The organism is Myxococcus sp. XM-1-1-1 (assembly GCF_020037095.1).
GTDB classification, from domain to species: Bacteria; Myxococcota; Myxococcia; order Myxococcales; family Myxococcaceae; genus Myxococcus; species Myxococcus fulvus.
In genome coordinates this window covers 1-57,671 of sequence record NZ_JAIQDH010000011.1, presented here as the reverse complement: position 1 = coordinate 57,671, position 57,671 = coordinate 1, and the positions used below count along the sequence as shown (strand labels likewise).

Here is a 57,671-nt window from a genome sequence, read left to right as displayed (position 1 = left end):
CTTCTCGGCCTGGGCGTCGAGCGAGAGCTCGAGCTGCGCGCTCAGTGCCTCCTGGATGGCCTCCTTCTGCTCGCGGAGAATCTGAGTCAGCGCCTTGGCTTCGGATGCGCCGCGCGCCGCCAGCTTCTTGCGAGCCCCCTGCTCTCGCGCCGAGGCCTGTTCCTCGATGGCGGGCCAGAGCTTCGAGAAGTCGGACTCGGCACTGGCCAGCAGGCGTTTCTGGACGGCCTTCGGTATCGAGGAGAGCGCGGGCGCTTCCGCCAGCGTGGTCTCCAGTTGGTCGATGACCTTGCGGTCCGCCTCATCGGCGAAGGGCTTCAGGTGCCCTCGGCCGCCGCCGTCCAGCCACCTGGCTGAGACAGAGACCACCTCGTCATGGAGCCGCGCGGCGCCCTCGCCGAAAAGAGACAACCGGCCGAAGACGATGACGCGAGCCACGGCGTCGCGTTGGGTCTGGACCACGGTGACACGGCTGAGGTCGTTCGCGGAGAACCCCTGGGCCAGGAACCGCTGGAGCACCCGCTGGACGAGCGGATGGGACAGGTGCAGGTGGACGAGCTTGCTGGAGACGCCCGGAGGTGCCTCGAAGACGACGGGAGACAGGGGGCGCTTGCGCCACTCCCAGGGTGCCTCGTCGTGCGCCCGGCGCGGACGAATGGAATCCAGGGTCGTGCTCCAAGAAGCGGGAAGCGCGGGGACCCTCCAGGCCTCCAGCGTCCGGCCCTCTTCCGTGAGGGTCTCCCGCTCCAACCGGCCCGCACCGGCCAGCTCGAACCCCACGTCCAGCGCATCGCGCAGCAGGACGGAATTGAAGTCCATCACCTTGCCGCTGCGCTCGCGGAGCTCTCCAATCGCATCCAATTCCTTGCGCAGGGACTGGAGCGTGCGCTGGGACTCCAGTTCCCGCTTCGTCACCTCCGTGCGAGTCGAGGTCGCGGCGCGGGAGACGCGCTCCAGCGTGCCCTTCGAGATGCCCGAGGCGAGGGCATCGTGCATCTGGTCCATCAGCACACAGCCCAGGCTGCCCAGCTCGCGAGTAATGGTCTCCACCTTGCGAGCGAGGGTGTCGAGCACCGCATCCTCGGCACGCTGGGCGTAGACGAAGTAGCCGCAGCGCACGATGGGAGCGGGTTGCAAGGCACGGTCGATGCGGCCGTTGCGCTGCTCCATGCGTGAGGGATTCCACGGGACGTCGATGTGGAAGAGGTCCGCGCAGTGGCCTTGCAGGTTGATGCCTTCGCGCGCGGCGTCGGTCGCGAGGAGGACCCGCACGGGGAACTCCTCCATCGAGCCGTTGAAGGCGGCCTGCACCTCCGCGCGCTTCACGTCATCGATGCCACCAGTCAGCGTGAGGATGCGCTCATCCCCCCGGTGGGTCCCCTCGAAGGCGGCGGTGAGCTGCTCCTTGAGATAACGGAGCGTGTCGCCATACTCGGTAAAGAGGATGACCCGACGGGGCTTCCACGGAGCGCCCTTGGTGAGCGGACATTGGTGCTCGCGAATCCAGTGGAGCAGGGCCCGCAGCTTCGCGTCCCGGGCCGAGCGGTGCCGGGCGCTCAGCTGGAGCATGTCCTCCAGGAGCTTGCGAGCCTGGGCGTTGGTCGACAGAGGCTGACTGTGCTCGCGGATGGTCTCCGCGAACGACAGCTCGAGTGCATCGTCCGTCTCGCCGTGCTCCTCGGACTCGGGAGCCGTGTCGCCAGTGAGCGCTCCGCCGTCGGGAACCCGCGTCCCCGAGCCGAAGGCCGCCGCGTGGACGGAGAGGGTACGGTGGAATGCCTCGATGCTGGAGAGGAGGCGCTTCTGGAGGTTGATGAAGACCAGGCGCCCCTGCTTCGTGCCGGGCGCCATGAGTTCCGTGTAGCGCGCCAGCTTCTGGGACAGCTCCAGTTCCGGGGCGGAGGCTTCGCCCAGGTCGACACGCTCCTCGACGGTCTTTCCGTCCGGGGCGAGCCACTCGGCGTGCCAGCGCCCCGAGTCATGCGTCAGGCGCACGCCCACCACGTGTCGCTCGGGGTAGCGCTGTGAGCTGCCCAGGGCGCGAAGGTCACCCTTGAGCCGGCGCACCATGACGGGAGCCAGCTGTGATTCGCGGACGCGGGTGCCACGGGTGAAGCGCTGTGGGTCCAACATCTCCAGCAGCGCGGAGAAGCTGTTGGAGTGGCCGTTGTGGGGCGTGGCGGAGAGGAAGAGCCGGTGCTCGAAGCGCTCCGCCAGGGAGCGGATGCTACGAGTGGTCTCCGTGTCGATGGCGTACCGGCTGGCCGAGGCGGGCGCGACGACGTGTGCCTCGTCGAGCACCAGCAAGGACTTGTGGTGTCCCTTCTCCTCCAGGAGGGTCTTCAGCGGCTCGAAGCACTCGCTGCGCCGCAGGGTCTGGTACGACACGATGAAGCGAGAGTGCGTGGCCCAGACGGGGACCTGGAAGCCGCGCTCCTGACGGCGGCGGGAGACGAACTCGCTGTTGAAGATTTCGAAGCGCAGGCCGAAGCGTTTCTCCATTTCATCGCGCCACTGGAGCGTCACCGACGCCGGGCAGACGATGAGGACACGGTCCACGCGCTGGCGGAGGATGAGTTCCTGCAACACCAGCCCCGCCTCGATGGTCTTCCCGAGCCCCACGTCATCGGCGATGAAGAGATTCACCCGAGGCAGCTCGAGCGCCTTCTTGAGAGGCGTGAGCTGATGATTCATCAAGTGGATGCCCGCCCGGAACGGCGCTTGGAAGAGCCGGGCATCGGTGGCGGTGACGGAGCTCCACTTGAGCGCATGCAGATACGCGGCGAAGTGACGCGGCTCGTCGAAGCGCGCGGGAGGTCCCAGTCCACCCTGGTGCGGTCGGATGACCCGAGCAGCGAGTTCACGTTCCCACAAGACAGACAGGGGACGTCCCTGTGCGTCATCATCGAGACACGTGAGCCGGACGAGGGTGTGTTGCTCCCGGACATCCGAAGGAGCGATGACCTCGTCGACCAAATACTGACGGTGGCGGACCTGCGCGATATCACCCGCGCACGGCATGGGAGCGATTGGCACGGGAGATACATGCCGCTACAGGCATGTGGTGAGCCATCACCCTCCGGTGGTAGAGCCATCACTCCCCGGTGGTATGTAACGGCGTCATCCAGCCACATACACTGAGAGCGCCGATACGTTTATCCACGCAGCACAGAGCCCTTCGTAGTCCGCAGCGAAGGTGGAAGAGAAGAAGGAACGGACGCCGTGAGTGGTTTAGGCCGGGCTGCGGCACTGGCGGGGCAATGACCCGCCTCCACACCACGCTCCCGTGCGAGGCCCGCTGCGCGGCGGCGACAACTCTCCTAACACAGGGGGGAATGTCCAAGGTTCTCTGACAGGCCGAGGGCCTGCGCGCAGCGCAGGGGCCAGGACGCGCGCCGCACCTCGAGGTGTACGACGCGCATGGGGATTACTCCTTTGGTGGGAGCGCGCGGTACTGGCTGCGAGACGCCAGAGAGCTCCGGCTCATCATCGACCAACTGCGCGGCGTGCTCTCGCGACAGGGGGGCTGGCGGTTGCGGATGCTGCGCGGAGACTATGCGGAGAGCCCCCGGTACTGACCGAGAAGGCACTTCACATCCGGCGTCCAGGTGTGGTTGGCTCACCCAATTCCGCCGGTTCGGCCACCGGTTCGGGGTGGCGCAAGAAATACTGCACACCCGAACAGTCCTCTCCTCCGAAAACGCTTCGCTCAACACACTGGACTTGCGCGCTCACAAATGGGCACGTATGTGATTGTGACACGGTCCCGTGCAGGCCAGGGATTAGGGCGTCGGCGCGATCAGCCGCGCCCGGCCACGGTGCGCACAGTTTCGTGGAGAGGGAGTGCCTTTCCCTCGCATCAGTGCCTCTTCCCGCCGCTGGAGGTCCCCATGACGTGCAACCGCAGTCCCGCTCCGCTAGTGCCCTTCCTGTTTGAGGGCACTGCTCCTGTTCGAGTCGTCCTCGAAGACGATGGTGAGCCCTGGTTTGTCGCTACGGACGTGTGCGCGATACTCGGAATCATCAAACACCGAGCTGCCATTGCTCGACTGGAGGATGATGAAGAGCGTCTAGTGGTAGTGGACACGCCTAGAGGCCCCCAGGAAATCACGGCCATCAGCGAGTCGGGCGTCTACGCTCTCGTACCAAGCGGACGAAAGCCAGGGGCAGCGCGGTTCCGCAGCTGGCTTCGGAAGGAAGTGCTTCCTTCCATTCGCAAGACGGGCTCCAACTCCGTGGCAGGTGCTACGAAGGTCCCAGACCTTCCAGCACTCCTGACCATGTCACGGTCAACTCTCTTCCGCCTCTGCGCAGATCTGACCGACAAGGTTGAGGAGCAGGGCAAGCACATTGCCGCACAGGCCCCAGCCGTGAAGTTCTACGAGGAGTTCGCCGACTCTGAGGGTGATTTCTGTCTTCTGGATGCCGCAACATACCTGCGCATCCGCCCCAGGGATTTCTACGGCGCACTCGAAGAGGAAAGCTTCTGCTTCCGGCGCCCGTCTAAGGCGGGCCGGCAAAAGAAGCGGCTTATCGCCCACTCCAAGTACGTTGACCGTGGCCTCTTCCGAAATCACGCCACGCTTGTGACTCTGCATCAGCAGCGCGGCATCACTAAAAGGAAGTTCGGTCAGACGCTCGTCACCGGGAAGGGCATCGAATGGCTCTCTATCCGGCTCGCCCACCTAATTACACCAAAGCCGTCCTCACCGATTCGACCAACCCAACTTTCTCTCCTCGAGTTTACAGCGCCTAACGAAAGTCAGGGATGGGCTGGTCGCAGGGAAGGACCATCTCCAGGTTGAGGGGCATGGCCCGCGAACTCGTCCCTGACGCCTTCTGGCAGCGAGTGGCTCCCTTGCTGCCTCCGCCTCGTCCCAAGAAGAAGCTGGGGCGTCCTCGAGCGGACGACAGAGCGGCGCTGGAAGCCATCGTCTTTGTGCTCCGCAGTGGAATCCCCTGGGAGATGCTGCCCCGCAAGCAGTTCGGCCTGTCGGGCATGACGGCCTGGCGCCGGCTTGAGGAATGGACCCGAGCTGGGGTGTGGGAACGCCTCCAGGAGCGGTTGCTCTACGAGTTGGGCCTGCGCGGCAAGGTCGACTTCTCCCGGGCCTCCATCGACTCCGCGTCCGTCCGGGCGTCAAAAAGGGGGCCCTCACAGGCCCAAACCCGACGGATAGAGCGAAGGCGGGTAGCAAGCATCATCTTCTCGTAGAAGCCCACGGCCTGCCGCTCACCGAATCGGTGACTGCAGCCAATGTGCATGACACCCACGAACTCTTCCCGCTCCTCGACTCCGTGCCCGCAGTGAGGATGCCGGCAGGCCAGCGCCGGCTCCGTCCGGGGAAGCTACATGGTGACAAGGCCTACGCATCGAGGAGGAACCGGCGTGGGCTGCGCCTGCGCGGCATTGCTCCTCGCATTGCGCGTCCGGGCGTTGAATCCAAGGAGCGACCGGGACGCTACCGCTGGGTGGTGGAGCGCACCCTGGCCTGGAAGAACCAGCTCCGCCGACTTCGAGTCCGCGACGAACTCAGGGACGACGTCCACTTCGGCTTCCTCGTCCTCGGCTGCATCATGCTGCTACGCCGCCTCTGCTCTGACATTTGTTAGGGGCTGCAAGCGCTCGTAGTGGCAGCGGTCCCGGGGCTTGGCCGCGTTGAGGCACGTCACCACGAGGCCGGGATTGTTCAGCTTGCGGCCCACGCGGCTGGACGCCTGGATGTACTCGCTGGTCGTCTTGGGCTGTCCCGCCACGACCATGAGCCCCAACCGGTCGATGTCCACGCCGACGGAGAGCATGTTGCTGGCGAGCACGACGTCGATGCTCTGGGGCTGGCCGTGTGTGAGCTCCAGGCGGCTCTTCGAGGCCTTGATGTCGGAGGTCTTCTCCCGGCTGGTGAGCTCAATGGGCTCGCCTCGGATAGTCCTGCCCCGGTACCAGGGATGCTCGGCGAGCGTTGATGCAGTCGAGGCAATCGGCCTGATTACGACCAACCTGGTTTCTCAACAATCCGGTGCGGTACAGGGCCAACAACCCGTTGAGCAGGGGCACCAGGCATCCACTCACAGTCAGGCGAGGACAGCCGTCTCCATCGAGGGGTTCATGCCCGCGAGAAGCGGCGGTGTCTCCCGGAGGTCCGGCTGGGTAGACTCCAAGGCATGAACCCCACCAGCGTCACGTCCGTGTCCATTGGGTCCAAATGGGTCGAGGCCGGAGCAAGTGATGGTCCCGTCTGGACGGTGGTCGACTTCGACAGGGATGCCGGCGAGAGGTACGCCAGCAGTTACGTCCAGACCTTCTATTTGGAGGGCCCTGGAGGCGCGTCGCGGATAGTCGCCTCGGGTGAGTTCGTCCTCACCTATCAGCGGGCACCATCTCCCGCCACCAAGCCATAGTTCTCGCCACCTGTTGCTCGCCGCGGGCGCGGTGCCGAACTGGCGGGGCGTGCTGCGCGTGCGCCAGGACATGGGCGCCTGGGGGGCTTGAGGTGGTGCGGAAGGGGAGGTCCAACCCGGCCCCGTGCCCCGAGGCCACGCTCGGGCTGGTCTGGCGTGACGAGCTGATCAAGGACCTGGAGCAGCTCGGCCTGCGGCCGCGCCGGCAGCACGACGCACGGCGGACCTTCATCAACTGCGCACTGGAGGACAGCGCAAGGAAAGAGCAGTTGCGCTGGGTCACCCACGGCCCCGATGGAGACATCGTGGACGCCTACACGTCACCCTCATGGCAGGTGCTGCGCAGCAGGTCTCCCTGCTGCGCTACCGGTGAGCGTCAAGGTAGCTGCCACATACACTCGCACCGGCTTCGGCGAATGGCGGCAGCTCCTTCACGGCCGTAGCGCGGCGACACTGGGCCTCAGAGTTCGGCGAACCCGGTCGGGGCGAGTTCGGCCAACCAACAAGCCCCTCCAGATGAGCCTGCTGCACATATTCGCCTGACCAATACAAAGACAGTGATCACCACCTATCTGGAAACGCCCCAATGTCCGTAAGCAACTTCAACAGGCTTATCATGTCCGGTATAGGCTCGGCCTTGGTTGGGGCAAACACAACGGCGTTCCTATCTACTCGAAATGGGCAAGCTCCAGAAGGAAGCCATTGGCCTGCATTCGTGTGAGCACATCACGCAGCTTTGGTGAGATGAGCAGCCGGGGCTCGGGCCGCAGTTCGCCTCGCCTGTCGCCGAACATCTTGTCCGTGAGGCAGATGTCGCTGCCATCATGACTGGCGTGCTCAACGTACAGTTCGGAGAGCTGGTTGAGCCCGGCGAGGTGACCCTTCGGGCATCGGTGCTCGTTACGCGCGTCGAGGTCGAACGGGTTGTTGCCTGCGACCGTCCTGCTCGTCAGCTTCAGCGGCCTTGAGGTGACGACAAGTTGGGAGAGTTCGGAGGGCTGCGGCCCTTTGCGTCCTTGATGGAGGACGGGGCGAAACTCCGCTCCAAGAAGGCCATGCTCCTGGAAGGCAGCCACGAACCTCGGCGACACGACGACTTCTCCCGCGATGGTCTGGGCGATATCCTTGTTCTTAGGGACGCGGCGGGTGTTGAGGATGAGCGGGGTCTTCATCGGTGCCCCCGCGCCGCAGTGCTGGCAAGCGACTGCGTCATCATACTCGGTGCCACACATGGAGCCTGGCGGCTCGAAATACGCCCGGATGACCAGGTTCAGTAGTTCTGCGGACTGAAGCTCATCCTCCGTGTATCGGCGATGAATGCTCCACCCCAGAAAGAAAGACGTTCCCTTCTGGTTGAAACTACGCTCAATCCGACCAATCGCCTGGACCCGTTGGTCTGCAATAGGGAGCACCACCTTGCGCGTACTCTCATCCAGTCGGACGCCGAGCCCGGGCTCCAGGAGCCTCGCCGCATGACGCTCTGGGATTCGGAACTCGATGGTCTCACGCATGGCTACGGTTCGATGCCGATGAGCTGGGGAATCGGGTACTGCGAATAGACCTCTATCATGATGTCTTGCAGCCTCTGCTGCTCAGGCCTCCTGCCCTGGCCATATTCCCATTTCCTGCGGAACGCCTGGGTGATTGCCTTGTGGTATGCGGTGGGTAACCGATACGTCTGGCCGTTTGCCGGGCCTCCCAGATACATCGGAATCAAGTGGTGGTTTTCATACCCCAGGCTGTTGGGGTACGTCGCCTGCGCTTCCTTGAGCCGCTGCTGGTAGAGCTGCCGCGCCCGGAGAACTACCGCGAGGTTTGCGTTCCGCTGAGCCCGAGTCTGGACCTGCGCGGATGATGGCCTCGGATTCATCAGCAGCGGAGGACGGCGCATGGGCTCGGCACCAAGCCTCTCCTGCACCAGTCCCATGGCGACCGCGCCTTCAGGAGAATTCGTCGCCACGGCCCAGATGAGCGACTCCCCCGCCTAGACAGAAGAAGGCTCCGGGACATGTCCACACTGCGCAGTGGGTGGCCAGGTTCCCGGTGCAGCACCATGAGCGCGGCCAGCTCATTCGGATTCCGCTGGAGGCCGCAGGAAAAACAAAACCCCGTGGCACCTTGCTGGCGCCACGGGGTTCGTTCTTCTCAGTGGAGGCGGCGGGAATCGAACCCGCGTCCGAAAGCCTTCCGCTCTTCGACCCTACGTGCGTAGTCCGTGATTTGCTACGTCCCCAAGACTCCCACGGACGGGATTCCTGGAGCCGGTCCTGGATAGGTCTCGCCACCTCGGGTCCAGGCACCCTCGGCAGCCAGCCCGCATTATGACGGTCGATCCCAACCCCACGGGCCGAGAGCTGGGGGACCGCGCACTAAGAGCTGTTTTTAGGCAGCCAGCGCGAGCTCAACGTTGTCGTTGGCTTTTGTGTCTTTGCCGGGTTGGATTTACGAGCTACCTGACAAGCTCGGCACGCGTCTCGAACTTCCTTGCCCCCGTCGAAACCAGGTCGCCCCCGGTAGTTGACTGCTTGCTCCACTGGCGGTCACCACGTCGACCGCGTCTTCTCCACATTAACCGCTGAAGCGCCCTCGTCAATCCTCCTGAGCGTCCACCAGCCCACGTTCCCGCACGCGGACGGACACTCACCCTCGAAGTCGCTTCCCCTCCCGCCGCACCCGCGTAGGGTCGCCCCCTCGCTCGGCCTGCGCCCTACCCGCGCCGCCCGAGCCCTCGAGGACACCGCATGAGACGACTCCTACCCCTCCTCCTCCTGCTCCTGGGCACCGCGCTCCCCGCGCTCGCGCAGCCCCAGGCCGCCTCCCAGGCGTTCCCCTACACCCTCAAGACGGAGAAGCTCGCCAACGGCCTCACCGTCGTGCGCGTGCCCTACCCGTCCCAGGGAATCGTCTCGTACGTCACCGTCGTCCGCGTCGGCTCGCGCAACGAGGTGGAGGCCGGCAAGACGGGCTTCGCCCACTTCTTCGAGCACATGATGTTCAAGGGGACGAAGCGTCACCCCGAAGGCGAGCGCGAGCGCATCCTCGGCACCTTCGGCTTCGACGACAACGCCTTCACCACCGACGACATCACCCTCTACTACTCGTACGGCCCCAGCGCCGGCCTGCCCTTCCTCATCGACATCGAGGCGGACCGCTTCCGAAACCTCGAGTACTCCGAGCCGTCCTTCCGCACCGAGGCCCTCGCCGTGCTCGGCGAGTACCACAAGAACGCCGCCGCCCCGTACCTCAAGATGGAGGAGGCCCTCAACGCCGCCGCCTTCACCAAGCACACGTACCGCCACACCACGCTCGGCTTCTACGACGACATCAAGGCCATGCCGGAGGCCTACCAGTACAGCCGCGACTTCTTCGAGCGCTGGTACACCCCCGACAACACGATGCTCTTCATCGTCGGTGACTTCGACGATGACCAGGTCATGAAGCTCGTGCGCGAGCACTACGGCCCGTGGGACCGCAAGACGGCCTCCATCCAGGTCCCCAAGGAGCCGCCCCAGACGCAGCCGCGCACCGCCCACGTCGACTGGCCCCAGCCCACCCAGCCGCGCCTGGTCCTCGCGTGGCACACGCCCGCGGCCTCCGCCAACACCTCCGACTCCGCGCTCCAGACGGTGCTCGTCGCCTACCTCGTCGGCCCCACCAGCCCCGCCTACAAGCAGCTCGTCCTCGACAAGCAGCTCGTCGAGGCCATCGGCAGCGACTACGTGGAGCACCGAGACCCGCACCTGTTCTCGCTCACCGCCACGCTCAAGAACGAGAAGGACTACGACCGCGTGCGCCTCGCCCTGCTCCAGGAGGTCAGCCGGCTCGCCGCGGGCAAGGTCGACGCCGCGCGCGTCAAGGCCATCCAGGACAACGCCCGCTACGGCGCGCTCATGGCGCTCCAGACGCCGCGCGACGTGGGCATCCAGCTGGGCTGGTACGCCGGCATCCTCGGCACGCCCGATGGCCTCCAGCGCCAGCTCGCCAACCTGGCCAAGGTGACGCCCGCGCAGCTCTCCGAGTTCGCCAAGCGCCACCTCAAGGCCACCAACCTCACCCTGCTCAGCCTCACCCCCAAGGTCTCCGACGCCGGAGGGACGAAGTGATGAAGACTCCTCGCCTGTTGTCCCTCGTCGCCCTCGCGTCCCTCGTCGGCTGCGCGTCCACGCCCAAGCCCTCACCCGTGCCGGAGGCGCCTCAGCCCACCACCGAGGCCCCCGCGCCCGAGGCCCCCGCCCAGGCGGCGAGCACGCCTCCCACCGAGGTCCCCGCGGTTCCGCTCCAGCAGCCCAAGCCCCTGGAGCTGGTCGTCCTCGCGCGCCCTGGCACGCCCATCGTCACGTTCCGGCTGGTGTTCCACTCGGGCTCCATCGACGACCCGAAGGGCAAGGAGGGCCTCACCGCGCTCACCGCCACGCTGATGGCCGAGGGCGGCACGCAGAAGCTCACCTCCGCGCAGCTGCTCGAGTCGCTCTTCCCCATGGCCGCCGAGCTGGACGTCGCCACGGACAAGGAGTTCACCACCTTCTCCGGCCGCGTCCACAAGGACTTCCTGCCGCGCTATCTGGAGCTCTTCACCGACGTGCTGCTCGCGCCGCGCCTGGACCCGGCGGAGCTGGAGCGCCTGCGCGCCAACGCCATCAGCGACGTGGAGAACGGCCTGCGCAGCGCCAATGACGAGGGGCTCGGCAAGGTCGCCCTCGACGCGCTCCTCTACGAGGGCCACCCCTACGCCCACTACACCGGCGGCACCGTCCAGGGACTCAAGGCGATCACCCTCGACGACGTGAAGGCCCACGCCCAGCGCGTCTTCACCCAGGACCGGCTCGTCGTCGGCCTGGCCGGCGCGGTGGACGATGCGCTCAAGGACTCGCTCCTGTCGCGTCTTGGGGGCCTGCCCGCCTCGGGTGCGCCGCGCGTGACGCTGCCCACCGTGCCCTCCACCGCCGGGCGCGCGGTCATCATCCAGAAGCAGACGCTCTCCACCGCGGTCAGCATGGGCTACGTCAATCCCGTGCGCCGCGGCGACGCGGACTTCTTCCCGCTCGCCTTCGCGCTGTCGCACCTGGGGGAGCACCGTCAGTCCATCGGCCTGCTCTTCACCGAGCTGCGTGAGAAGCGCGGCCTCAACTACGGCGACTACGCCTACGCCGAGCACTTCATCGAGGACCCGGGCACGACCTACAACCGCACCAACATCGCGCGCACGCAGCAGGACCTCACCGTGTGGCTGCGCCCGGTGGAGCCCGCCAACGGCATGTTCGCCACGCGCGGCGCCGTCTTCTACCTGGAGCAGCTGGTCAACGAGCCCATCCCCCAGGAGCGCTTCGACCTGATGCGCGGCTTCCTCCAGGGCTACTCGCGCCTGTGGGAGCAGACGGACCCGCGCAGGCTCGGCTACGCCATCGACTCGCTGTTCTACGGGACGCCGAACTACCTGGAGCAGTACCGCCAGGCCCTCACGAAGATGACGCCCCAGTCCGTGCAGGAGGTGCTGCGCCGCCGGCTGCACCCCAGCGCGCTGTCCTTCGCGTTCGTCACCCAGGATGCGCAGGGGCTCGCCGACGCGCTGCGCACAAGCCCGCCGTCCCCCATCACCTACGCGTCCGACAAGTCGCCCGAGCTTCTGGAAGTGGACAAGTCCATCGTCCCCTTCAAGCTCCCCGTCCGAGCGGACGCCGTCACCATCGTTCCCGCGCAGTCATTCATGGAGAAGTAGCGCGAGGCTGTATTTCGGCCCGAGGGGTGGGTCATTTGTTTCCGCCCCTCGGGAGCCGATGGTATGAGCTGCCATCATGCGAGGCACCAGCTCCGGCCCTTTCTCCTGGTGGCGGCCCCTGCGCAGCTCCGTCGCCCGACTCGCCCTGCTCGGCCTCGTTCTGGCCTCGGTAGCGGCCCACGCTCAAACAGACCCCTTCACGCGCGGCTTCGACGCCGTGCCCAACAAGCCGACCACCGCGCAGAACAGCGGCATCGCGCTCGAGGGCACCTACGGCGGTGAGCCCGTGGGTAGCTTCCGCGGCGCGCTGCTGTTCGACTTCAACTGGCGAATCCTCGCCCTGAAGCTCGGCGACGAGAAGCTCGGCGACCTGCTGCCGTACCGGCTCGATGCGCACCTGCTGTTCGCCTATCAGCTCCACGAGCGGTTGGAGATTGGCGTCGACCTGCCCGTCACCCTCCTGCAGGGCGACAACTTCAAGCTGCTGCGGGACGCGCTCGACGCGCCGAACTTCCCGGGCGCGGCGGGCGTCAGCCGCACCACGCTCGGGGACATCCGCGTGGTGCCTCGCGTGCACCTGTTGGACCGCGAGAAGTTCCCGGTGGGCCTGTCGCTCATCGCGGAGGTCCGCGCGCCCACCGGCTCCGCGGACAGCTTCACGGGTGAGCGCGGCTTCCTGTTCGCGCCGCGCCTGGCGGTGGAGCAGCGCTTCGAGGTGCTGCCCATCCCCATCCGCGTCGTCGGCAACGCGGGCGTGCGGATCCGCAAGGAGGCCCAGTACCTCAACCTGCTCGTGGATGACGAGCTGACGCTCGGCGGTGGTGTCATCGCGGAGCTGCCGAACATGGGCCGCTTCACGGACGTGCAGGCCACGGCCGAGATGCACATCGCCACGCCGCTGGTGCGCCCGTTCAACTTCGACCAGTCCGACACGCTCAAGACGCCGTGGGAGGTGCTCGTGGGCGCCCGCACGAAGGTCTGGGGCAACTGGGGGCTGGAGCTGAACGTGGGGCGCGGCATCAACCTCACCACGGGCTACGGGCGCGAGGCGCTGCGCGTGATGTTCGGGCTGCGCTACGACCAGAGCTTCGTGGACTCGGATGGAGACAACGTGCCCGACAACCGGGACCGCTGCCCCAACGAGCCCGAGGACAAGGACGGGTTCATGGACAGCGATGGCTGCCCGGACCCGGACAACGACGACGACGGCATCGTGGACGGCGAGGACAGCTGCCCCAACGTGAAGGGGACGAAGGAGCTCAAGGGCTGCCCCGAGGTGGACACCGACGGCGACGGAATCACCGACCAGTTCGACAAGTGTCCGGACAAGCCCGGCCCGAAGGACTACGACGGCTGCCCGGACACGGACGGCGACGAGGTGCCCGACAACGAGGACGACTGCCCCGACATGTTCGGCCCGCCGGAGAACAACGGCTGCCCGTTCGACTCGCCGCCGTACGTGTTCGTCGAGTCGGACCGCATCCGCATCAAGGGCAACGTGCTGTTCGAGACGGGCTCGGCCGTCATCCAGAAGCGCTCGTATCCGCTGCTGGACGAGGTGGCCACGGTCCTGCGGAAGAATCCCACGCTCGGGCCGGTGCTCATCGAAGGGCACACGGACAACCGCGGCTCGCGGCAGCTCAACATGGGCTTGTCGGACAAGCGGGCTCGCTCGGTGCTCGAGTACCTGGTGGGCAAGGGCATCGACCGCAAGCGCTTGAGCTCGGAGGGCTTCGGCTTCGACCGGCCCATCTCGACGAACGACACCGCGCTGGGTCGCGCGAAGAACCGCCGCGTCGACTTCCGCCTCATCCGCTCCGAGGTGGAGACCGAGGGTCGGGAGACCGTCGTCCCCGCGGGACAGCAGCCTCCGGCGGGCAAGGAGGCTCCGGCGACGAAGCCTCCCGAGGGTGGCGCGAAGAGCGCGCCCGCGACTCCGCCGGCGACGAAGACTCCTGACAGTGCGGCGAAGAGTGCGCCTGCTCCGGCGACGAAGCCTCCTGAGAGTTCTTCGAAGCCTGCGCCCGCGACGGCTCCTGCGGCGAAGACGGCGCCGGCTGCGGCTCCGCCTGCGACGAAGCCTCCCGAGGATGCTTCGAAGACGGCTCCGGCGACCAAGGCACCGGAGAGCACCCCGAAGCCGGCGACTCCAGGGAAGTAACCCGCCTCACTCGCGGCGCCGCGAGACCTCAGCGTCTCGCGGTGCGCCGCGTGTTCAGGGACGTTGCTCGATGCATCCGAGCCGGCGCATTCATCCCGTGCGCCGCAGCGCAGTCCTGCCTGCGCGTCCGCTCGCTGCTTCCGCGTGGGCGCGTTCGTCCCGAGCGCAGCAATCTTGCTTGCGCATCCGCTCGTTACATCCACGTGGGCTCGTCGTCCCGAGCGCAGCAATCTTGCTTGCGCATCCGCTCGTTACATCCACGTGGGCTCGTCGTCCCGAGCGCCGCGGTCCTGCCTACACATCCGCTCGTGGCCCCCTCATCGGCGCGTTCGTCCCGAGCATTGCGGTCCTGCTCGCGCATCCGCGTGTTGCGCGCGTGAGGCATCACGCTGAGCGCCGCGCCCCAGCCAGCGCCCGTCGAGGCATCCACGAGGGACGCCAGGCCCTCCCCCGCTACTGCTGCTTGAGCGCCCGCTCGATGCGCCGGCGCAGGGCGTCCTCGGACAGGGCGCCGCGCTGCGCGTCCGTCACCTTGCCCTCGCGGTCCAGGAAGTAGAGCGTCGGCAGCGCGTTCACTTCGAAAGCCCGCGCCATGTCGTCGTCCGCGTAGACGACGTAGGGCTTCAGGTCCGGCAGGTGACGGCGGATGAAGTTGTCCACCAGCTTCGGCGCCATGTCGCCGTCGTCACGACTCGCCGCCAGGAAGACCAGCCCCTGCGACTCGTACTCCTTCGCCAGCTTCACCAGCGCCGGCATCTCCTCGCGACACGGCGGACACCACGTCGCCCAGAAGTCCAACATCACCACCTGGCCCCGCAGCTCCTCCAGCTTCAACACGCCGCCCTCGTGGCGCTTCATCTCGAACGAGGGCGCCGCCGCGCCATCCGGCACGAGCTGCGAGCGCCGCGCCTCCAGCACGCCCAGGTACACCACCCCCGCCAGCCCCAGTCCGGCGAGCAGGGCCATGAACACCTTCGTCCCCACGCCCGTCGGCTTCATGGGCGGCGGCGCGCCGATTCCTTGCTGCGTCACGAAAATCCACTCCTGGTCAGGCGGTCATGCACCTGCCTCAACATCCAGCGCACTCCGCTCCGCGCCACCGGCCTGCGTGACACCCACCGCGCCACGTCCGGGCCGAAGCGATAGTAGCCACGGATGAACCCGCGCCCGAGCACACTCTTCCTGAGCACGTCGTCCCGGTACGCCCGGAACGCCACCAGCTCCGGCGCCCCCTCACCGAACGCCACCGTCGCCACGAAACACGAGGAGGCCGGACTCACCCACATGAGCCGCTGGTTGGTGAGGTTCACCACCACCTTCAGCTCCCGCGCCTCCGTGTACAAGAAGCCGAGCAAATCCCTGCGCGCCGCGGGGAACTCCTGTCCGCTCGCCTCCTCGAACTCGATGCGCGACGAGTTGGTGGAGCCCACCTCGTCCACCGTGAAGAAGTAGCGCTTCGAGCTGCGCCGGACCTCCACCTCCAACCCGCGCAGCTCCCCGAAGTACGCGAGGAACGGCGTGCCACACACCGGGCACACGAAGCGGTTGTACGCGTGGTTCGTCAGGAAGGCGTAGTCCCCCACCCGCTTGCACCCCGTGTTGGGGCACACCAGCTTCACGCTCGCCTGCGGCGCGGGCCGGGGGTCGTACCGCGAGCCTCCCGACGTCTTGTCGAACACCGGCGGAGGCCGTGGCGGTGACGTCACCAGGTGCCGCGTCGGATGCGCGGCGCGCTCCAGCTCCTGCGCGCGTCGCCACGCGGTCTCCGCCGCCTCCAGCCGCCCGCCCGCCGTGTGACACAGGGCCTCGCCGTGCGCGAGCAGCGCCGCCACCAGCTTCTCCAGCGCGGGCGCCATCGAGGGCTCACGCCCCGCGGCGAGCGCCTCCGCCAACACCTTCTCCATCTCCGGCAACAACGCCTGGGCGGCCTTGCGCGAAGGGTCCTCGGCCCGCCGGTACACGGGGGGCTCGGGGATGCGGGTGAACAACGCCGACGCGGACGCCCGGATACGCTCCACCACCGCGTCTCCACGTCCCACGTCCATCTGCGCCGCCCGCGTCCGGGCGGCCTGGAAGAGTTCTTCGGGCTGCAAGCCCGCGGACATTAAGTGCCGTCCGCCCCCCTGTCAGCGCGGATGACACACCCCCGGTCGGAAACTGGCCACGCACCGCCGCCTCATGTAAGACGACGTGGGAGGCTGTGAGCATGGGAGCTTTGAAGTTCATCGTCTGGACGGCTTGCGCGGTGGGGCTCGGCATCTTCCTGTCCTCGGGGCAGGTGGACGGCAGGACGCCGCTGCAGCACATGGAGCGGACCTGGAAGCGCGCCGTGAAGCCCGACACCGTTGATCGGATGAAGGAGGGGCTGGAGGACGCGTACGAGGACGCCAAGGGCGCTGTCTCGCGGTCGACGGATGCGGCCCCGCGCGAGCGGATCACCGCGGAGGACCGCGCGGCGGTCAACCGAATCATCGCCCAGAAGAAGTAGCCTGGCGGACAGGCCCGCTTCCGCGACACGACTCCCCTCCCTAGGTTGCACCCGGTGGATGGGCGGCGTCGGGGCGGAGGTGGGGCATGAACGGGGCTCCTTTCAACAGATTCGTCATTCTTGGCGCGCTCGTGTGCGCGCTGGCCACACCGGCGGAGGCCGCCGGTCGCGGCCGGCTGTGGCTCGAGGCGCAGAATCGTTCGCTGAACAACCAGCGAGCCACCCTGAGCGAGGTGGCCCGACGGGCCATGCCCTCGGTGGTCTCCATCACCACGCGGCAGCTCAATGACGAGACGCCCGCGGGCGAGGAGCCCCAGAAGGGCATCGGCTCGGGCTTCATCATCCACGCGGACGGCTACATCCTCACCAGCGCGCACGTGGTGGAGGGCGCCTCCGAGGTCATGGTCTCCGTCATGCACCCGCGCGGCTACGCGGAGGAGTACCTGGCCCGGGTGGTGGGCGAGGACAACCGCACCGACTGCGCGCTGTTGAAGATCGAGGCGCCGCGCCGGCTGCCGGTGCTCAAGCTCGCCTCCGCGTCGCACGTGCGCTCGGCGGACTGGATTGTCGTCATCGGCAATCCGTTCGGCCTGTCCCACTCGGTGACGGTGGGCGTGGTCAGCTACATGGGCCGCACGGACGTGACGCCCAACGGGCGCGACGGCGACTTCGACTACATGCAGATGGACGCCTCCATCAACCCGGGCAACTCGGGCGGCCCCGTGCTGGACCTGCACGGCGACGTGGTGGCGGTGGCCAACGCGGTGAACGTCGCGGGCCAGGGCATCGGCTTCGCCATCCCCATCGACATCGCGAAGACGGTGATTCCGCAGCTCCAGGCCCACGGGCGTGTGCGCCGGGGCTGGCTGGGCATCAGCGTGCAGGACTTCTCGCCGGAGGTGGCCGAGGAGTTCAACCTCCGCCAGGGCCCGGGCGTGGTGGTGACGGAGGTGGTGGAGGGCGGCCCGGGCGAGCGCGCCGGCCTGCACAGCGGGGATGTCATCGTCGGGCTCGACACCCGGCGCGTGAAGCGCGCGCACACGCTGCGCTGGCAGGTGGCGGCCCGGGGCGTGGGCCATGACGTGCGGCTGCGCGTCAACCGGCTGGGCAAGCCCCTGTACCTCAAGGTGAAGCTGGAGGAGATGCCGACCGAGCAGCCCGCCACCGCGCTGGCCGCCCACCGTCAGGGACGCCGGCCCGCCGGGGCCCAGTCCGTGCTGGACGACCTGCTGTCGCCCGTGCCCCGGAAGAAGGTGCAGCCGCCAGCGGCGCCGGAAGTCGAGCCGGACGGCTGGGGTTCCGAAGACGGCGCTCCGGCGCCCTGAGGCCGCCCCGAGCCCACACGGGTCTTCCCGCGTGTCCTTGCGTTCGGGTGGCATGGGCGCTAGACAGTGCGCCTTTTTCGTACCCGGCGGTTGGTCCACCCCGTGTGGCGCCGCGGTTCTCGCATCGTTTCGCAGGAGAGTTCCACAATGGCCGAGGCCACCCCGACGACCCAGAAGAAGCTCACCCACTGGCCGCGCACCGCGAAGGGCGGCGGCAAGAAGGCGTGCACCATCGAGGGCTGCAAGCGCCCCTACCGCGCCAAGAACTACTGCTTCTTCCACTTCAAGCAGTGGCGCCAGGGCGAGCTGCCCCACTCGCGCTACCGCACCTGCTCCAAGCCGGAGTGCCGCATCAAGACGTTCAAGGCCGGCCTGTGCGAGAAGCACCACGGCGAGACGTTCAAGAAGGACGCGGCGTAAGTCGTCCGCATCCGGCGCCGGGGGCGCGTGTCTCCCTCTCATGCAGGGAGCAGTCCCCCGCGCCACCGCGGCCTCGTCGTGCTGGAAGGACGTGAGCTCCGCTCCGCCTCGCACCGGGTCCGCCGCACCGAATCCCACACAGCATCCCGAAGAGGCTTCCGCCGGACACCTCGGACCTCAGGGCTCGCGTCCGCGCGCGCCGAAAGCCCGGTGTCGTGAGGTCCACGCGCGCCGCGTCACCCGGGTGCGCCCGGTGGTGTCCGTCCTCGTACACCCGCCTCTCGAGGTGCGCGCAGCGACGACGCCTGACGACGGGCGTCGAGCGCCCACATCGCGTCATGGCGAACGGTGGAGTGGCTCCGCGGTGCGGGCGGGGCGGCAGTGACCCGTCCTCGGGAAACGAGGCGGGAAGATTCCCTGGCGGGCACGTTGGGAGCACGACACCGGAGAGATGCTCCCTTGGACGCATGCCGCCGAGTTTCGCTGGTTGATCCTGAAGCAGATCGGTATATTCCCGCCCGTATGCGTCGCTGGCTCCCTGGGTTGCTCCTCTCGCTCGTCTCGGTCCTCACCGCTTGTGGCGGTGCGGGGACACCCGCGCGCGCGACGATGAGCGTCCGTCAGGCCCTGACGCATCCGCCCGAGTTCATGGAGTTCGAGTCCCCCGCCACGCGCCTGGAGATGTTCCGCGAGGTGGCGAGGCAGTCGGACCTGGAGGCCGGGCAGGCGGCGCAGGCGCTGGTGCTCTTCCCCATCAGCCAGGACGGCGAGCTGCTCGCGGCTCCGGGCTTCGACGCGCGCATGGACCTGTTCCAGGCGCCGGACGCGGGCAAGGGGCTGCAGCTGGTGCTGGAGGCCCGGGCGGGCGAGCGTTGGCCGGAAGACCGCCGCGAGAGCCTGCAGGGGCTGTCCGAGCGGGAGGCGGCGGAGCTGGTGGCCCGCACGCTGCTCGCGCACTGGGGCATCCAGCCCGAGAGTGCGGTGCAGGTGGACCGCGCGTCCGGAGCGCCCTACGCGGTCGCCTACGTGGACGGCATCCTGCGCATCAACCCGGCCTTCCTCTACCTGGCGGCGGCCTACGGTCCTGCTTCCATGCCGGCCGCGCTCCAGTAGAGTCCCGCGCCCGAAGCAGCCCCCTCTCCCTGCTGGACTTCACCTTCCCGAGGGGCGGGCCGCGAGGCGCCTTTGAATACCTCCGCACTTCACGCTCAGCTTCCCCTCACGCTCCGGCAGGTGGATCTGCCGGCGCTCGGCCAGCACTACCGCGGCAAGGTCCGTGACACGTACCGGCAGGGCGACAGCCTGGTCCTGGTGACGACGGACCGGCTCTCCGCGTTCGACCACGTGCTCACCACCATCCCCTTCAAGGGCGAGGTGCTCAACCGGCTCGCGGCCTTCTGGTTCGAGCGCACGAAGCACATCTGCCCCAACCACGTGCTGGACGTGCCGGACGCCAACGTCACCGTGGCGCGCGCCTGCACGCCCTTCACGGTGGAGGTGGTGATTCGCGGCTACCTCACCGGCAGCCTGTGGCGCGACTACGAGAAGGGCACGCACACCGCCTACGGCCTGCCCTTCCCCAAGGGCCTGCGCAAGGACGAGGCCTTCCCCACGCCCATCATCACCCCGTCCACCAAGGCCGAGTACGGCCAGCACGACGAGCCCATCTCCGAGCAGGAGATTCTCGCGCGCGGGCTCGCCAGCCCCCGTGACTGGGCGCGCATCACCGAGGCGGCGCGGGGCCTGTTCCAGGAGGGCCAGAAGTGGGCGCGCACGCGCGGCCTCATCCTCGTGGATACCAAGTACGAGTTCGGCAAGGTGGGCGACGACATCTTCGTCATCGACGAGATGCACACCCCGGACTCCAGCCGCTACTGGGTGGCGGACGAGTACGAGGCCCGCTTCGCCAAGGGCGAGGACCAGCGCATGCTGGACAAGGAGAACATCCGCCAGTGGCTCATCCGCGAGCGCGGCTTCTCCGGCCAGGGCACGCCGCCGCCCATCCCCGATGACGTCCGCGTGGAGCTGGCCACCAAGTACGTGGCCGCCTTCGAGCAGATCACCGGCACGTCGCTGACGCTCGAGCCGGGCAACGTGCACGAGCGCATCGAGCGGAACCTGCGCCAGAAGGGCTACCTCAAGTAGCCCCTCCAGCGCGCGGCCGGGAGCGACCTACTCGCTCCGGCCGAAGACGCGGCGGAAGATGTCGTCCATGTGCCGCGTGTGGTAGCCCGGGGAGAAGCAGTCGTTGATCTCCTCGGGCGTCATCATCTTCAGCAGGTCCGCGTCCGCGAGCAGCGCCTGCCGGAAGTCCACGCCCTGCTCGTAGAGCTTCATCGCGTTGCGCTGGACGATGACGTAGGCGGCCTGCCGGTCCATGCCCTTGCGCGCCAGCTCCAACAGCAGCCGCTGCGAGTTCACCACGCCGCCGAGCAGCTCCAGGTTCTTCTTCATCTGCTCTGGGTAGACGCGCAGGTCCTCCATCAGCCGCGCGAAGCGCACCAGCATGAAGTCCGCGAGGATGGTGGCGTCCGGGCCGATGACGCGCTCCACGGACGAGTGCGAGATGTCTCGCTCGTGCCACAGCGCCACGTCCTCCATGGCGCTCACCGCGTAGCCGCGGAGCAGGCGCGCCAGTCCCGTGAGGTTCTCCGAGAGGATGGGGTTGCGCTTGTGCGGCATCGCGCTGGAGCCCTTCTGCCCGGCGGTGAAGGGCTCCTCCGCCTCGCGCACCTCGGTGCGCTGCAGGTGGCGGATCTCCACCGCGAACTTCTCGATGCTCGCGCCGAGCAGCGCCAGCGCCGTGAAGAACTCCGCGTGCCGGTCACGCTGCACCACCTGGCTGGAGGCGGGGGCGTGCTTCAGGCCCAGCTTCGCGCAGACGCGCTCCTCCACGGCCGGAGGCAGGTGCGCGAAGGTGCCCACCGCGCCGGAGATCTTCCCCACGGCGATGCTCTCACGCGCGTGGAGCAGGCGCGTGCGCGCGCGGCCCAGCTCGTCGTACCAGATGGCCAGCTTGTGGCCGAACGTCACCGGCTCCGCGTGGATGCCGTGGCTGCGGCCCATCTGCAGCGTGTGCTTGTGCTCGAAGGCGCGCTTCTCCACCGCGGCCCTCACCCGCTCCAGGTCCTGGAGGATGAGGTCCACCGCGTCGCGCAGCGTCAGCGCCAGCGCCGTGTCGAGCACGTCGGAGGACGTCATGCCCAGGTGCAGCCAGCGCGCGCTGGGCCCCACCCGCTCCTCCATGAAGGTGAGGAAGGCGATGACGTCATGCTTGGTCGTGCGCTCGATGTCCTCGATGCGCGCGGCGTCCTCGGGGGTGAAGTCCCCGGCGCGCGCGACGCAGTCCTCCAGCGCCTCGCGAGGGGCCAGCCCCGCCTCCACCATCCCCTCCAGCGCGGCGAGCTCCACGTCCCGCCAGCGGCGGTAGCGGGCCACGTCGGACCAGAGGTTGGACATCTCCTGTCGGCTGTATCGCGGAATCACTCGTAGACCTTCACGGCAAAGTCCTTCCGCGCCGCGAACCGGAGCAACTCCAGTACGGACTCGGAGGACGGACCCAACTTCCTGGCGGTGCTGAGGTTGACGGACAGGTCCAACCCCTCGGGCTGCGCCACCGCCAGCGCTCCCGGGTCGACCTTCTCGTGGATGATGCGGTTGGCCAGCCGGCCCGCCTGCAGACCGATGGTCAGCGGGCTGGGGGACAGGGCCAGCGTGGCGCCCTCCTTCACCTGGCTGGGGGTGAGCGCGACGAGCGGCAGCCGCTTCGCGTGCGTGAAGGCGATGAGCTCCTGCACCACGGCCGCGTTGCCCACCGTCTTGTCAGCCACCATCAGCATCGCGTCGACCCGGCCCGCGGCGCCCTCGAGCGCCTTGGCCACCTTGCCCGGCGAGTCCACCTCCAGCGCGAGGATGGACAGGCCCCGCGCGGCGGCGGCGGCCTGCGCCAGCGCCACCGTGCTCGCGGAGAAGCGCGGGTCGTGCACCATGCCCACGCGCTTGGCCTTGGGCGCCACCGCGAGCAGCCCCTCCAGCTCCGGCCCCAGGTCACTGGTGAGCGAGATGCCGGTGACGTTGGGGCCCTCCAGGCCGTACTTCTCGTAGTACGGCACCATGGCGAAGAGGACGGGCACGTCCTCGCCCAGCGAGCGGCGGGCGGCGTTGGCGGCCAGCGGGCCCAGCGCCAGGATGAGCGCCGGCTTCTGCGCCGCCAGCTTCTTGAAGATGCGCGCGGCCGCGCCCGGACTCTCGTCGAGCGTCATCTCCTGGACCTCGGCGCGCGCCTCCGCGGAGAAGCCCGCGAGCAGCGAGGTGTAGGGCGCCAGGTTGGCGGACTTCACCGCCACCACCTGCGGACGGCCGCCCTTCTGGGCCCAGGCCAGCGCGGGCGCCAGACAGAGCAGGAGCGCGAGGGCCAGGCGGCTCATGGCTGCGTGCTCGTGCAGCAGCGGAAGCCCACCGTGGCGGAGGCCTTCTCGGGAGGGCCGAAGGCGCGCGCGCTGCAGCGCGACTCCTCGTAGTGCTGGTTGAAGGCGCCGCCCCGCTGGACGACCCCCTTCTGCCCGATTCGGGCCGAGGTCCACTCGGCCGCGTTGCCGGAGAGGTCCACCACCCCATAGCCCGACACGCAGCCGGGGTGTGCCCCAGAGGGAGCGAGCGCCGTCTCCGACTCGACCCGATTGACCTTGGCGTTGCACGTGCCCTGAACGTAATCGTTGCCGTGCGGGAAGCGCGCGTGGCCCGGTCCCTTGCATGCCTTCTCCCACTCGTCCTCGCTGCACAGGCGCTTGCCCCCGGCCTCGCACAGCGACTTGGCCTTCTCCCAGGTGACGCTCACCGTGGGGAGCGCGCCCGACTGGTTCGGGTGCTCGAACTCGTCGATGCAGAAGGAGGGCAGCTGGACGCTCTCCTGGTCGGGCTCGTCCACCTTCGCCAGGTTGTCCAGCTTGGACTTGCCTCGCCGGAAGGCGCCACCACTCACCAGCCGCATCTCCGGCGGACACTTGTCCGCGAGCGCGACGACGGGTGGCGCATCCACGTCAGTGCCCGGGTTCCCCGTCGCGAGCGCCGACGGGACCGGCGCCTGGGCCTTCGCGGCCTGACGCGCCTCCCAGTAGCGCAGGAACAGGAAGCCACCGCCACCGCCCAGCGCGAGCCCGCCGACAATCAGCACCGCCATCCACACGAACATGGAGCGACGCCGCGCGGACGAGGACTTCTGGGGCCGGGTGGCGCGCTGGGTGGGCGCGATACGCGGCCCCGTGCGAGCGCCCGACATCGACGGGGAGCCATCGAGGGAGCGCGGCGCGGTGCGGGCGCCGGACATCGCGGGCGTGGTCTCCAACGTGCGGGCCGTCCGGATGCTCGGCACCGGCACCGCTGGCGCCGCGTCCAGCGTGCGCGCCAGCGGTCTGCCCGCGGGCGCGGAGCGAGGCCCCGAGTCGGAGGGCCCGGGCTCATTCCCCTCCCCCGACGACTGCGCCTTCTGCGACGAGCGGGGCTGGGCCGAGGCGACCTGCCCCGAGCCCCGTGGCGCCGGACGCGCGGAGGGCTCCGAGCGGCCCGGCTGCGAGGGCTCCGCGGCCGGGGAGCGCGCGAAGATGATGGACTCCGGCGAGCCTCGTGCACCCGCCGGAGCGGCGGGCTCCGCGGCGGACGAGCGCGCGAAGATGACCGGCTCCGACGCGCCTCGCGCCCCCGCGACGGGGGCCGGCTCCGCGGCCGGGGAGCGCGCGAAGATGATGGACTCCGGCGAGCCCCGGGCACCCGCGGGAGGATCGGCGCGCGCGGACTCCGTGGCGGCCTTCGCCGCGGACGCGGTGATGAACGGCAGCGCCTGCTCGGTGAGGTGTTGATGGGACGCGGTGGGATTGGCGCCGATGATGGCGGCGAGCGTCGCGGCGTCGAGCGGCTGGGTGGCGTCCGGCGGAGGCGGCTCCTCCTCGTGCGACGTGGCCCGGGGCGGGATGCTCACGCTGCCCGTGGCCGCCGGCATCATGCCCGTGGGCACCGGCGGCGGAGGCCGGGCCGACATGCGGATGGCCGCGGCCTGCGCTGAGCCCGAGGGCGGAGGCACGCCACGCACGCGCGTGACGACGGCGGGCGGGGAGCGCGAGAGGATGCTGGCGAACTCGGCGTGCAGCTCGCCGGCCGACTTCGGCCGCGCCAGCGGATTGATGTTGAGCGCGCGGCGGTAGAGCGCCTCGAAGGAGGTGGGCAGGTCCGGGTGCAGCGACGTCAGCCCCGGAACCACGCCCTCGGTGGGGACCAGGCCGGTGAGCATCTCGCCCATGATGACGCCCAGCGAGTACACGTCCATGCGCGTGTCCAGCTCACCGCCCGCGACGTACTCCGGAGCGATGTAGACCTCCGCGCGGTGGCTCTTCTGCGCCTGGACGAAGGGCAGCTGCGGCACGGCGAGCCCCAGGCCGTAGTCCGTCACCTTCAGCAGGTCCGGCAGGACGATGACGTTCTCGGGCTTGAGGTCGGAGTGCGGGCCGAAGCGGTGGGCCGCGTCGAGCGCCGCCGCCATCTGCGCGAGCAGCGGCTCCACGTCCTTGAGCGAGAAGAGCTGCCCGCGCGAGGCGCGCTGCTCCATCATCCGCCGCAGCGTCATGCCCTCCAGGAGCTGCATGGTGAAGAAGGGCCGCTCGCCGTCGAGCCCCTCCTCGTAGACGCGCAGCAGGTTCGGGTGGTTGAGCTTCTTGCCCACCCGCATGGAGAACGAGAACTGGGTGCGCTCCTCGGGCTGCTGGACCAGGCGCGGGTGCACCGTCTTCAGGGCGACCTCGACGTCGATCTCCTGGTCCTGCGCGCGGAAGACGAAGCCCATGGGGCCGGAGCCCACCACCTCCTGGATGGCGTAGCGGCCGGCGAGGACGTCCCCCGGCTTGTAGGGGGCGCCTTCCAATCCACGCTTGCGAGCGACGCCGGCCGCCTGGCGAGCGGTCGCGTCGTACTTCATCCCGCAGGTGGGACAGGTGTCGGTCGTCTCGGGGACGTGGCTGCCGCAGCGGTAGCAGAGCAAAGCAGTCGGACTCCAGGGGCCGGTCGAGGGGGACCGCAGGCGGGGACGCGGTCCAGGCCTCTTATTCTGCACGCTCCCCTGTCATCAAGGAACGATGCCGGGGCCTTCCGACGAACGGCCTAGCGGCCGGTGGAGCCGAAACCATTCCCCCCCCGCGCCGTCGCGTCGAGGACCTCGACTTCCGACAGGCCGACGGAGGTCACCGGCGCCACCACCAGCTGGGCCACCCGGTCGCCCCGACGCAGGGTGAAGGGCTCGCTGGAGAGGTTGACCAGCAGGACCTGCACCTCCCCCCGGTAGTCCGCGTCCACCGTCCCGGGCGCGTTGAGCAGCGTCACCCCGTGGCGCAGCGCCAGCCCGGAGCGGGGCCGCACCTGCCCCTCGTAGCCCGGGGGCAACCCCAGCGCGAGCCCCGTGGGCACCGCCATCCGCTCCAGGGGCCGGAGCACCCGCTCCCCGTCGATGTCGGCGCGCAGGTCCAGCCCGGCGGCGAGCTCCGTCTCGTAGCGGGGAAGCGGCAAGGGCTCCGGATGCGCCCGCACACGGCGCACCTGCACAATCAAGGGCGAGGCCATGGCGTGGATGTACCACACGCCTGCCCCGTCTCCAGTTCCCGCGCCGACGTCACGGGTTGTCCCCGGAAGGGACGACAGGCTCGGGCAGGCTTCCAGGTCCGGAAGCCCGGCCCGGACGCGCTCAGGGCGCGGTGTCCTGGGACATGGCGCGCACCGTGGCGCGGAACTTGAGCGGGTCCATGGGCCGGGAGGCCAGCTCGAGCTGATAGTGCAGATGAGGTCCGGTGGAGCGCCCGGTGTTGCCGGAGCGGGCGATGAGCTGCCCCCGCGTCACCTTCTCGCCCACCCGCACCAGCAGCTCCGAGTTGTGGCAGTACGCCGTCGTCACCCCGCGCCCGTGGTCCAGGACGAGCACGCGGCCGTTCACCGCGTCCTCGCTCGCGCGCCGCACCACGGCTTCGGCCACCGCGGAGACCTCCGTGCCGACGGGCACGCCCAGGTCCACGCCCGTGTGCAGCTTCCGGGTGCCCAGCACGGGGTGGTGGCGCTCGCCGAAGGGGCTCGTCACGCGGGCGCTCTCGTACACGGGCCAGCCCAGGCCGAACGTCGTGGACAAGGCGAGCGCCTGCGCCGCGCCGACGGACGCCCCCTCGAAGCCCGGCGGCAGCTGACGGTTCAGCGCCTCCAGCGTCGGAGCGCGCCCCTCCGCCGCCACCCGCTCCACGGCGTAGCGTGCGGGGACCCGGCCGACGAAGAGGGCAGCCAGCCGCGCCTCCTCCTGGGGGAAGTCCCCCGCCAGCGCCGCGTGCAGCCTGCGCGCGGCGCGAGGGCCCTCCACCGGGTCCAGCAGCGTCGCCATCGGGATGCCCAGCTCCTGGGCCAGCGTCAAGGAGGGCTCGCGCGCCCGCGCATCCAGGCCCTTGAGCGCCAGGTGCGTGCCCCACGCCAGGGCCTCGGCGTCCGTCAGCGGACGCACGATGGAGACTTCGGGCACGAGCACGGGCGCCGCCAGCGAGGTGCCCGTCACGCCGTCGTAGTACGCGAGCAGCGGGCGCGCGGTGCTCTTCGTGGAGAAGGCCCACGCGGAGGCCTTGCGCACCAGCGCGCCCGCGGGCGTGTGGTGGTACGCCGTCCACACGCACAGCACCGCCATCAAGAAGTCCAGCAGGCCTCGGGCCTGGCGCGGAAACATGTCGGGCCCCTAGCGAAGGAAGGACAGCAGTGGAGAGGCGTCCAGCACCGCGGCCACCGCCAGCGGCGCCACCACCGCGCACCCGAGCAGGCCGCGGGTGAAGGCCTTGCGTCCGGACACGCTCGCGCAGGCCTCGTCCGCGTGCTGGAGGTTTCGCAGCACCGCGCGCCAGCCCAGCGTGGCCAGCACGCCCACGAGCACCACGAGCGCCAGTCCGCGCGCGCCCCCGTCCGCCACGCGGTCTCCCATCAGCTCGCGCCAGGAGAGGTACACCGTGCCCTGGAGGAGCCGCGCCACCGTGCACGCGCCCGCCACCACCACCGCCGCCGTGGACAGGGGCCGGAGCCACCGCATGGGCGTGGGCTGACGCAGACACCGCCGCCACAACGCGCGCCACGAGGGCTGGGCCTGCTTCCCCTCCAGCGCCACGCGCCACGCCTCCGCGGGCCTGGCGGCCGCCGCCTCGCGGTAGCCCAGCGCGGGCAGCGCCAGCACCAGGTCCGCGGCCAGCTCCCACAGGAGGGCCAGGGCCCGCGCGATCTCCGTGCGCAGCTCCAGCGACACCCACTCCACCATGGGCGCCGTCAAATCGTAGCGGCCCACCACCCCGTCGAAGGCCGCGTCCGCGCGGTCCACCAGCGACAAGAGCCGGTCATCCAGCGTGTCGGCCGCCGCGTGCACGCCCACCGCGACGAGCGCGAGCAGCCCCAGCGGCATGAACGCCCACCGGAAGGCCCCCAACAGGCGCGAGACGTCGGTGACGAATCCAGTGGAGCTGGGCGGTGGAGCAGGCGGCAACAGGGCCTCCGGGAAGCGGGGCTCGCACCTCCAACGCACGCGCCCCCCGTCCAGGTCTAAGCCAGTCTCCCTGGAATCGAAAACACCCCCTCCCGCGCGAGTGGCGGAAGGGGGTGCGAGGCTGCCCGGAGGCCCTACGAGCGGGCCCGGGTGCCCAGGGGCATCACGCCTTGGCGTTGGGCTGCGTGGCCTCGGGAGACGGCTGGGCGGCGACCGCGTCGGCCGCGCCCTGCTGGGCCGCCGCGCGCTCCGCCATCGCCTCCTTGCGCGACAGACGGATCTTGCCCGTCTTGTCGATGCTGACGACCTTCACCAGCACCTCGTCGCCCTCCTTCAGCACGTCGGAGACGCTCTTGACGCGCTTGTCGGACAGCTCGGAGATGTGGATGAGGCCGTCGGTGCCCGGGAACAGCTCCACGAAGGCGCCGAACTCGGCGATCTTCCGCACCGTGCCCGTGTAGATCTTCCCGATCTCCGCCTCGCGGGTCAGCGCCTGGATCATCGCGATGGCGGCCTTCACGGCCTCGCCGTTCGCGCTGGCGATGTCCACCCGGCCGGAGTCCTCGATGTTAATCGCCGCGCCGGTGCGCGCGATGATGTCCTTGATGACCTTGCCGCCCGGCCCGATGACGTTCTTGATGAACTCGGGACGAATCTGGATGGTCGTGATGCGAGGAGCGTACTGGCTGATCTCCTTGCGCGGCTGCGCCAGCGTCTTGAGCATCTCATCCAGGATGTGGAGGCGGCCCTGACGCGCCTGCTCCAGCGCGCGGCTCATGATCTCCGTGGTGAGACCGGTGATCTTGATGTCCATCTGGATGGAGGTGATGCCCTTGGTGGTGCCGCACACCTTGAAGTCCATGTCGCCCAGGTGGTCCTCGTCACCGAGGATGTCGGACAGGATGGCGATCTTCTCGCCCTCCTTCACCAGGCCCATGGCGATGCCGGCCACCGGCGACTTGATGGGGACGCCCGCGTCCATCAGCGCCAGCGTGCCACCGCACACGGAGGCCATGGAGGAGGAGCCGTTGGACTCGAGGATGTCGGAGACGAGGCGCACCGTGTACGGGAACGACTCGCTCTTGGGCACCATGTTGCGCAGCGCGCGCTCCGCCAGCGCGCCGTGGCCGATTTCACGACGGCCCGGGCCGCGCAGCGGCTTGGTCTCGTTCACGCTGAACGGGGGGAAGTTGTAGTGCAGCATGAAGCGCTTGAAGGACATGCCTCCGAGCATCTCCAGGCGCTGCTCGTCCTCGCTGGTGCCCAGCGTCGCGACCACGAGCGCCTGCGTCTCGCCACGGGTGAACACCGCGCTGCCGTGGGTGCGCGGGAGCACGCCCACCTCGCACGTGATGGAGCGGACCACGTCGTGGCCACGGTCGCCGATGCGGCCACCGTTGACCGTCATCTCGCGCATGTGCTCGTACTTGAGGTCTTCCACCACCTGCTTGGCGTGCTTCTCCACCAGCGGCGTGTAGGCCTCCGCGAGCTGCTCCTTGAGCTTGGCGAGCGTCTCCTTCTTCGTCTTGGAGAGCGCCTCGTAGCGCGCGCCCTTCTCCTTGATGGCGTAGCCGGCCTTGATGCCGTCCATCGACAGCTCGCGCACCTTGCCGCGCAGGGCCTCGTCCACGGAGGCCGGCTTGTCGAACGAGCGCACCTGCTTGTTCAGCGCGCGGCGCAGCTCGTCCTGCAGGTCCAACGCGGGCTGGGCGGACTGGAAGCCGAACTCCAGCGCGGCGACCATGTCGGGCTCGGACACCTCCTCCGCGCCACCCTCCACCATGACGATGGCCTTGCGGCTGACCGCCATGACCAGGTCCAGGTCGCTCTGCTCACGCTGCTTCGCGGTGGGGTTGGCCACCAGCTGACCGCCCACGCGGCCCACGCGGATGCCCGCGAGGGGGCCGTCGAACGGGATGTCCGACACCCACAGCGCCGCGGAGGCGCCGGTGATGCCGTGCACGTCGCCCTCGTTCTCCGGGTCCGCGGAGATGACGCTGGCGATGATCTGCGTCTCGTACGCGTAGCCTTCCGGGAACAGCGGACGCATGGAGCGGTCCACGATGCGGCTGGCCAGCGTCTCCTTCTCCGTCAGCCGGCCCTCGCGCTTGAAGTAGCTGCCGGGGATGCGACCCGCCGAGTACAGCTTCTCCTGGTACTCCACCGTCAGCGGCAGGAAGTCGATGTCCTTCTTCTCCCGCGCGCTCACCGCCGTCACGAGCAGCATGGTGTCGCCATAGCGGACCACCACGGAGCCATCGGCCTGCTTGGCCAGACGGCCCGTCTCGATGCTCAGCTCGCTCTCGCCAATCTTGACGCTCTTCTTCAACATGTCCTTGCCTCGGTATTGCTTCGGGCGAGGACCCCACCGCACGCACCCGGTCCAGGACAAATGGACCCGGCACCCCGGGAGGGCCCTCGGGGTGTATGAGCGGTCGCCAAGGCCCGAAAAGGCACATGACAGGCAACCGCCAGCCTGTACTGCGGAAGGGCGCTTGCGGAGCGCCGGAGGGATGTCCCGGAACTTTTGATCCCTGATCGCACCGGCCGACCTCACACCCCAGGTCAGCCGGTCCGAACGGAAACCAAAACCTCCGACGGCACCACTCCCTCGCCCGCCACCACCCACCGCGACTCGAACTGCTTCGTCCTTCTCAAACGCGCGGGGCGCTGGTTGAACCAGCGCCCCGTTTGCTGCCGAGGTGCCTACTTGCGGATGCCGAGGCCCTCGATGAGCTTCTTGTACCGGGTGACGTCCTTCGACTTCAGGTAGTCCAGAAGCCGACGACGCTGACCGACCAGCTTCAGCAGACCGCGGCGGGAGTGGTGGTCCTTCTTGTGCGTCTTGAAGTGCTCGGTGAGCATGTTGATGCGCTCGGACAGCAGCGCCACCTGCACCTCGGGGGACCCGGTGTCAGACTCGTGGGTCCTGAACTTCGTCACCAGCTCCGACTTGCGCTCCTGATGCAGCGACATGTGATTCTCGTCCTTCTGTCCCGCTCCGGCGTGGATACCACTTGAGTCACCCAGGTCCGCGGAGGGGTACAGACCGGGTCTCATGCTCATGCTTCTAACGAGCGGGGGGCTTATAAGCTTCGCCCTACCCAGGGTCAACCTTGGACGCCTGCCCGTGCGCCCCCCAGGCCTGGGAGCGTGAGAAGACGCACAACCCGGCGCAAAGGGGCGCCTAGACGAGCACCCGCAGGTAGCGCAGCCGCCCGCCCACGCCCTCGGCCACGGCGAGCAGCGCGCCGTCCGGTCCCATCACCCGCACGCGGCCGGGCTTGAGCGAGGCGGGGACCTCCACCGGAACACCGTGGGAGACGCGGCGCGCCTCGTCCGCGTTCACCCGCACCTCGGGCATGTCCACCAGCGCGTCGGAGAGCGACACCAGCCGCGGGGCCAGGAGGCCCTCCTTCGCCAGGGACGCCACGTCCGTCAGGGGCAGCGCCCGCGCCAGCGTGAAGGGCCCGCTGGAGGTGCGACGCAGCGCTTCCAGGTGCGCCCCGCAGCCCAGCGCGCGGCCCAGGTCGAAGGCCAGGGTGCGCACGAAGAAGCCCTTGGAGCAGCGCACGGACAGGTGGAGCCGGTCCGCGGAGAAGTCGCGCAGCACCAGCTCGTACACCGTCACCTGGCGGGCGGCGCGCTCCACCTCTTCACCCGCGCGGGCCAGCTCGTACAGGCGCTTGCCGGCCACCTTCACCGCCGAATACATGGGCGGCACCTGCTCGAAGGGCCCCCGGAAGCGCGCGAGCGCGGCCTCCAGCAGCGCGGGCGTCAGCGCGGGCACCGGCGCCCGGGCCGTCACCTGCCCTTCCGCGTCCTGGGTGTCCGTCTCCGCGCCCAGGCGCACCGTGGCGTCGTAGGCCTTGTCGCCCTCGGTGATGAAGCCCGCCACCTTGGTGGCCTCGCCCAGACACAGGGGCAGCACCCCGGTGGCCATGGGGTCCAGGGTCCCCGTGTGGCCCACCTTCTTCAGCTTGAGCAGCGAGCGCACCTGTCGCACCACGTCGAAGGACGTGGGGCCGGTGGGCTTGTCGATGACGAGGACGCCGTCCATGTCCGCTCAATATTGTGGGGCTGGCGCCAGAACTACCAGCCTTCCTTGCTCCGGACCTCGCGCAGCAGACGGTCGATCTTGTCGCCCTCGCCGACAGACTCGTCGAAGGAGAAGAAGACCTCGGGCGACACCCGCAGGTTGACGGCCTCGGTGACGGCGCGGCGCACGAAGCCCTTGGCCGCCTCCAGCCCCTTCTGCGTCTCGGAGCGCTCCTCGGCCGTGCCCATCATCGAATAGAAGACACGGGCCACGCGCAGGTCGGGGGAGACCTTCACGCCGGTAATCGTGATGAAGCCGATGCGGGGGTCCCGCAGCTCGCCACGGGCCAGCAAGGCCCCCAGCGCCGCCTGGATCTCCTGCCCCACTCGCTCGGGTCGGGAATGCGTCGTCATTTCTTCTCCCAGTCTCGCGGGTTGCGCAGGGCGCGGGCGCGAGCCCGTGCCTCGTCCAGCGTCATCCGTCCACCGCCCGACGGAGACGGGCGGCCCGTACCGGGGCCACCGTCGTTGTCGCCGTCATGACGGCGCTCCCAATCTCCCAACCCCTCGGCTTCCGCCAACGAAGCCCGCTCACCCCTGAGGAAGCGGGCAATCGCCGCCTCCGACTCGGCCGCCGCCTCCTCCGGAGACAGCGCCTCGTCCTCCTCGTCCAACACCTGCCGCGCGGACTTCGCCCCGAGCGAGGAAGCCTGCGAAGGGCCTCCCGCGAAGAGCTGGTCTCCGAAGGCGAGTATCTCCGTCTCCCGCGACATCAGCGGGGCGACGTACATCTCCTCGATGAAGTGGATGACCTTCTCGAGCTGCTCGTCCACGTGGCGGCGCTCGTTGCCCACCACCGAGAGAGCGAGCGTGGCCTTCTGCCAGAGGTCCTGGTCCTCCACCTCCGCCATGGCCACGTTGAAGCGGGCCTTCACCCGGTCCATCACCCGGCGGAGCACCTGCCGCTTCGACTTCAGCGAGCCGCTCTCCGGAATCTGGAGGGTCAGACGTGCGACACCCACGAACATGCCAATCCCCCGGCCTCGGAAGACCCCGCGAAGTCGCGAGGTCTCCCGGGCGAAACCATTCCGGGAAGGTGGGGCCTTCCCGGAGGCGAAGAGGACTCGGTCGAGCGACGACTAGGTGAGGCTCTGCCGGGTCTCCTCGATCTCGTAGGCCTCGATGATGTCGCCGGCCTTGAGGTCGTTGAAGCTCTCGATGCCGATACCGCACTCGAAGCCCTGCGCGACCTCCTTGACGTCGTCCTTGAAGCGACGCAGCGACGCCATCTTGCCGGAGAACAGCTGCTTGTTCTCGCGCATGAGGCGCACGAAGGCGCCGCGCTTCATCACACCATCCAGCACCGCCGCGCCGGCGATGGTGCCCAGGCGGGGGACGTTGAAGGTGTTGCGGACCTCCGCGCGGCCCAGCTTCTTCTCCGTGCGGATGGGCTCCAGCAGGCCCTCCATCTGCGTGCGCACCCCGTCGATGAGCTCGTAGATGATGGAGTAGCTCTGCAGGGTGACTTCCTGCGCCTTGGCCGCGGCCTCCGCGCCGGACTCCGGGTGCACGTTGAAGCCGAGCACCACGCCCTTGGAGGCGGCCGCGCGCATCACGTCGCCCTCGGTGATGGCGCCCACGCCCGTGTGGACGATCTCCACCTTGACCTTGTGCGTGGACAGCTTCTGGACGGCCTGCTTGACGGCCTCCGCCGAGCCCTGCACGTCCGCCTTGATGACGACGCGCAGCTCCTTGGGTCCACCGCCCGCCTTCGTCTTGGCGAACAGCTGCTCCAGGGACTCGCGGCTGACCTTGGACAGCTCGGTCTGCCGCTCCTTCATGTTGCGGTGCTCGGCGATCTGCTTGGCCGCCTTCTCGTCCGCCACCACGTTGATGGCGTCGCCCGCGCTGGGGACACCGGACAGGCCGATGACCTCCGCGCAGTAGCCCGGCTTGACTTCCTTCACCTGCTCGCCGCGGCTGTTGTTCATCGCGCGGACACGGCCGTAGTGCGAGCCGGTGACGACGGCGTCACCCAGCTTGAGCGTGCCCTCCTGCACCAGCACCGTGGCCACCGGGCCACGGCCGCGGTCCAGCTTGGCCTCGATGATGGCGCCGACCGACGGACGGTTCGGGTTGGACGTGAGCTCGAGGACCTCGGCCTGCAGCGCCAGGTTCTCCAGCAGCAGGTCCAGGTTCTGCTTCGTCTTGGCCGACACGGGCACCATGATGGTGTCGCCGCCCCACTCTTCCGGGGTGAGCTCGTGGTTGGCCAGGTCCTTCTTCACGCGGTCCGGGTTGGCGCCCGGCACGTCCATCTTGTTGATGGCGACGACGATGGGCACCTCGGCCGCCTTCGCGTGCTTGATGGCCTCCACCGTCTGCGGCATCACGCCGTCGTCGGCGGCCACCACCAGCACCACGATGTCCGTCACGTTGGCGCCGCGGGCGCGCATGGACGTGAAGGCCTCGTGACCCGGGGTATCCAGGAAGGTGACGTCACCGCGCGCGGTGGTGATGCTGTACGCGCCGATGTGCTGGGTGATGCCGCCCGCCTCGCCCGACGCCACGTTGGCGCTGCGGATGGCGTCCAGGAGGCTCGTCTTGCCGTGGTCGACGTGGCCCATGATGGTGACGACCGGCGGACGCGGACGCTCGTCCTCGGGACGGGCCTCCACCTCGGGCAGGTAGTCCTCCACCTCGAAGCCCACGCGCTCGACCTTCCACCCGTAGTCGGTGGCGAGGATTTCGGCGGTGTCGGCGTCCACCATCTGGTTCGCCGTGGCCATCTTCCCCTGGCCCATCAGCTTCTTGATGATCTCCGCGGTGCGCACACCCATGCGCTGGCCCAGGTCGGACACCGAGATGCCCTCCTGCAGCTTGATGACCTTCTTCTCCTCGGCCATCTGGGTGATCTGCGTCTTGGCGCCCTTCTTCGTGGGCTTGCGCTTCTTGCCACGGATGGGGATGGTGACGCGGCCCCAGACCATGTCCGTCAGTTCCTGCTTGGACACGCTGGTCGTATCGCCACTGGTGCGCTTGCGCTGGCCCCGCTCCTTGTTCTTGGAGACGTCCACCAGCTCGCGGCCACGGCCCAGGTGGTCCGGGACCACCTTGTACTCACGCCGCTCGGGGATGCCCGCGCGGCCCGGCGCCATGGGGTACTGCTTGGCCTGACCCGCGGTGGGCGTCACGCGCCGCACCTGGATGAGCGGGCGCGAGATGACGACGGCCTGCGTGGCCGTGGGCCGCGCCTGGCCACCCGTGGGGGTCACCTGCGCGTGGGGAACACCGCCCACCATGATGGTGGGCCCCTGCGGCGCGGCGGTGCCGCCGGCCGAGGCCTGCGCGGACGGAGACGTGCTGGGCCGCACCGGACCCTGGCCCGGACGCGCGCCCTGGCCCTGGTACGACGGATAGCTCGGACGCCCCCCCGGGCCACCCGGACGCCCCCCCGGGCCGCCGGGACCACCCGGACGCCCACCACCGGGACCGCCCGGACCACCGGGGCGTCCACCCGGACCGCCCGGCCCCCCGGGACGTCCACCCGGCCCCCCGGGGCCACCCGGGCGATTGCCCGGAGGACCGCTCCGCTGCCCGTAGCCCGGCGCGGGGCCTCGGGACACGACGGTCGCGGACGAAGACGGGGAGGAAGGCGTCCGGACAGTCGGCGGAACCGGCGAGCGCGGAGGGGGTTGGGGCAAGTGGGTACTCTCCTGAGAAGGGGGACGCGGCTGCGCGGCGGCAGCGGGAGGGGCGACAGGCGCACGAGGCGCCTCGACCGGGGCCTTGGGAGCCTCGGCTGTGACAGGGGATGCGACGGGCGCGGGCGGCTCGGCCACCGTGGAGGCGGGCGGAGTCACGGGCGCGGCGGCGACGGGAGCCGCCTCCGCCACGGGGGCGGGGGCCGACTCGACGGCGGGCGCGGGCGGCTCGACGTGGCGAGGGGGCTCCTCGACGGTCGGCGGGGCCGCTTCGATGGTGTGGCTTGGGGCCTGGGGCGGAGCCTCGGGCGGCAGGGACTCGGGCACACCTTCGTACCCGGCGTCAGCCGACTGGGACTCCATGCCCGCGTCACCCGACGCGCCGGCGGGGGGGCCCACCTTGCGGCGCACCACGAACCCCTTCGCCGTCACGGGGGGCGCGGCCTGCTTCGGCTTGCGCTTGTCCAGGATCTTCTGGACGGCGGCGGTCGCCTGGTCGTCATCGAGGGAGGACGAATGGCTCTTGACGTCGTACCCGAGCGCGGACAGCTCGTTTACGACCTCCTTGTTGTCGAGCTCAATGCCGTGGCCCTTGAGCTCCTTGGCGATTTCGTGGACGCGCTTCTTCGACATATTGCCCTTGTTGGCCTGCCACACCCGGCGACTCCGGGGCGCAGCACCCTAGCTCAAACCCGAAAATGTGTGCGAGTGGTCCTTAACACCCACTCCCCCCCAACACCCCTCCGCCCTCATGGCGCAGGCTGCTCTGCCTACCCGAGCTGCGACGGGTCTAACAACCCCGCCTTCCCGCGAAAGGCCCTTGCAAATGCCTTCCGCTTCAGCGCTGCCGTCATGCAACCGACACCGCACAGGTAGGCGCCCCGTCCGGGCAGCCGCCGCTCCCTGTCCACCACGATGGCGCCCCCGGGGCCTACCACGAACCGGGTGAGCTCTGCTTGCGGTCGCTTGGACCCGCATCCGACGCACATCCGGACCGGGCCTGACTCCGCGCTTGCTGCTGGCTCCGAGCGGCCAGTCGGGCGCCCCACGTCCCCTCTCCTCTTCTAGCTTACGGCGACTTGGTGGCTTCCGCGCCACCGTCCAGGGTCGCCGCCGAAATACCGCGCTCGGCGTTCAGCTCCGCGCGCAGCTTGGCCTCCTCCACAAGGTAGTTCTCCGCCGCGCTCTTGAGCTGGCGGGCCTTCTTGATGCCCACACCCGGGACGTCGCCCAGCTTCGCGAGGTCCTTCTCGTTGGCGATGTCCTCCACCGTGCGGTAGCCGGACGACTGCAGCTGCTCGATGGTCTTCTCGCCAACGCCGCGCACGCGCGCCATCCGCTCGGACTGGTTCAGCTCGTCGGGGTGGCGGCGCGCCTCGGCGATGCGGGCCTGCTCCCTTTCATAATCCATGCGGGACAGCTCCGCCTGGTCTTCGACCATCCGCTTCCGGGCGGCCTCCTGCATGGAGGGGATGCGGGCGGGGTCCACGCCGGGGATCTGCGCCAGCACCTCGGCGTTGGCCTCGGCCACGTCGCGGGCCTGGCGGAAGCCGTGCGCGTAGAGCGTCTCCACCAGCATCTCGTTGACGCCCGGCAGCGCGCCCAGCGAGCGGTTGGCGAACTCGCGCATCTCCCGCACGCGGCTCTCGCTGTTGATGTCCAGCTTCCAGCCCGTCAGCTGGGCCGCCAGGCGCACGTTCTGGCCGCGCCGGCCGATGGCCAGGCTGAGCTGGTCGTCCGGGACGATGAGCTCCATGGCGTGGTTGGCCTCGTCGATGATGACGCGGCTGACCTCCGCGGGGGCCAGGGCCGAGCACACGAAGCGCGCCGGGTCCTCGTCGTACGGGACGATGTCGATCTTCTCCCCGCGCAGCTCCTGCACCACCGCCTGCACGCGGCTGCCCTTCATGCCCACGCACGCGCCCACCGGGTCCACGTCCGAGTCCCGGCTGGAGACGGCGATCTTCGCGCGGCCACCCGGCTCGCGCGCGGCGGCCTCGATGACGACGATGCCCTCGGCGATTTCGGGCACCTCCATCTCGAACAGCTTGGTGAGCAGGTTCACGGACGCGCGCGACAGGACGATCTGCGGGCCCTTGGACTCGCGCAGCACGTCCAGCACGTAGGCCTGGACGCGGTCGCCCGGGCGGTACGTCTCACGCGGGACCTGCTCGCGCACCGGCAGGACGGCCTCGGCGCGGCCCAGGTCCACGATGATGTTGCCGCGCTCGAACCGGCGGGCGATGCCGGTGACGATCTCGTTCTTGCGGTCCTTGTACTCGTTGAAGACGTTCTCGCGCTCGGCGTCGCGGGTGCGCTGCAGGATGACCTGCTTGGCCGTCTGCGCCGCGATGCGGCCGAAGCCGCGGCGGAAGGTCTTCAGGCGCAGGATGTCGCCGTACTGGTCGTCCTGGGCCTTGGCCTCGTTGGCGTCCTCGTCCCGGTAGAAGATCTGGAAGACGAGCTCGTCGCCGGGCTCCACCTCCATGCCCTTCTTGTGGGACTCACCGAGGGTGATCTGGTTCACCGCCTGCACGGGGTCGGTGATCTCCTCCACCACGGTGATGGCCTGGAACAGCTCCACCACGCCCTTCTCGGGGTCGTACTTGGCCTCGAGGTTGCGGTCCTGGCCAAAGTGCTTCTTGGCCGCGGTCTTCATCGCATCCTCGAGGGTGGCAATCAGCACAGCCCGGTCGATGCCCTTGTCCTTGGCGACCTGGTCCAGGACGAGGTTGAGGTTGACGCTCGGGTTGGCTTGCTGCGTGGGCATGGTCTTCTCCTGAATGGGCCACGGGCCCCCCGCGCGGCAGGGTGCCCTGTATGTCGACGTCTAGAACTCGAACTCCAGGTTCGCCTTCGCGATGTCCTTGAAGAGGATGTGGAAGGTTCCGGCGCCTTCCACCTCCACCGAGATGCCGTCGCCCGCCACCCCGGCCAGCTTGCCGGCGAAGTTCTTGCGCGGCGGCTCGCCCAACGGTCCGAAGGTCTTCACCTTCACCCGCTGACCGACCACCCGCTCGAAGTGCGCCGGCTTCTTCAGCGGCCGGTCCACACCAGGGCTGGAGACCTCCAGGCTGTACTCGTGGGGAATGAAGTCCTCCACGTCCAGCATGGGGTCCACCGCGCGGGAAACCTGACTGCACTCGTCCAGTCCCACCCGTCCCCCTGGCTTGTCGATGAAGAGCCGCAGCACCCACCCTTCGCGTTCCCGGACGAACTCCAGGTCCACGAGCTCCAGGCCCTCGCCCGCAACGATGGGGTCGAGCACCGCGCTCGCCCGCTCCTCCACCGTCTGCTTGAGGTTCTTCTCCGACATAACCGGGAAACCAGACTCCAAAAACGCGAAAAGCGGGCACGGCGGCCCACTTTTCGAGGTGCACATCGAAAAATGTCGGGCGCGTCCGTAACACACCCCCCAGAGGGGTGTAAAGGAAGGACGCTCCCTCTAGGGCCCCTTGAAACCTGCCCAACAGGGCCAGGAATTCCCAGGGGTTCCGCGCCCGGCACGGGCGTTATAACGGGCCCATGCACCTCATCGCCGCCGCCCAGATGGTGTCCACCGCCGACAAGGCCCACAACCTGGAAGTCGCCACCCGGCTGGTCCGACGGGCCAGTGAGCTGGGCGCCCGGCTGGTGGGCCTGCCAGAGAACTTCGCCTGGATGGGCCCCGAGGCCGAGCGCCCCGGCGCCGCCGAGACGCTCGAGGGCCCCACCCTGTCCCGCATGGCCCAGCTGGCCCGGGAGCTGCGCGTGACGCTCCTGTCCGGCAGCGTCCTGGAGGCCGGAGCCCCTGGCGGTCGGCTCTACAACACCAGCGTCCTGTTCGGCCCGGAGGGTGAGCGGCTGGGCGTCTACCGCAAGATGCACCTGTTCGACGTGGAGGTAGGCGATGGTGCGACCTACCAGGAGTCCGCGGCGGTGGCGCCGGGGACGGAGGTGGTGGCGGCGGACACACCGGTGGGCCGGCTGGGGATGTCCATCTGCTACGACCTACGGTTCCCGGAACTCTACCGGCGGCTGTCCAAGGACGGGGCGACGCTGCTGGCCGTCCCGGCGGCCTTCACGATGATGACCGGGAAGGACCACTGGGAGGTGCTGCTGCGAGCCCGGGCCATCGAGAACCAGGCGTACGTGCTGGCGCCCGCCCAGGGAGGCCGACACTCGGCGCAGCGGCTCACGTATGGCCACGCCATGGTGGTGGACCCGTGGGGGTTGGTGACGGCGCGCGCCTCGGAGGGCGAGGGACTGGCCGTGGCGCCGGTCGACCCGGAGCTCCTGAAACGAATCCGACGCGACCTGCCCTGCCTGCGACACCGCCGATTGGATTAGCCTGGGATTCTCGTGAATGGTCGACCCTGGCTGCCCATGCTGCTCGTGCTCGCGCTCCCGGCTTCACCGCTCGGCTGCACCGCCGAGGACGCGCCCGCCATGCCCGCGGCGACGCTCGCGCCGGCGCCCGTGCCGCGCGCTCACCTGCGGGGACTGAAGGGCAACGTCCAGCTCAAGCGCGCCACGGCCGACGAGTGGAGCACCGCCAGCGACGGCGTGCCCCTGTTCGAGAACGACAAGGTCCGCACCGAGGCGGGCGCGGGCGCGGACCTGGTCTTCACGGCCAACGGCAGCACGGTGCACCTGGGCGGCGACTCGCTCATCGGCATCGCGGAGACGCGGCCCAGGCCGGGGCGCTCGCGCACGGACCTCACGGTGCTGCGCGGCCGAATCGACACGGAGCTGCCGAAGCCCGCCGAGCACTCGATATCCGTCACCACGCCCGGGGCCACCATCCAGGCGGGAAGGGAGATTGTCTTCCAATGAGGACGACCCTGCTCCTGTTCGCGTGGCTGTGCGCCGCGCCTCCCGACACCACCGTGGTGGGGCCGCAGGAGTCGCTGCGCGACGTGGCCGAGCGCGCCCTGGGAGACGCGAGCGCCACCGCGGAGCTGCGCGCGCTCAACGCGCTGTCCTCGGATGCGGTCTCCCCCGGCACGCGGCTGAAGCTGCCCGGTCAGGAGCGGGCGCTGGCGCTCAAGGCGCTGGAGACGGCGCGCACGCTGGTGGCCCGGGCCCGGAGCGCGGGTGGACCGGCGGAGGCGGAGACCCGTCTGAAGGAGGCGGAGGTGCACTTCCGCACCGCGCGTTACGCGCAGGCCTCCGAGGCGGCCAACGCCGCGGGCACGCTGGTGGCGCAGCGGCATGCGCCCCAGCCCTCCACCTTCAGTGTCCAGGTGGAGCCCGACGCGGGCACCACCACCGTCAGCGTCACCCGGGGCCCACCGGTGCGCGTGGAGGCCGAGGGCGTCACCCTCCCCGTCGCCCCCGGCGAGACGGTGCTCGTGGAGAAGGGGCGTCCGCCTTCCCTCCCTCCGCCGAGCGTGCCCCAGCCCGAGAAGCCCGCGGAGGGCGCGCGGCTCGAATACCCGGCGGACACGAAGGGCGTGGGCCTGGGGCCCGTGAAGCTCTCCTGGGCGGCGCAGCCGGGCGTCGAGCGTTATGAGGTCGAGGTGTCGCGGGAGGCGCCGGGCGCCAATGTGCTCACCCTGTCCTCCACCGTGGCCGAGCTGAAGCTGCCGCGGCTGCCGGCAGGACGGTATCGGTGGACGGTGAGAGCCGTGAGCGCCTCGGGCCGCTCGGAGCCCTCCGGGGCGCGGCGGTTCGAACTGGTCGAGAACATCTCCGTCAGGGTCCGTTCGGGGCCGTGGGAGTAGTTGCTGGAGGAGTCGCGCCGTGCGCCTGTTCAAAGCCATGCTCCTCTTGATGCTGGTGGTCAGCATCGTCCCGACCCTCATGGTGGGCTGGCTCTCCGTCTCCCATACGCGCGAGCTGCTGGTGCGCGACGCCCAGGAGCTGGCGCAGGAGCGCGTCAAGCAGCTGCGGCTCAAGGCCGAGAACTTCCTGGGCGAGCCCACCGACGCGGTGCTGGGCCTGGCCCGCGTGCCGAACTTCTTCTCGCTGCCCACCGAGGCGCAGCAGATGCACCTGGGAGCGGTGCTCTCACAGCGCCGCGAGGTGCTGGCCATCACCGTCTTCGGTCCGGACGGCAAGCGGCTGCCCGGGCTGCAGGCCTTCTCTCGGCATGACGTGTCCCCTACCGCGCTCGCCTCGCACGAGGAGCGGGGCCGGGGGCTGCTCGAGAGCGGCATGGAGACATTGCGCTACTCGGACGTCGTCGTGGCCCCGAATGGAGCCGGGCCCTTCGTGACGGTGGCATTCTCCGTGGGGGAGCCCGTCAAGGGCTTCATCTCCGCGGACCTGTCGCTGTCGGGGCTGCGGCAGATGCTCGAGCAGGAGCGCGTGGGCAGCACCGGCTTCGCGTACCTGACGGACCGCCGCGGGCGCCTCATCGTGGGCGGAGGCGGCGTGGGCGCGCTGGGCGGAGACGTCTCGCAGCGAAGCCCCGTGGCCCACCTGCTGCAACAGCTGGCCACCACGCCCGACGCGGAGCTGTTCCACGTGGGCAACTTCGGCGAGGGGCGCGACGCGGTGGTGGCCGCGTACACGGTGCTCCCGGAGACAGGCTGGGCCATCATCTCCGAGCAACCCGTGGAGCACGCCTATCACCAGGTGGAGACGATGGAGCGGCGCATCCTCTTGGGGCTGGGCGCGGCCATCCTGGTGGCGCTGGTGCTGGCGGCGCTCTTCTCCCGCACCCTCACCCGGCCGCTCAAGGTCTTCACCGAGGGCGCGTTGGAGCTGGCGCGCGGCAAGTTCGGCGTCGAGGTGAAGATCACCCAGAAGAACGAGGTCGGGGAGCTGGCCCAGACGTTCAACTACATGAGCAAGCAGTTGCTCGCGTACGACCTGGAGAACCGCGGCCTCTACGAGAGCCTGGAGAAGGGCTACCTGGAGACCATCGTCGCGCTGGCCAACTCCATCGACTCGAAGGACGCGTACACGCGCGGTCACAGCCAGCGGGTGGGCGATGTGGCGGTGGAGATTGGCCGGGAGCTCAACCTCACCGAGCGCGAGCTGCGCCAGCTCCAGTACGGCGGCATCCTCCACGACATCGGCAAGATTGGCATCGTCGAGTCCATCCTCTGCAAGCAGACGAAGCTGACGGACCAGGAGATGGCCATCATGCGCGAGCACCCGGCCATCGGCGACGCCATCATCGGCCCGGTGAGCTTCCTGGGCGCGGTGCGCGCGTGCGTGCGCCACCACCACGAGCGCTGGGACGGCACCGGCTACCCGGACCGGCTCAAGGGCGACGACATCCCCCTGCTCGCCCGCATCGTCGGGTGCGCGGACACCTTCGACGCCTGCACGTCGACGCGTCCCTACCAGAAGGCCATGCCGCTGGAGAAGGCGATGGAGATTCTGGACACCCTCACCGGCGCGCAGCTGGACCCGCAGGTGGTGGCCGCGCTGCGACGGGTGCTGGCCAAGAAGGGCGTGCGGCTGGAGGGCCACCGGCAGCCCGTCAAGCTGGCCTCGTGAGTCCCGCGCCTCCCCAGGCCCGAAGGATGGTAGGGAGGGCGCACCGCTGTTGAGCTTCTGAAAGGTGCAACGTTGAGCTTCTGGGACCGCATCAAGCCCTCGACTCCCGCCGCCACCGCGACGGACACCCGCCTGTCTCCGGACGGCTCCCGCCTGGAGCTGACGTGGGATGACGGTGCCCGGAGCGCCGCCACCGCGCAGTTGCTGCGCCAGCAGTGCCCGTGCGCGGCCTGCGTGGACGAGTGGACGAACCAACGCACGCTGGACCAGACGAAGGTGCCCGCGGACCTGCGCGTGAAGCAGCTGCAGCCGGTGGGCAACTACGCGCTGGCGTTCAACTTCAGCGACGGGCACACCACCGGCATCTACCCCTGGAAGCTCCTGCGAGAAGTCACGCAGCCCATCTCCTGAAGGGCCCACGAGCCCGGAGCGACTCCTCGTGAACGAACGCTATCGGCTCGTCAGTCCCCTGGCCACCGGCGGCATGGCGGAGCTCTTCCTCGGCGTGGCGAAGGGCGCCGAGGGCTTCGAGCGCACCGTCGCCATCAAGCGCATCCTCCCCCACCTGGCCCAGGAGCCCGACATCGCGCGGATGTTCCTGGCCGAGGCCCGACTCGCCACGCTGTTGCAACACCAGAACATCGCCACCGTGTTCGACGTGGCCCAGAGCGCCTCGGGGCTCTTCCTGGTGATGGAGCTGGTGGACGGGTGGGACCTGGGCGTGCTGCTGCGCCAGACCTCGAAGCTGGGGCGCCGCTTCCCGCCGCACCTGGCCGCGCACATCGCGCTCCACGTGCTCGCGGGGCTGCACCACGCCTACCGCAAGCTCCACGAGGGGCGGCCGTTGCTCATGGCCCACCGGGATGTGTCTCCGTCCAACATCCTCGTGTCCCGCGAGGGTGAGGTGAAGGTGACGGACTTCGGCATCGCCCGGCTGAGCGGCGCGTCCCACACCGCGCCCGGCCACTTCAAGGGCAAGGAGGCCTACAGCGCTCCCGAGGTCCTCCAGGGCCAGCCCGCCACCATGTTGAGTGACCAGTTCTCCCTGGGGCTCGTGCTCCATGAGCTGCTCACGGGCGCACATCCGTTCTCGTCCACCACGGAGTCGGGAGGCTCCGTCGCGCTGGCCATCGTGTCGCGCGACGTGCCGCCGCTGCCTCCCGAGGTTCCCGCGTCCCTCGCGGACATCGTGCGGCGCATGCTCGCCCGCGCGCCCGAGGCCCGCTTCCCCACGCCCGAGACCCTCGGTGAGGTGCTCGCGAGGTGGCTGGCGCAGACGGGGGAACCCGCGAGCGCGCAGGGACTCACCGCGTTCCTCGAGGCCCTGCCACCTCCTCCCACGCTGAGGGAGAAGGCTGGAGGAGCGGGGTCGAGGAGTGGTGCATCACCGTCGCGTCCGAGCGCGAGCCTGCGCCCCGCCACGAACGACCCTTCCGCGCACTCGGCGCCGACGCGCATGGGGCCCCTCGCGGAGGCGCTCGCTCAGGGTGCATCGGCGGGAACCGGGGCACCGCCTGGACATGAGGATTCGCGGGCGCTGGATGCGATGGACGCTGGGGAGGACGAGGCGTCGGGGCCCGCAGGCATCGAGATGAGTTCGAGCGGGCGGCTCCTGCACCGCTGCGTGCGGTGTGGCTCGCTCCTGTCCGCGGCGCGCGCGCCCTGCTCCGTCTGTGCCGAGCGGCTCGCGCCGCCGACTCCGGGGGCCTTCGACACCTCCGTGGAATCTCCCTTCGCACCTCAGGGGGCCTTACTCGCCGCGGACGATGAAGCCCCGGCCGTGGATGGCGCCGGGCCTCTGACACCCGGCGCCTCGGCCACCTCACGTCAGGTGGCTCCCGGAGACACTCCTTCGGGCTCGCTCCGGGGGGGCAATGCGACGGCCGCGCCTGCCAGGAATGCTCGCGGTGCCGGGCCTGCTTCGAGCGGCGCGGGCACCACCTCGTCACTCGCGGACAGCATCGAGGCCACGCCTCGTCGCCCCTCCGCGCCCAGCGTGACGCAGGCGCGAGGTGATTCACTGGAGCTCGAGGAGCGGGCTCCTCGTCCCGAGAGCACCTGGGATGAGGTCCCCGCCTCCGCGGCGCCTCGGCGCTGGGGACGTCGCCTGGTCCTGCTCATGGGTGTGGCCTTTGCCGTGGGCGGCAGCGTGTGGCTGTGGCCGCACCGCACCACCGTCGCGAATCGCCTCATGGCGAGCGTCAACCGCCCCATGCCGCCGCCCGTGCTCATGCTCACGAGCGAGCCCTCGGGCGCGACGGTGTTGATTGGCGACAAGCCAGTGGGCACGACGCCGCTGGCGCTCGACAACCTCTACCCCGAGGGCCCCGTCGCCGTGCAGGTGCGGCTCAAGGGCTATCGTCCGTGGAAGGGCACCTTCCCCGGAGGCGAGCCTGCGCGGCTCGAGGCGACGCTCCAGAAGTGAGCCACATGGGTGGCCGCCCGCCGCAAGGCACGGTCCTCGGACGCAGGAGCGGGCGGCTCGAAGTGACGCTCAGCGGTCAGCCGCACACCGCACGGGTGGCCGCTCGCGGCACGGCACTCGAAGGTGAGTTCTCGCGGCTTGAGGCAACGCCGCAGCGGTGAGCCGCACGTGTGGCCCCGCTGCTGTCGAGTCGCGCGCGGAGGAGTCCGTACTTCGAGGGAAGCAGCCGGGTCCGAAGCGGGCCACCTGGAACGTGGCCCCCTCCGGTCGTCACTTCACCAGACGCAGGTGCCCCCGACGCGGCGGCGGAGAGTCATCCTTCGGCCCCTCGGGAGTCACCTCCGGAGGCGGCGGAGCGGCGACCGGGGCCTCCTCGGCCACCGGCTCCGCGGGCACCTCACGCAGGAAGGTGCGCGGACGCTCCGAGGCCACCGGCACCGGCTGCGGCTGAGGACGCGCCGCCACCGGCTGCTGGAGCAGCTCCGGGGGCATGTCCTCCATGTACATCCATGACTCCTTCGTCACGTGGCTGGCGATGGCGAACAGCGCCGACCACGGCACCGCCACCTTGAACCGCGACCCCGAGAAGCTCAGCGTGCAGCGCACGCCCCACTCGCCCACCGTGAGGTCCGGCGGGTCGAAGCGATACGAGAGGTTGAGGCGCAGGTGCGCCTCTCCTCGCAATGAAGCGGGAACGAGCACACCGGGCCTGCGCGCGTCCAGGTGGATCATCACCATCCCCTGGTCCAGCGAGGCGAGCAGCCGCTCCTTCTTGTCCAAATCCTTCTTGTCGTCCATCGGTGTACGGCGAAGAGAAATTCGGGCGCGCCACGTCAGCGTCGGCGCACGGCCCGGTCCATCTCCCGCTTCGTCTCCCGCTCCTTGATGTCCTGGCGCCGGTCCTCGTGTGTCTTGCCCCGACACAACCCGAGCTCCACCTTCGCGCGCCCCTTCTTGAAATACAGCATCAGCGGGATGATGGAATACCCACGCTCCCGCACCTTCGTGGTCCACCGGTCGATTTCCGCCCGGTGCATCAGCAGCTTCCGGCCGCGTGTGGGCAGATGGTCGAACACGCTGGCGGACTTGTAGGAACCGATGTGGGCATTGAGCAGGAACAGCTCGCTCCCCTTGGGCAGGGCATACGCGTCCGAGAGATTGGCCACCCCGTCACGCAGCGACTTCACCTCGCTTCCCGTCAGCTCCAGTCCGGCTTCCACCTTCTCGTCCACGGTGTAGTCGAAGCGCGCACGCCGATTCTCGGCGATGAGCCTGACCTGTTCGCCGCCCGCCGGCCCCTTCGACTTTCCACCCGATGCCATACGTGTCGTGGGTCTCCTAACCGCCCAATGCCATGTTGTCGATGAGGCGTGTGTTGCCGCTGAAGGCCGCCACGAGCAGGCGAGCAGCCCGCCCCGGCGTTACCACGTCCAGCGGCGTCAGGCGCTCGGCATCCACCAGCGCGACGTAATCCTCGCGCAGGCCCGCCGCGGCCAATTCGTGCCGCACAGCACCCGTCAGGGCCACGGCATCCCGCGTGCCTCCGTGAAGAAGGGTGAGCGCCGCCCGCAGTCCTCGCGACAGGGACAGCGCCCGCTGCCGCTCCTCGGTGGACAAGTAGGCATTGCGGCTGCTCATCGCCAGCCCGTCGGGCTCGCGGACCGTCGGCATTCCGACGATGTCCACGCCCAGGTGCAAATCCCGGTTGAAGGCCTTGATGACCTGCAGCTGCTGGTAGTCCTTCTCCCCGAAGAGCGCGACGGCCGGCCGGAAGAGCGCGAGCAGCTGCGTGACGATGGTGGCCACGCCCCGGAAGTGTCCCGGGCGCCGCTCGCCACACAGCCCCTGGCTCACCTCCGTCACCTCGACGTACGTCTGATAGCCCGGGGGGTACATGACCTCGGGCGTGGGCGCGAAGACGACGTCCGCTCCGGCCTCGCCACACTTCGTCAGGTCCCCCTCGAAGTCGCGCGGGTAGCGCGAGAGGTCCTCCTTGGGCCCGAACTGGGTGGGGTTGACGAAGATGGACACGGCCACCACGTCGGCGCGACGGCGCCCCTCGCGGATGAGCGAGAGGTGCCCTTCGTGCAGGTAGCCCATGGTGGGCACCAGCGCGAGCCGGCGCCCCTCACGGGCAAGACCCGCCGCCCACGCCTTCACTTCCTCCGCGGTTCGCAGGACGGCGGGCGCCATGCGCTAGACCGGGATTCCGTAGACGGGGCCGATCTTCTCCTCACCCTCGGCCGCCACCGGCACCTCGGCACGCGGGCCGGGCACGGGGACGGCGGGCGCCACGGCGCGCAGCGTCTTGGTCGCCTTGAACGAGTGGTCGTCGTCCGGGAACGCGCCCTGGCGGACCTCGTCGAAGTAGACCTGGGCGGCGCCGGTGATGGAGCCGTGCAGGTCCGCGTAGCGCTTGACGAACTTGGGCTTGAAGTCCGGGTTCATCCCCAAGAGGTCGTAGCAGACCAGCACCTGCCCGTCGCAGTGACGCCCCGCGCCGATGCCGATGACGGGGATGCTCAGCTTCTGCGTAATCGTGCGCGCCAGCTCCAGCGGCACGCCCTCCAGCACCAGCGCGTAGGCCCCAGCGGCCTCCAGCGCGAGCGCGTCCTCCACGAGCTGCCGGGCCTGGTCCTCGTCGCGCCCCTGGACGACATAGCCGCCCATCTTGTGCACCGACTGGGGCGTCAGGCCCAGGTGCCCCATGACGGGGATGCTCGCGCGGACGATGGCGCGCACCGTGTCCGCGAACTCGGCGCCGCCCTCCAGCTTCACGCTGCCCGCGCCACCCTCGGAGATGAGCCTGCCCGCGTTGCGGACCGCCTCCTGGACGGACACCTGGTAGCTCATGAAGGGCAGGTCGGCCACGACGTGGGCGCGCTTGGTGCCGCGAGCCACCGCCGCCGAGTGGTAGACCATCTGGTCCATCGTCACGGGCAGCGTGGAGTCATGGCCCTGGATGACCATGCCCAACGAGTCACCGATGAGCAGCACGTCCGCGCCCGACTGGTCGAGGATGTGGGCGAACGTGGCGTCGTACGCGGTGACCATGCAGATCTTCTGGCCGATCTGCTTCAGGCGCTTCAGCGAATGGATGGTGACCTTGTCCTTCACGGTTCACCTCCTGTTGGGTGAGGGTGGATACGGCAAAGTGCCGACCCCGGGCCCCTCGCCGTCCCGTCAGGGATCGCCGGAAGCTTCGAAGCCGACCCCCGCACTCTAACGCCCTCGCCCCGGCCGTGGGGCCTCAACAAGCGGGCGACCCGTCGGGAGGCCGATTTCAGGGACGCCGCGACGCCTTGGGCAGGTAGTGCTGCGTCCCCGGCTTCGCCTTGCGGATGGCTGCCAACAGGTCTTCCCTGTCCGCCTCGTTATTCACGAAATCAATGTCCGAGGTGTCCACCACGAGGAGCGGCGTCTCCGTGTAGTGGAAGAAGAAGTTGTTGTACGCGTGGACCAGCCCCTCCAGGTAGCCGGAGTCGAACTTGCGCTCGAACTCGCGGCCGCGCTTCTTGATGCGTTGCAGCAGCACGTCGAGGCGGGCCTGGAGGTAGACGACGACGTCGGGCTTGGTGACGCGGGGCCCGAGCGCCTCGAAGACGCGCTCGTAGAGGGCGAGCTCGTGGGCGTCCAGGTTGAGGTGGGCGAAGATGCGGTCCTTGGCGAACAGGTAGTCGCTGACCGTGACGGAGCGGAACAGGTCCTGCTGGAACAGCTCCTGCTGCTGCCGGAAGCGCGACAGGAGGAAGAAGATCTGCGTCTGGAAGCCGAACTTCTGCCGGTCCGTGTAGAAGCTGGACAGGAAGGGGTTCTCCTCCACGACCTCGAGCACGCGGCGCGCGCTCAGCCTCTCGGAGAGGATGTTGGAGAGGCTCGTCTTGCCGACGCCAATGGGCCCCTCGACCACGATGTACCGGTAGTCCATCCGCCGAGGCCTCCCGACCCGGAAAACGCGCGATGAGGCCCCGGTGATTCTCCACCTGGGAAAACAGGTCGCGGGGCCACGCGTGGGGGCGCGGATAACACAACCTGGGCACCGGGGTCCGGCGATTTTTCCATGCCCGGGGTGGCGGCGGGAATCCCAGGGCTCGCTTGACGCTGTGGGTGGGCTCCCCCTAGGTTGCCGCGCGATTCCATGGCGTGTGCGCGGGGTGCCCTTCGGTCATGAGTGGGAGGCAGCGGGCGAAGACAGTGGTGCGGCTCGAGGAGGCTCGCCCGAGCGCCACGCCCAAGGCCGAGACTCCACCTCCCATGGAGGCGGATCCGCTCTATGGCGTCGTGCTGCTGAAGACGGCGCTGGAGCTCAAGCGCCGCAAGGATGGCTCCGTGGAGGACATCCTCCGCGACGTGCTGACGCGCATGCGCATCCCCGAGGATGAGTTCCGGGCGTTCCTGGAGCAGCAGGGCGGCCTGGGTCAGCTCCTCGGGCTGCGGGGCCGGTAGGGCCCGCGCCGGGCCCCCTGCCCTACTCGTCCGCGCCGTCGTCCGAGAGGTCCACCGACGGCGGCGAGCGACCGGGAGCCACCGGTCCGAGCGCGCGCTCCAGGGCGGCGAACTCCTCCGGCGAGAGCGTCTCCGCGCGGCGCTGCGGGTCGATTCCCGCCGTCTGGAGCGCGGCGAGGAGCGCGTCGGGCGTGGCCAGCGTCTTGTCCGACTTGAGCGAGTTGAGCAGCGTCTTGCGGCGCTGGGCGAAGGCGGCCTTCACCACGCGGGTGAAGCGGGCCTCGTCGATGATGGGCGCGCGCGGTGACGCGCGGCGCGTGAGCGACAGCACCGCGGAGTCCACCTTCGGTGGCGGATGGAAGCGCCACGCCTCCAGCGTGAGCACGTTCTCCGCGTCGAAGTGCAGGCCGAGCAGCACCGTGAGCAGGCCGTAGTCGCGAGTGCCAGGCTCCGCGGCCAGGCGCTCCACCACCTCCTTCTGGAGCGTGAAGACGGCGCGCGACACATGGGCGCGCTGCTCCAGCACCTGGAAGAGGATGGAGCTGGTGAGGTGGTACGGAAGATTGCCCGCGACGGCCACGTCGGGCGCGCCGGCCACCTCGGCGAAGTTCACGGTGGCGGCGTTGCCCGCCACCACGCGCACACCGGGAATCGCCTCCTTCTCCAGCACCGTGACCATGTCCCGGTCGCGCTCCACGGCCGTCACCTTCGCGCCAGTGGCGGCGAGGAATCGCGTGAGGTGGCCCAGGCCCGGGCCCAGCTCGACAACGGGCTCGCCCTCGCGCAGGTGCAGCGCGTCGGCGATGGTGCTGAGCGCGTCCTCGTCTCCGAGGAAGTTCTGGCCCCAGCTGTACTTGGCGCGCAGGCCGTGGCGCTTGAGGATGTCTCGCGGCGATTCCACCCGGGTGTCCCTCTTCTACATGCGCCAGGCGGGGTCGGCCGCCAGGCGGAAATCACCGCGCAAGCCGCGGCGCCACGCCTCATACCCCGCGACGGCGATCATCGCGCCATTGTCCGTGCACAAACGCACCGGCGGCAGGAACATGCGCAGCCCCCGCTCCTCGGCGCGCTGCTGACACAGGGCCCTGAGGCGCGAGTTGGCGGCCACGCCCCCGCACAGCACCAGCTGCTTGTGGCCCAGCCGGCGCGCGGCGGCCACCAGCTTCTTGGACAGCACGTCCGCCACCGCCTCCTGGAAGGACGCGCACAGGTCCGCGAGCGCCTGCCCCTCCGGAACGCCGTGCTTCTTCGTGTGCTGCAGCACCGCCGTCTTCAGGCCGGAGAAGGAGACATCGAAGTTGTCGCCGGGCAGCGCGCGCGGGAAGCGGATGGCCTCCGGGTTCCCCTTCTGCGCGAGCTGGTCGATGGGCAGCCCGCCCGGGTACGGCAACCCGAGGATGCGCGCCGTCTTGTCGTAGGCCTCGCCCGCGGCGTCGTCGCGCGTGCTGCCCACCAGCCGGTAGTGCCCGAACTCCTTCACCTCGTAGAGGCTGGTGTGCCCACCGGAGACGACGAGCCCGAGGAACGGCGGCTCCGGCGCGTCCTCCAGGAGCCGGATGGCGAGCAGGTGGCCCTCGAGGTGGTTGGCGCCGACGAAGGGCTTGCCGGTGGCGAGGCTCAGCCCCTTGGCCACCTGCAGCCCCACCAGCAGCGCGCCGATGAGCCCCGGGCCGGACGTGACGGCGATGAGGTCCACGTCGTCGAGCGTCTTCTGGGCGCGCGTGAGCGCCTCGTGCACCACCGGCATCACCTGGACGATGTGGTTGCGCGAGGCGAGCTCCGGCACCACCCCGCCCCAGCGACGGTGGATGTCCACCTGGGTGGAGACGACGTCCGACAGCACGCGCCGGCCGTCCTCCACGAGGGCGGCGGCGGTCTCATCACAGGAGGTTTCCAGGCCGAGGACGAGCAAGGCGACTCACTTCACTTCCAGCAGGGCGGGAGCGACCAGGACGTCCGCCGCCCGCTCAGTTGCCGAGCGACTTGAGCATGGCGCGGACCTCGTTGGCGGAGGCCCCCGACGGTTCCAGCTTCAAATACTGGTTGTAGGCCCGTCCCGCCTCGGAATTCTTGCCGATGGACTGGTACGCCATGCCGAGCGACAGCCAGGCCCTCGCGTTCTTCTCATCGTCCCGGACCACGTCCACCAGCAGCTTGGTGGCCTCGCGGAAGGCGGACTCGGACTCGAAGCCGTTCACCAGGGCGATGCCCAGCCCGGCCTTGGCCTCGGTGGAGTCCGGCTTGAGGCCCATCGCCTTGCGGTAGTTCGCGGCCGCCGTCTTGTGCCGTCCGCCCACCGTGGCGCTCTTGGCCTGTTTGATGAGGCTCGCGTACTCGACCTCCGGGTCCACCGCCGGGGCGACGGGGGTGCCCGAGTCCGCGCCGGAGGCAGGCGCCTCCACCACGGCGGTACCGGCGTCCACGGCGGCGGGCGGCGTCTGGACGACGGCGCTCCCCGCGTCGGTCGTTCCCTGCGCGCCCGCGTCGACCGGGGCCTGGACCACGGCGGTGGTGCCCGAGTCGGGCTCGGCCACCGGCGCGATGACCGCGGCGGGCTTCTGGGGCCCGGGCGTCTGGACCGTGTCCACCTTCGGGGGCGTCTCGGCGGGAGGCTTGTCCCCGCCGCCGAACGCCACCACCGCGACCACGGCGCCGATGAGCAGCAGCGCGCCGCCCACATAGAGGCCCGTGCGACGCGGGCGCACCGCCGCCACGTCCTCCGCATGGGACACGGGCGGTGCCGGCGTCGGCGTCGCGGGCTTCGGCGTCTGCGCGAGCACCGGAGGCGCCACGGGCGTGGGGGCCACGATGGACTGCGGCGTCGCGGGGGTGATGAGCGTGGGCGGCGGCGCGGCTGGCGTCAGCGGCTCCTCCGGGATGGAGGGGGCCGCCGGGCGCTCGGGCGCGCCATGCCCCGGATAGGGCGGCAGGGCGAGCTGCTGCGGCGGCGCGGCGGGGACCTCTTCCACCTCGGGGAGGGTGTCGACGTCGACGGCCGGGACGTCGCGGCCGCTCACCAGCGTCACCTCGGACGACGGAGGCGCGGGCGCGGGTGGCGGCACGGGCGGGAACGGGTTGGGCCCCACCGCCGCGCCTCCGAAGATGGGCGCTCGCGCGGGCGCGGGCGGCTCGGAGACGGGCGCGGGCTGCGGCGCGGAGCCCCCCTGCCCTCCGAAGCCTCGCGGGCCCGAGGCCCACACGGAGGACGGGCCCCACGTGGTGGGCGCGCTGATGCCCTCGGTGTCCACGCGGTTCCAGTCGAGCAGCAGGCTGCGGCGCGCGTGCTCCGTCGCGCGATGCGCCGGCGGCGGCTCCACGAGGAAGGACGACCCCTCCGCGACGGCCGGAGGCAGCGTGGGCGCTTCGCCATCCGCGTCCGCCGTCTCGTCCACCATGCCCAGGGGGCGCTTGGGGCGCGCGGGGAACACGACGACGTTGGCGGGCACCGCGTGCGCGGGGGCGGCGGGCGTGGGCTCGGGCTCCTCGGGCGGAGCCGTGACGGGCTCCTCCTCGACGCCCGCGGGCGGCGCGAGCACGCTGGGCGGCATCACCCGCGCGGCCGGCTCCGGCGGAGGGGCGACGGGCTCGGGGGCGACGGGCTCCGGCGGCGCGGGCTCGATGGGCGTGGGCGGCGGGGCCGCGTTGAGCCACTGCTCGATGCCGGGCTTGCTGCTCTGCACCGGCTCCAGCGGCGCGTTGCCCAGCTCCCGGATGAGGCCCTCGAAGTACAGCTTGCTGATGATGCCCAGCGCGGCCAGGTCCTCGAAGTCCGAGTCCTCCACCACGCGGCTCAGCGCGCGCTTGCCGTCGAACAAGCGCAACAGGCCGTTCACCTCGTCGGGAATCTCCGAGAGCCGGTCGGCGAGCTGGTGGTAGTCGATCTCGAACACCGTCTCCAACGGCGGCAGCTGCTCGAGCATGCGGCCCCACTCATCGAGGCGACGCATGCCCTCCATCAGCAGGCCCTGCGTGGAGATCTCGATGCGCTCGGGGCGGTCCAGCGAGGTGAACTGGACGTCGAACTGTCCCTCGAAGGTGTTGAGCAGCCGGTAGAAGGCGTTCTCGCCCTTGAGCCGACCCAGCTCCGCGTCGATGACGCGGCCTTCCTTGAAGTAGACGGTGCCGGTGCGCTCGCCCTGGATGGAGATGACGCCCGTCTTGCGGCCGATCTCGAACGTCTGGACCAGGTCCACCACGCCCATGTCCGCGAGGCTGCCGCCGAAGCCACCCTTCGTCGTCTCCCGCTTCTCGATCCTCTCCTTCTCCGCCTTCTGGAGGATCATCTTCACGCGGGTGACGATCTCTTTGATGTAGATCGGCTTGGTCAGGTAGTCGTCGCCGCCCAGTTCCAGGCCGCGCACCTTGAACTCGACCGACTTCTGACTCGTCAGGAAGACGAACGGGATGAACTTGAAGCGCTCGTCGGACTTGAGCGCCTTGCACAGCTCGAAGCCGTCCATCTCCGGCATCTTGGTGTCCGCGAGCACCAGGTCCGGTGGGCTGATCTGCACCTTCTCGATGGCGTCCTTGCCGTGGATGGCCGTCGTCACGGAGAAGCCCGCCTTCTTCAGGCTGACCTCCATCACGCGGAGACTCTTCGCGTCCCCATCCACCAGGAGCAGGTGCTGCTTGGCCACGTTACTTGCCTTTCATCTACGGAGGACGATTCGCGGAAGAGCCCGGCGCGGGGAGCATCCTGCCCGCTTTCCAGGCATGTCAATGGGTTGGAACGACGGAGGGACTGGCTGCCCCCCGGCCGCCCGGGCGCGGGGTGAAGCGCTACGAGCGCGGCCTCAGCGGAAGAACCCGCCCTTCTTGGGTGGGTTCTTCTTGCGCATGTCGATCAGCCGCAGCTCCTGGTTGGCCTCCAGGTGCTTGGAGTTGGCGCGCACCGCCTCGCGGAAGTGGCGCTCGGCCCGGTCCATGTCGCCCTCGACCCGGGCGATGACGCCCAGCTGGTAGTGCGCGCGGTCGCAGTTCGGGTCGGCCTTGACCGCGTCCAGCATCATCTGCTTGGCCTTGGGCATGTCCGCCTTCCGGGCGGGGTCCATGTAGATGGCCCAGGCGCGCGCGGCCAGGTAGGTGGCCTTGGGGTCCAGGGCGTGGGCGCGCTCGTAGTGCTCCGACGCGGTGGTGAAGTCGCGCTTGCGGAAGTAGACCTCGCCCATCTTGTAGAGGTCATCGGGGCTGCTCTCCGGGCGTCCCGGTGCGGGGCGCGCGGACCCGGAGGACCCGCCCGGCGCTGGCGGCGCCTTGGGCAGCGACTGCTGGGCCTGGAGCGTCTGGATGTAGGCCTTGCGGCGGGCGTCGTCGTAGAGGACCTCGTAGGCCTCGCGGATGGCCTCGAAGACGGACGTTATCTTCTGCGCCAGGTGCGGCAGCGTCGGCGGCAGCCTGTCGGGGTGGAAGACCTTGGCCAGGCTCAGGAAGGCGGCCTTCACCTGATCCCTGGGGGCATCCTGGGGGACGCCGAGGACGTAGAAGTGATCCTTGCGGGCCTGCACGTCGGCGTAGCGCTGCTCGATGAGCTGGGCCTGACGGGCCTCGTCCGGCTTGGGGGGCTCGGTGGGGGCGGCGGGCACGGCGGGGCCGGACTCGGTGACAGGGGCGGCGCCCACGGGGGCGGCGGGGGTCCCGCGTCCTCCGAGCACGCCCATGTTCTCCATCGCACGGCGCAGCAAGCGCTGGCGCCGGAGCTTCGCGGCCTCGTCGGGATTGGAGGGGTCTGCCGCCACGTCGTCCTCGTCGAAGTCCCAGTCGTCCAAGTCTCCAGACGGCTCGGACCACGCAGTCTCGCCAGTTGGGCCGGTGTTGTCACCGGGGAAGGTCTCGAAGTCCGCTTCAATGGTTGCTTCGACGATGGCTTCGACCGGGGGCTCCTCCGCGCCGACGTTCGCCTGATTGACATCCGAGCGGACGAGCGTTTCCAGGTGGGCATCCACCTGCTGGAGGGCGGCTTCGAAGGAGGCCGTGAGGGTTTCGGCGGCTTCGTCCTTGTCGAAGGAGACGATGCGCCACAGGTCGTCCTCGCTGGCTCGCTTGTTCTTGGCGGGCGTGGGCCCCAGGCGCAGAGGGGGCGGCGCGGCGACTGGGGCCGGACGGGAGGCCCACAGGCTGTCGTCGGCGGCGTCCTCGGGGGAGCCCTCGATGAGGGTGTCCATGTCCGCCGTGAGAACGGGGGGGTCGACCGGCGTGAGGACGGGGGGGCCTGAGGCGGCGCGGGGCGGCGGGGTGGGGAGCGGCTCGGCGGCGGGGACGGCCTCCGCCCAGAGCTCGGGCTCGGGTTCGGCCTCGAGCAGGGGGAGGTCCTCGGGCTCCGGCTCTGGGGTGAGGGAGGTCTGCGTCGCGCGCCAGGACTCGTCCTGGACGGGGACCTGGTCCTTGGTGCGGGTGGGCGGGACGACGGAGCGCGCCGGCTCCTCCGCGAGCCAGGGCTCGAGGGGCTGGGACTTCGAGCGACGAAGGGCCTCCTCCATGTCGTGGAGGAGCTCGGCCTGGGCGCGGTCCCTGGCGGAGCGGAGGGCCTCGCGGCTCTCGCCATGGAGGGGGAGGCCGGATTGGGAGGAGGCCGCGAGCGGCGGGACGTTGGAGGCGCGGGATGAGGAGGGAGGTGGGACTTCCTCGACGTCGTCGGCGGGGATGATGTCGCCGACGTCGAGCATCAGCTCGCCGATGTCCTCCTGGGTGGAGGCCGTGGGGGCAGGGAGTTGGAGGGCCTGGGTCTCCGCGAGACGGGCCTGCTCGGCCTGGTGCTGATCTTCCGCGAGGCGGGCCTGTTCGGCCTGGTGCTGTTCTTCCGCGAGGCGGGCCTGTTCGGCCTGACGTGCCTCTTTCGCGCGGCGGACCGCGTCGGCCCTGCGACGCTCGACCTCGAGTCGGAGCTCTTCGGCGCGACGGGCTTCTTCGGCGAGGCGGGCTTCCTCCGCGAGGCGCTCGTCCTCTTCACGAAGCCGAGCTTCTTCAGCAAGGCGAGCCTCTTCGGCTACGCGGGCCTCCTCTGTGAGACGCTCCTCTTCGGCCACGCGGGCTTCCTCTGCCTGCCGGGCCGCTTCCGCAGCGCGAGCCTCTTCTGCCACTCGCGCTTCCTCAACGAGACGAGCCTCTTCAGCCCGACGTCCTTCCTCTTCACGAAGGCGAGACTCTTCGGCCCGACGCTCTTCCTCCGCACGAAGCCGCGCCTCTTCAGCGAGACGGGCCTCTTCAGCCAACCGGGCCTCTTCGGCCAGGCGAGCCTCTTCAGCCAGTCGCGTTTCTTCCGCGAGGCGGGCCTCTTCGACAAGGCGGGCCTCTTCGGCCCGACGCTCCTCCTCCGCACGAAGCCGCGCCTCTTCAGCGAGACGGGCCTCTTCAGCAAGCCGAGCTTCTTCAGCGAGACGGGCCTCTTCAGCCCGGCGCTCCTCCTCCGCACGAAGCCGGGCCTCTTCAGCAAGGCGGGCCTCTTCAGCAAGGCGGGCCTCTTCAGCGAGACGAGCCTCTTCAGCGAGACGAGCCTCTTCAGCCAGCCGCGCCTCTTCAGCGAGGCGGGCCTCTTCGGCCAGTCGCGCCTCTTCGGCTCGACGCTCTTCCTCCGCACGGATGCGGGC

The 57,671-nt window shown here is 69.6% G+C and carries 48 protein-coding genes and 1 other RNA gene (1 of these 49 running past the window's edge); 18 read left to right on the top strand and 31 right to left on the bottom strand.

Annotation, left to right across the window (positions count from 1 at the left end; genetic code table 11):
- Nucleotides 1-3,021 carry the 5' portion of a DISARM system SNF2-like helicase DrmD gene (gene drmD / locus K8640_RS22030; protein ID WP_223748976.1) on the bottom strand. The gene continues 159 nt to the left of window position 1, outside the view, so the window shows 3,021 of its 3,180 coding nt (coding positions 1-3,021); the start codon lies at nt 3,019-3,021; the stop codon falls past the left edge of the window.
- A 716-nt stretch (nt 3,022-3,737) separates the two neighbouring features.
- Between drmD and K8640_RS43180 the strand changes: the two genes are divergently transcribed.
- Both K8640_RS43180 and K8640_RS22020 read left to right on the top strand, forming a co-directional pair.
- Complete coding sequence (locus K8640_RS43180) at nt 3,738-4,805, top strand: BRO family protein (protein WP_370640377.1); 1,068 nt, start codon at nt 3,738-3,740, stop codon at nt 4,803-4,805.
- A 5-nt stretch (nt 4,806-4,810) separates the two neighbouring features.
- A protein-coding gene (locus K8640_RS22020) for an IS5 family transposase (protein WP_223748811.1) occupies nt 4,811-5,613 on the top strand; the annotation gives its coding sequence in 2 pieces (ribosomal slippage) (nt 4,811-5,156 and nt 5,156-5,613; 804 coding nt in all).
- Here K8640_RS22020 and K8640_RS22015 read toward each other — a convergent pair.
- The 4 genes from K8640_RS22015 to ssrA form a co-directional block, all read right to left on the bottom strand.
- Nucleotides 5,584-5,997, bottom strand: a complete 414-nt coding sequence (locus K8640_RS22015; RefSeq protein ID WP_223748810.1) for a helicase-related protein — start codon at nt 5,995-5,997, stop codon at nt 5,584-5,586. The genes K8640_RS22020 and K8640_RS22015 overlap by 30 nt on opposite strands.
- A 1,070-nt stretch (nt 5,998-7,067) precedes the next feature.
- Nucleotides 7,068-7,910 carry a hypothetical protein gene (locus tag K8640_RS22010; protein WP_223748809.1) on the bottom strand — a complete coding sequence of 281 codons (843 nt, stop codon included), beginning with the start codon at nt 7,908-7,910 and terminating at the stop codon, nt 7,068-7,070.
- Nucleotides 7,911-7,912: 2 nt separating this feature from the next.
- Entirely contained in the window at nt 7,913-8,359 is a 447-nt protein-coding gene (locus K8640_RS22005; RefSeq protein WP_223748808.1) for a hypothetical protein, read from the bottom strand.
- Nucleotides 8,360-8,545: 186 nt separating this feature from the next.
- Nucleotides 8,546-8,911: a transfer-messenger RNA gene (gene ssrA / locus K8640_RS22000) on the bottom strand.
- 229 nt (nt 8,912-9,140) lie between these two features.
- Here ssrA and K8640_RS21995 point away from each other — a divergent pair.
- From K8640_RS21995 to K8640_RS21985, 3 genes are all read left to right on the top strand, one after another.
- Nucleotides 9,141-10,502: a pitrilysin family protein gene (locus K8640_RS21995; RefSeq protein ID WP_223748807.1), complete on the top strand. Its 1,362-nt coding sequence runs from the start codon at nt 9,141-9,143 to the stop codon at nt 10,500-10,502.
- Nucleotides 10,502-12,115 carry a pitrilysin family protein gene (locus K8640_RS21990; protein WP_223748806.1) on the top strand — a complete coding sequence of 538 codons (1,614 nt, stop codon included), beginning with the start codon at nt 10,502-10,504 and terminating at the stop codon, nt 12,113-12,115. The genes K8640_RS21995 and K8640_RS21990 overlap by 1 nt, the downstream gene beginning before the upstream one ends.
- 76 nt (nt 12,116-12,191) lie before the next feature.
- Complete coding sequence (locus tag K8640_RS21985) at nt 12,192-14,276, top strand: OmpA family protein (protein ID WP_223748805.1); 2,085 nt, start codon at nt 12,192-12,194, stop codon at nt 14,274-14,276.
- Between the two features lie 453 nt (nt 14,277-14,729).
- On the opposite strand, the gene K8640_RS21980 is transcribed toward K8640_RS21985, so the two are convergent.
- Complete coding sequence (locus K8640_RS21980) at nt 14,730-15,275, bottom strand: TlpA disulfide reductase family protein (protein WP_223748975.1); 546 nt, start codon at nt 15,273-15,275, stop codon at nt 14,730-14,732.
- A gap of 29 nt (nt 15,276-15,304) precedes the next feature.
- A complete protein-coding gene (locus K8640_RS21975; RefSeq protein ID WP_141332872.1) occupies nt 15,305-16,381 on the bottom strand; it encodes a CFI-box-CTERM domain-containing protein in 1,077 nt (358 codons plus the stop codon).
- A 101-nt stretch (nt 16,382-16,482) separates the two neighbouring features.
- Here K8640_RS21975 and K8640_RS21970 point away from each other — a divergent pair, with 101 nt between their 5' ends.
- From K8640_RS21970 to K8640_RS21950, 5 genes are all read left to right on the top strand, one after another.
- Nucleotides 16,483-16,764, top strand: a complete 282-nt coding sequence (locus tag K8640_RS21970; protein WP_046712255.1) for a hypothetical protein — start codon at nt 16,483-16,485, stop codon at nt 16,762-16,764.
- A gap of 86 nt (nt 16,765-16,850) precedes the next feature.
- Nucleotides 16,851-18,089, top strand: a complete 1,239-nt coding sequence (locus tag K8640_RS21965) for a S1C family serine protease (protein WP_223748804.1) — start codon at nt 16,851-16,853, stop codon at nt 18,087-18,089.
- 147 nt (nt 18,090-18,236) lie between these two features.
- Nucleotides 18,237-18,509, top strand: coding sequence for a vegetative protein (locus tag K8640_RS21960; protein WP_141329870.1), 273 nt, complete (start codon nt 18,237-18,239; stop codon nt 18,507-18,509).
- Nucleotides 18,510-19,031: 522 nt separating this feature from the next.
- Entirely contained in the window at nt 19,032-19,622 is a 591-nt protein-coding gene (locus K8640_RS21955) for a hypothetical protein (RefSeq protein WP_141329868.1), read from the top strand.
- Between the two features lie 72 nt (nt 19,623-19,694).
- The gene (locus K8640_RS21950; protein WP_223748803.1) at nt 19,695-20,654 is read left to right on the top strand and encodes a phosphoribosylaminoimidazolesuccinocarboxamide synthase; all 960 of its coding nucleotides are present in this window, start codon (nt 19,695-19,697) and stop codon (nt 20,652-20,654) included.
- A gap of 27 nt (nt 20,655-20,681) precedes the next feature.
- Here the strand turns inward: K8640_RS21950 and purB are convergent, their stop codons facing one another.
- From purB to rimP, 15 genes are all read right to left on the bottom strand, one after another.
- A complete protein-coding gene (gene purB / locus K8640_RS21945; RefSeq protein ID WP_223748802.1) occupies nt 20,682-21,995 on the bottom strand; it encodes an adenylosuccinate lyase in 1,314 nt (437 codons plus the stop codon).
- The gene (locus K8640_RS21940; protein WP_223748801.1) at nt 21,992-22,936 is read right to left on the bottom strand and encodes an ABC transporter substrate-binding protein; all 945 of its coding nucleotides are present in this window, start codon (nt 22,934-22,936) and stop codon (nt 21,992-21,994) included. Before K8640_RS21940 ends, purB begins: the two co-directional genes overlap by 4 nt.
- Nucleotides 22,933-25,536 (bottom strand): bifunctional serine/threonine-protein kinase/formylglycine-generating enzyme family protein, encoded by a 2,604-nt coding sequence (locus K8640_RS21935; RefSeq protein ID WP_223748800.1) that lies wholly within the window; start codon nt 25,534-25,536, stop codon nt 22,933-22,935. The genes K8640_RS21940 and K8640_RS21935 overlap by 4 nt, the downstream gene beginning before the upstream one ends.
- Nucleotides 25,537-25,655: 119 nt before the next feature.
- On the bottom strand, nt 25,656-26,111 hold the full coding sequence (dut, locus tag K8640_RS21930; protein ID WP_141329878.1) for a dUTP diphosphatase: 456 nt from the start codon (nt 26,109-26,111) through the stop codon (nt 25,656-25,658).
- Between the two features lie 121 nt (nt 26,112-26,232).
- Nucleotides 26,233-27,243 (bottom strand): M23 family metallopeptidase, encoded by a 1,011-nt coding sequence (locus tag K8640_RS21925; RefSeq protein WP_223748799.1) that lies wholly within the window; start codon nt 27,241-27,243, stop codon nt 26,233-26,235.
- A gap of 9 nt (nt 27,244-27,252) precedes the next feature.
- A complete protein-coding gene (locus tag K8640_RS21920; protein ID WP_223748974.1) occupies nt 27,253-28,041 on the bottom strand; it encodes a hypothetical protein in 789 nt (262 codons plus the stop codon).
- A 163-nt stretch (nt 28,042-28,204) separates the two neighbouring features.
- Nucleotides 28,205-30,373, bottom strand: a complete 2,169-nt coding sequence (gene pnp, locus K8640_RS21915) for a polyribonucleotide nucleotidyltransferase (protein ID WP_223748798.1) — start codon at nt 30,371-30,373, stop codon at nt 28,205-28,207.
- A 374-nt stretch (nt 30,374-30,747) separates the two neighbouring features.
- Nucleotides 30,748-31,017 (bottom strand): 30S ribosomal protein S15, encoded by a 270-nt coding sequence (gene rpsO / locus K8640_RS21910; protein WP_044279503.1) that lies wholly within the window; start codon nt 31,015-31,017, stop codon nt 30,748-30,750.
- Nucleotides 31,018-31,228: 211 nt separating this feature from the next.
- A complete protein-coding gene (gene truB / locus K8640_RS21905; protein WP_223748797.1) occupies nt 31,229-32,101 on the bottom strand; it encodes a tRNA pseudouridine(55) synthase TruB in 873 nt (290 codons plus the stop codon).
- A gap of 32 nt (nt 32,102-32,133) precedes the next feature.
- A complete protein-coding gene (gene rbfA / locus K8640_RS21900) occupies nt 32,134-32,493 on the bottom strand; it encodes a 30S ribosome-binding factor RbfA (RefSeq protein ID WP_046712244.1) in 360 nt (119 codons plus the stop codon).
- A complete protein-coding gene (locus K8640_RS21895) occupies nt 32,490-33,107 on the bottom strand; it encodes a DUF503 domain-containing protein (RefSeq protein WP_141329850.1) in 618 nt (205 codons plus the stop codon). Before K8640_RS21895 ends, rbfA begins: the two co-directional genes overlap by 4 nt.
- 111 nt (nt 33,108-33,218) lie before the next feature.
- The gene (gene infB / locus K8640_RS21890) at nt 33,219-36,416 is read right to left on the bottom strand and encodes a translation initiation factor IF-2 (protein ID WP_223748796.1); all 3,198 of its coding nucleotides are present in this window, start codon (nt 36,414-36,416) and stop codon (nt 33,219-33,221) included.
- Between the two features lie 137 nt (nt 36,417-36,553).
- A complete protein-coding gene (locus K8640_RS21885) occupies nt 36,554-36,772 on the bottom strand; it encodes a YlxR family RNase P modulator (protein ID WP_141330374.1) in 219 nt (72 codons plus the stop codon).
- A gap of 80 nt (nt 36,773-36,852) precedes the next feature.
- Nucleotides 36,853-38,553 (bottom strand): transcription termination factor NusA, encoded by a 1,701-nt coding sequence (nusA, locus tag K8640_RS21880; RefSeq protein WP_141330376.1) that lies wholly within the window; start codon nt 38,551-38,553, stop codon nt 36,853-36,855.
- Between the two features lie 60 nt (nt 38,554-38,613).
- A complete protein-coding gene (rimP, locus tag K8640_RS21875; protein WP_046712241.1) occupies nt 38,614-39,099 on the bottom strand; it encodes a ribosome maturation factor RimP in 486 nt (161 codons plus the stop codon).
- Nucleotides 39,100-39,308: 209 nt separating this feature from the next.
- On the opposite strand from rimP, the gene K8640_RS21870 reads away from it, so the two are divergent.
- From K8640_RS21870 to K8640_RS21845, 6 genes are all read left to right on the top strand, one after another.
- The gene (locus K8640_RS21870) at nt 39,309-40,112 is read left to right on the top strand and encodes a carbon-nitrogen hydrolase family protein (protein WP_223748795.1); all 804 of its coding nucleotides are present in this window, start codon (nt 39,309-39,311) and stop codon (nt 40,110-40,112) included.
- 36 nt (nt 40,113-40,148) lie between these two features.
- Complete coding sequence (locus tag K8640_RS21865) at nt 40,149-40,598, top strand: FecR family protein (protein WP_194869416.1); 450 nt, start codon at nt 40,149-40,151, stop codon at nt 40,596-40,598.
- Nucleotides 40,595-41,488, top strand: coding sequence for a peptidoglycan-binding protein LysM (locus K8640_RS21860; protein WP_141330382.1), 894 nt, complete (start codon nt 40,595-40,597; stop codon nt 41,486-41,488). The genes K8640_RS21865 and K8640_RS21860 overlap by 4 nt, the downstream gene beginning before the upstream one ends.
- A 19-nt stretch (nt 41,489-41,507) precedes the next feature.
- Nucleotides 41,508-43,217, top strand: coding sequence for an HD domain-containing phosphohydrolase (locus K8640_RS21855; RefSeq protein ID WP_223748794.1), 1,710 nt, complete (start codon nt 41,508-41,510; stop codon nt 43,215-43,217).
- 72 nt (nt 43,218-43,289) lie between these two features.
- Nucleotides 43,290-43,628: a DUF971 domain-containing protein gene (locus tag K8640_RS21850; RefSeq protein WP_141330386.1), complete on the top strand. Its 339-nt coding sequence runs from the start codon at nt 43,290-43,292 to the stop codon at nt 43,626-43,628.
- Nucleotides 43,629-43,656: 28 nt separating this feature from the next.
- Complete coding sequence (locus K8640_RS21845) at nt 43,657-45,642, top strand: serine/threonine-protein kinase (protein ID WP_223748793.1); 1,986 nt, start codon at nt 43,657-43,659, stop codon at nt 45,640-45,642.
- 270 nt (nt 45,643-45,912) lie between these two features.
- On the opposite strand, the gene K8640_RS21840 is transcribed toward K8640_RS21845, so the two are convergent.
- From K8640_RS21840 to K8640_RS21820, 5 genes are all read right to left on the bottom strand, one after another.
- Entirely contained in the window at nt 45,913-46,440 is a 528-nt protein-coding gene (locus K8640_RS21840; protein ID WP_223748792.1) for a ClpXP protease specificity-enhancing factor SspB, read from the bottom strand.
- 35 nt (nt 46,441-46,475) lie between these two features.
- Nucleotides 46,476-46,964 carry an SsrA-binding protein SmpB gene (gene smpB, locus K8640_RS21835; protein ID WP_141330392.1) on the bottom strand — a complete coding sequence of 163 codons (489 nt, stop codon included), beginning with the start codon at nt 46,962-46,964 and terminating at the stop codon, nt 46,476-46,478.
- Between the two features lie 16 nt (nt 46,965-46,980).
- Nucleotides 46,981-47,835, bottom strand: coding sequence for a pantoate--beta-alanine ligase (gene panC, locus K8640_RS21830; RefSeq protein WP_223748791.1), 855 nt, complete (start codon nt 47,833-47,835; stop codon nt 46,981-46,983).
- A gap of 3 nt (nt 47,836-47,838) precedes the next feature.
- Nucleotides 47,839-48,759, bottom strand: coding sequence for a 3-methyl-2-oxobutanoate hydroxymethyltransferase (panB, locus tag K8640_RS21825; protein WP_223748790.1), 921 nt, complete (start codon nt 48,757-48,759; stop codon nt 47,839-47,841).
- A gap of 166 nt (nt 48,760-48,925) precedes the next feature.
- The gene (locus K8640_RS21820) at nt 48,926-49,570 is read right to left on the bottom strand and encodes a deoxynucleoside kinase (protein WP_046712230.1); all 645 of its coding nucleotides are present in this window, start codon (nt 49,568-49,570) and stop codon (nt 48,926-48,928) included.
- 239 nt (nt 49,571-49,809) lie between these two features.
- Between K8640_RS21820 and K8640_RS21815 the strand changes: the two genes are divergently transcribed.
- The gene (locus tag K8640_RS21815) at nt 49,810-50,088 is read left to right on the top strand and encodes a hypothetical protein (RefSeq protein WP_074957972.1); all 279 of its coding nucleotides are present in this window, start codon (nt 49,810-49,812) and stop codon (nt 50,086-50,088) included.
- Nucleotides 50,089-50,110: 22 nt separating this feature from the next.
- Here K8640_RS21815 and rsmA read toward each other — a convergent pair whose 3' ends face one another.
- The 4 genes from rsmA to K8640_RS21795 all read right to left on the bottom strand — a co-directional run bounded on the left by rsmA (nt 50,111) and on the right by K8640_RS21795 (nt 56,750).
- Nucleotides 50,111-50,989 carry a 16S rRNA (adenine(1518)-N(6)/adenine(1519)-N(6))-dimethyltransferase RsmA gene (gene rsmA, locus K8640_RS21810; protein WP_223748789.1) on the bottom strand — a complete coding sequence of 293 codons (879 nt, stop codon included), beginning with the start codon at nt 50,987-50,989 and terminating at the stop codon, nt 50,111-50,113.
- Nucleotides 50,990-51,004: 15 nt separating this feature from the next.
- A complete protein-coding gene (gene tsaD, locus K8640_RS21805; RefSeq protein ID WP_141330397.1) occupies nt 51,005-52,000 on the bottom strand; it encodes a tRNA (adenosine(37)-N6)-threonylcarbamoyltransferase complex transferase subunit TsaD in 996 nt (331 codons plus the stop codon).
- Nucleotides 52,001-52,055: 55 nt separating this feature from the next.
- Complete coding sequence (locus tag K8640_RS21800; protein WP_223748788.1) at nt 52,056-54,725, bottom strand: response regulator; 2,670 nt, start codon at nt 54,723-54,725, stop codon at nt 52,056-52,058.
- 156 nt (nt 54,726-54,881) lie between these two features.
- Nucleotides 54,882-56,750: a DnaJ domain-containing protein gene (locus K8640_RS21795; RefSeq protein ID WP_370640376.1), complete on the bottom strand. Its 1,869-nt coding sequence runs from the start codon at nt 56,748-56,750 to the stop codon at nt 54,882-54,884.
- Between the two features lie 45 nt (nt 56,751-56,795).
- Here K8640_RS21795 and K8640_RS43175 point away from each other — a divergent pair.
- A partial coding sequence (locus tag K8640_RS43175) for a hypothetical protein (protein WP_370640375.1) occupies nt 56,796-57,671 on the top strand: 876 nt, incomplete at its 3' end.

What these genes read in the sequence shown, in the direction of transcription:
- K8640_RS21925 (WP_223748799.1), bottom strand. Translation starts at nt 27,243, where the DNA reads ATGTTTCCGCGCCAGGCCCGAGGCCTGCTGGACTTCTTGATGGCGGTG.
- panC (WP_223748791.1), bottom strand. Translation starts at nt 47,835, where the DNA reads ATGGCGCCCGCCGTCCTGCGAACCGCGGAGGAAGTGAAGGCGTGGGCG.
- K8640_RS21820 (WP_046712230.1), bottom strand. Translation starts at nt 49,570, where the DNA reads ATGGACTACCGGTACATCGTGGTCGAGGGGCCCATTGGCGTCGGCAAG.
- rimP (WP_046712241.1), bottom strand. Translation starts at nt 39,099, where the DNA reads ATGTCGGAGAAGAACCTCAAGCAGACGGTGGAGGAGCGGGCGAGCGCG.
- K8640_RS21795 (WP_370640376.1), bottom strand. Translation starts at nt 56,750, where the DNA reads ATGCTCGACGTCGGCGACATCATCCCCGCCGACGACGTCGAGGAAGTC.
- K8640_RS21970 (WP_046712255.1), top strand. Translation starts at nt 16,483, where the DNA reads ATGGGAGCTTTGAAGTTCATCGTCTGGACGGCTTGCGCGGTGGGGCTC.
- K8640_RS21955 (WP_141329868.1), top strand. Translation starts at nt 19,032, where the DNA reads ATGCGTCGCTGGCTCCCTGGGTTGCTCCTCTCGCTCGTCTCGGTCCTC.
- rpsO (WP_044279503.1), bottom strand. Translation starts at nt 31,017, where the DNA reads ATGTCGCTGCATCAGGAGCGCAAGTCGGAGCTGGTGACGAAGTTCAGG.
- smpB (WP_141330392.1), bottom strand. Translation starts at nt 46,964, where the DNA reads ATGGCATCGGGTGGAAAGTCGAAGGGGCCGGCGGGCGGCGAACAGGTC.
- K8640_RS21940 (WP_223748801.1), bottom strand. Translation starts at nt 22,936, where the DNA reads ATGAGCCGCCTGGCCCTCGCGCTCCTGCTCTGTCTGGCGCCCGCGCTG.
- K8640_RS21965 (WP_223748804.1), top strand. Translation starts at nt 16,851, where the DNA reads ATGAACGGGGCTCCTTTCAACAGATTCGTCATTCTTGGCGCGCTCGTG.
- K8640_RS21895 (WP_141329850.1), bottom strand. Translation starts at nt 33,107, where the DNA reads ATGTTCGTGGGTGTCGCACGTCTGACCCTCCAGATTCCGGAGAGCGGC.
- K8640_RS21960 (WP_141329870.1), top strand. Translation starts at nt 18,237, where the DNA reads ATGGCCGAGGCCACCCCGACGACCCAGAAGAAGCTCACCCACTGGCCG.
- dut (WP_141329878.1), bottom strand. Translation starts at nt 26,111, where the DNA reads ATGGCCTCGCCCTTGATTGTGCAGGTGCGCCGTGTGCGGGCGCATCCG.
- K8640_RS21860 (WP_141330382.1), top strand. Translation starts at nt 40,595, where the DNA reads ATGAGGACGACCCTGCTCCTGTTCGCGTGGCTGTGCGCCGCGCCTCCC.
- K8640_RS21840 (WP_223748792.1), bottom strand. Translation starts at nt 46,440, where the DNA reads ATGGACGACAAGAAGGATTTGGACAAGAAGGAGCGGCTGCTCGCCTCG.
- infB (WP_223748796.1), bottom strand. Translation starts at nt 36,416, where the DNA reads ATGTCGAAGAAGCGCGTCCACGAAATCGCCAAGGAGCTCAAGGGCCAC.
- K8640_RS21870 (WP_223748795.1), top strand. Translation starts at nt 39,309, where the DNA reads ATGCACCTCATCGCCGCCGCCCAGATGGTGTCCACCGCCGACAAGGCC.
- nusA (WP_141330376.1), bottom strand. Translation starts at nt 38,553, where the DNA reads ATGCCCACGCAGCAAGCCAACCCGAGCGTCAACCTCAACCTCGTCCTG.
- K8640_RS21990 (WP_223748806.1), top strand. Translation starts at nt 10,502, where the DNA reads ATGAAGACTCCTCGCCTGTTGTCCCTCGTCGCCCTCGCGTCCCTCGTC.
- K8640_RS21815 (WP_074957972.1), top strand. Translation starts at nt 49,810, where the DNA reads ATGAGTGGGAGGCAGCGGGCGAAGACAGTGGTGCGGCTCGAGGAGGCT.
- pnp (WP_223748798.1), bottom strand. Translation starts at nt 30,373, where the DNA reads ATGTTGAAGAAGAGCGTCAAGATTGGCGAGAGCGAGCTGAGCATCGAG.
- rbfA (WP_046712244.1), bottom strand. Translation starts at nt 32,493, where the DNA reads ATGACGACGCATTCCCGACCCGAGCGAGTGGGGCAGGAGATCCAGGCG.
- K8640_RS21975 (WP_141332872.1), bottom strand. Translation starts at nt 16,381, where the DNA reads ATGTCCGCGGGCTTGCAGCCCGAAGAACTCTTCCAGGCCGCCCGGACG.
- K8640_RS21985 (WP_223748805.1), top strand. Translation starts at nt 12,192, where the DNA reads ATGCGAGGCACCAGCTCCGGCCCTTTCTCCTGGTGGCGGCCCCTGCGC.
- K8640_RS21885 (WP_141330374.1), bottom strand. Translation starts at nt 36,772, where the DNA reads ATGTGCGTCGGATGCGGGTCCAAGCGACCGCAAGCAGAGCTCACCCGG.
- K8640_RS21980 (WP_223748975.1), bottom strand. Translation starts at nt 15,275, where the DNA reads ATGAAGCCGACGGGCGTGGGGACGAAGGTGTTCATGGCCCTGCTCGCC.
- K8640_RS43180 (WP_370640377.1), top strand. Translation starts at nt 3,738, where the DNA reads ATGGGCACGTATGTGATTGTGACACGGTCCCGTGCAGGCCAGGGATTA.
- truB (WP_223748797.1), bottom strand. Translation starts at nt 32,101, where the DNA reads ATGGACGGCGTCCTCGTCATCGACAAGCCCACCGGCCCCACGTCCTTC.
- K8640_RS22010 (WP_223748809.1), bottom strand. Translation starts at nt 7,910, where the DNA reads ATGCGTGAGACCATCGAGTTCCGAATCCCAGAGCGTCATGCGGCGAGG.
- K8640_RS21995 (WP_223748807.1), top strand. Translation starts at nt 9,141, where the DNA reads ATGAGACGACTCCTACCCCTCCTCCTCCTGCTCCTGGGCACCGCGCTC.
- K8640_RS21865 (WP_194869416.1), top strand. Translation starts at nt 40,149, where the DNA reads ATGCTGCTCGTGCTCGCGCTCCCGGCTTCACCGCTCGGCTGCACCGCC.